Source organism: Hydrogenophaga bisanensis (genome assembly GCF_042665135.1).
Lineage (GTDB): Bacteria > Pseudomonadota > Gammaproteobacteria > Burkholderiales > Burkholderiaceae_C > Hydrogenophaga > Hydrogenophaga bisanensis.
Genome location: NZ_JBHTBX010000001.1, coordinates 1 through 55,880, shown reverse-complemented (window position 1 = coordinate 55,880; position 55,880 = coordinate 1). Strand labels below are relative to the sequence as shown.

General features: G+C 63.2%; 52 protein-coding genes and 1 tRNA gene (1 of these 53 running past the window's edge). 31 read left to right on the top strand and 22 right to left on the bottom strand.

Annotated features, from left to right (window positions below):
* The 6 genes in view from ACFQNJ_RS00265 to ACFQNJ_RS00240 are tightly spaced (at most 35 nt apart) and all read right to left on the bottom strand, a layout consistent with a single transcriptional unit that may run on beyond the window.
* Positions 1-758 carry the 5' portion of a sulfate adenylyltransferase subunit 1 gene (locus ACFQNJ_RS00265; RefSeq protein ID WP_374639105.1) on the bottom strand. Its footprint begins 505 nt before the window's first position, so only the first 758 of its 1,263 coding nucleotides appear in the window; the start codon lies at positions 756-758; the stop codon falls past the left edge of the window.
* A 22-nt stretch (positions 759-780) separates the two neighbouring features.
* Positions 781-1,737 (bottom strand): sulfate adenylyltransferase subunit CysD, encoded by a 957-nt coding sequence (gene cysD, locus ACFQNJ_RS00260; RefSeq protein WP_382252998.1) that lies wholly within the window; start codon positions 1,735-1,737, stop codon positions 781-783.
* A gap of 35 nt (positions 1,738-1,772) precedes the next feature.
* Complete coding sequence (locus tag ACFQNJ_RS00255; protein ID WP_382252996.1) at positions 1,773-2,396, bottom strand: phosphoadenosine phosphosulfate reductase domain-containing protein; 624 nt, start codon at positions 2,394-2,396, stop codon at positions 1,773-1,775.
* A 20-nt stretch (positions 2,397-2,416) separates the two neighbouring features.
* Positions 2,417-2,800, bottom strand: coding sequence for a DUF934 domain-containing protein (locus ACFQNJ_RS00250; RefSeq protein WP_382252995.1), 384 nt, complete (start codon positions 2,798-2,800; stop codon positions 2,417-2,419).
* Positions 2,801-2,817: 17 nt separating this feature from the next.
* Positions 2,818-4,599, bottom strand: coding sequence for a nitrite/sulfite reductase (locus ACFQNJ_RS00245; protein ID WP_382252994.1), 1,782 nt, complete (start codon positions 4,597-4,599; stop codon positions 2,818-2,820).
* Between the two features lie 23 nt (positions 4,600-4,622).
* On the bottom strand, positions 4,623-5,414 hold the full coding sequence (locus ACFQNJ_RS00240; protein WP_382252992.1) for a sulfite exporter TauE/SafE family protein: 792 nt from the start codon (positions 5,412-5,414) through the stop codon (positions 4,623-4,625).
* Between the two features lie 126 nt (positions 5,415-5,540).
* Between ACFQNJ_RS00240 and ACFQNJ_RS00235 the strand changes: the two genes are divergently transcribed.
* Positions 5,541-6,335 (top strand): hypothetical protein, encoded by a 795-nt coding sequence (locus ACFQNJ_RS00235; RefSeq protein ID WP_382252991.1) that lies wholly within the window; start codon positions 5,541-5,543, stop codon positions 6,333-6,335.
* 4 nt (positions 6,336-6,339) lie between these two features.
* Here ACFQNJ_RS00235 and ACFQNJ_RS00230 read toward each other — a convergent pair whose 3' ends face one another.
* The gene (locus tag ACFQNJ_RS00230) at positions 6,340-7,536 is read right to left on the bottom strand and encodes an FAD-dependent oxidoreductase (protein ID WP_382252989.1); all 1,197 of its coding nucleotides are present in this window, start codon (positions 7,534-7,536) and stop codon (positions 6,340-6,342) included.
* 17 nt (positions 7,537-7,553) lie between these two features.
* Positions 7,554-7,829: an oxidative damage protection protein gene (locus ACFQNJ_RS00225; RefSeq protein ID WP_374639097.1), complete on the bottom strand. Its 276-nt coding sequence runs from the start codon at positions 7,827-7,829 to the stop codon at positions 7,554-7,556.
* 293 nt (positions 7,830-8,122) lie between these two features.
* On the opposite strand from ACFQNJ_RS00225, the gene ACFQNJ_RS00220 reads away from it, so the two are divergent.
* Complete coding sequence (locus ACFQNJ_RS00220; RefSeq protein ID WP_374639096.1) at positions 8,123-8,896, top strand: ferredoxin--NADP reductase; 774 nt, start codon at positions 8,123-8,125, stop codon at positions 8,894-8,896.
* A 116-nt stretch (positions 8,897-9,012) separates the two neighbouring features.
* Positions 9,013-9,537 (top strand): disulfide bond formation protein B, encoded by a 525-nt coding sequence (locus ACFQNJ_RS00215; protein WP_382253606.1) that lies wholly within the window; start codon positions 9,013-9,015, stop codon positions 9,535-9,537.
* Between the two features lie 38 nt (positions 9,538-9,575).
* Here the strand turns inward: ACFQNJ_RS00215 and ppk2 are convergent, their stop codons facing one another.
* A complete protein-coding gene (gene ppk2 / locus ACFQNJ_RS00210) occupies positions 9,576-10,793 on the bottom strand; it encodes a polyphosphate kinase 2 (RefSeq protein ID WP_374639095.1) in 1,218 nt (405 codons plus the stop codon).
* A 90-nt stretch (positions 10,794-10,883) separates the two neighbouring features.
* On the bottom strand, positions 10,884-12,224 hold the full coding sequence (gene argA / locus ACFQNJ_RS00205; RefSeq protein WP_374639094.1) for an amino-acid N-acetyltransferase: 1,341 nt from the start codon (positions 12,222-12,224) through the stop codon (positions 10,884-10,886).
* On the opposite strand from argA, the gene hrpA reads away from it, so the two are divergent.
* Positions 12,223-16,230, top strand: a complete 4,008-nt coding sequence (gene hrpA / locus ACFQNJ_RS00200; protein ID WP_382252987.1) for an ATP-dependent RNA helicase HrpA — start codon at positions 12,223-12,225, stop codon at positions 16,228-16,230. The genes argA and hrpA overlap by 2 nt on opposite strands.
* Before the next feature lie 6 nt (positions 16,231-16,236).
* On the opposite strand, the gene ACFQNJ_RS00195 is transcribed toward hrpA, so the two are convergent.
* Genes ACFQNJ_RS00195 through lptF form a run of 5 tightly spaced genes read right to left on the bottom strand, consistent with a single transcriptional unit; the run spans position 16,237 to position 20,973 of the window.
* The gene (locus ACFQNJ_RS00195; protein WP_382252984.1) at positions 16,237-17,403 is read right to left on the bottom strand and encodes a pyridoxal phosphate-dependent aminotransferase; all 1,167 of its coding nucleotides are present in this window, start codon (positions 17,401-17,403) and stop codon (positions 16,237-16,239) included.
* Between the two features lie 22 nt (positions 17,404-17,425).
* Entirely contained in the window at positions 17,426-18,370 is a 945-nt protein-coding gene (locus tag ACFQNJ_RS00190; protein ID WP_374639091.1) for a CysB family HTH-type transcriptional regulator, read from the bottom strand.
* Positions 18,367-18,732: a sirohydrochlorin chelatase gene (locus ACFQNJ_RS00185; RefSeq protein WP_382252982.1), complete on the bottom strand. Its 366-nt coding sequence runs from the start codon at positions 18,730-18,732 to the stop codon at positions 18,367-18,369. Before ACFQNJ_RS00185 ends, ACFQNJ_RS00190 begins: the two co-directional genes overlap by 4 nt.
* Before the next feature lie 4 nt (positions 18,733-18,736).
* Positions 18,737-19,855 carry an LPS export ABC transporter permease LptG gene (lptG, locus tag ACFQNJ_RS00180; RefSeq protein WP_382252980.1) on the bottom strand — a complete coding sequence of 373 codons (1,119 nt, stop codon included), beginning with the start codon at positions 19,853-19,855 and terminating at the stop codon, positions 18,737-18,739.
* The gene (lptF, locus tag ACFQNJ_RS00175; protein WP_382252978.1) at positions 19,852-20,973 is read right to left on the bottom strand and encodes an LPS export ABC transporter permease LptF; all 1,122 of its coding nucleotides are present in this window, start codon (positions 20,971-20,973) and stop codon (positions 19,852-19,854) included. Before lptF ends, lptG begins: the two co-directional genes overlap by 4 nt.
* Before the next feature lie 26 nt (positions 20,974-20,999).
* On the opposite strand from lptF, the gene ACFQNJ_RS00170 reads away from it, so the two are divergent.
* The 3 genes from ACFQNJ_RS00170 to ACFQNJ_RS00160 all read left to right on the top strand — a co-directional run bounded on the left by ACFQNJ_RS00170 (position 21,000) and on the right by ACFQNJ_RS00160 (position 24,364).
* Positions 21,000-22,505, top strand: a complete 1,506-nt coding sequence (locus tag ACFQNJ_RS00170) for a leucyl aminopeptidase (RefSeq protein WP_382252977.1) — start codon at positions 21,000-21,002, stop codon at positions 22,503-22,505.
* A gap of 12 nt (positions 22,506-22,517) precedes the next feature.
* Positions 22,518-22,970, top strand: coding sequence for a DNA polymerase III subunit chi (locus ACFQNJ_RS00165; RefSeq protein ID WP_382252975.1), 453 nt, complete (start codon positions 22,518-22,520; stop codon positions 22,968-22,970).
* 197 nt (positions 22,971-23,167) lie between these two features.
* Positions 23,168-24,364, top strand: coding sequence for a branched-chain amino acid ABC transporter substrate-binding protein (locus tag ACFQNJ_RS00160; RefSeq protein ID WP_382252974.1), 1,197 nt, complete (start codon positions 23,168-23,170; stop codon positions 24,362-24,364).
* 121 nt (positions 24,365-24,485) lie between these two features.
* On the opposite strand, the gene ACFQNJ_RS00155 is transcribed toward ACFQNJ_RS00160, so the two are convergent.
* The 3 genes from ACFQNJ_RS00155 to ACFQNJ_RS00145 form a co-directional block, all read right to left on the bottom strand.
* Positions 24,486-24,576: transfer RNA gene (locus tag ACFQNJ_RS00155), tRNA-Ser, on the bottom strand.
* 35 nt (positions 24,577-24,611) lie between these two features.
* A complete protein-coding gene (locus tag ACFQNJ_RS00150) occupies positions 24,612-25,532 on the bottom strand; it encodes an SPFH domain-containing protein (protein WP_382252972.1) in 921 nt (306 codons plus the stop codon).
* Positions 25,533-25,569: 37 nt separating this feature from the next.
* The gene (locus tag ACFQNJ_RS00145; RefSeq protein ID WP_374639082.1) at positions 25,570-25,995 is read right to left on the bottom strand and encodes an NfeD family protein; all 426 of its coding nucleotides are present in this window, start codon (positions 25,993-25,995) and stop codon (positions 25,570-25,572) included.
* 159 nt (positions 25,996-26,154) lie between these two features.
* Between ACFQNJ_RS00145 and ACFQNJ_RS00140 the strand changes: the two genes are divergently transcribed.
* Both ACFQNJ_RS00140 and ACFQNJ_RS00135 read left to right on the top strand, forming a co-directional pair.
* Positions 26,155-28,437 carry an Orn/Lys/Arg family decarboxylase gene (locus ACFQNJ_RS00140; RefSeq protein ID WP_382252970.1) on the top strand — a complete coding sequence of 761 codons (2,283 nt, stop codon included), beginning with the start codon at positions 26,155-26,157 and terminating at the stop codon, positions 28,435-28,437.
* Positions 28,438-28,474: 37 nt separating this feature from the next.
* A complete protein-coding gene (locus tag ACFQNJ_RS00135; RefSeq protein WP_374639080.1) occupies positions 28,475-28,699 on the top strand; it encodes a YdcH family protein in 225 nt (74 codons plus the stop codon).
* A 53-nt stretch (positions 28,700-28,752) separates the two neighbouring features.
* Here the strand turns inward: ACFQNJ_RS00135 and fabI are convergent, their stop codons facing one another.
* Complete coding sequence (fabI, locus tag ACFQNJ_RS00130) at positions 28,753-29,544, bottom strand: enoyl-ACP reductase FabI (protein WP_382252969.1); 792 nt, start codon at positions 29,542-29,544, stop codon at positions 28,753-28,755.
* A gap of 38 nt (positions 29,545-29,582) precedes the next feature.
* Between fabI and ACFQNJ_RS00125 the strand changes: the two genes are divergently transcribed.
* The 17 genes from ACFQNJ_RS00125 (at position 29,583) to ACFQNJ_RS00045 (ending at position 48,708) form a co-directional block, all read left to right on the top strand.
* Entirely contained in the window at positions 29,583-31,433 is a 1,851-nt protein-coding gene (locus tag ACFQNJ_RS00125; protein WP_382252967.1) for an extracellular solute-binding protein, read from the top strand.
* 13 nt (positions 31,434-31,446) lie between these two features.
* A complete protein-coding gene (locus ACFQNJ_RS00120) occupies positions 31,447-32,472 on the top strand; it encodes a microcin C ABC transporter permease YejB (protein ID WP_374639077.1) in 1,026 nt (341 codons plus the stop codon).
* Positions 32,438-33,511: an ABC transporter permease gene (locus ACFQNJ_RS00115; RefSeq protein ID WP_382252966.1), complete on the top strand. Its 1,074-nt coding sequence runs from the start codon at positions 32,438-32,440 to the stop codon at positions 33,509-33,511. The genes ACFQNJ_RS00120 and ACFQNJ_RS00115 overlap by 35 nt, the downstream gene beginning before the upstream one ends.
* Entirely contained in the window at positions 33,508-35,106 is a 1,599-nt protein-coding gene (locus ACFQNJ_RS00110; protein ID WP_382252965.1) for an ABC transporter ATP-binding protein, read from the top strand. Before ACFQNJ_RS00115 ends, ACFQNJ_RS00110 begins: the two co-directional genes overlap by 4 nt.
* A gap of 103 nt (positions 35,107-35,209) precedes the next feature.
* Positions 35,210-35,995 carry a DUF2189 domain-containing protein gene (locus ACFQNJ_RS00105; RefSeq protein WP_374639074.1) on the top strand — a complete coding sequence of 262 codons (786 nt, stop codon included), beginning with the start codon at positions 35,210-35,212 and terminating at the stop codon, positions 35,993-35,995.
* A gap of 22 nt (positions 35,996-36,017) precedes the next feature.
* A complete protein-coding gene (locus ACFQNJ_RS00100; RefSeq protein WP_374639073.1) occupies positions 36,018-36,239 on the top strand; it encodes a DUF2788 domain-containing protein in 222 nt (73 codons plus the stop codon).
* Between the two features lie 165 nt (positions 36,240-36,404).
* Complete coding sequence (rimP, locus tag ACFQNJ_RS00095) at positions 36,405-36,986, top strand: ribosome maturation factor RimP (RefSeq protein ID WP_382252963.1); 582 nt, start codon at positions 36,405-36,407, stop codon at positions 36,984-36,986.
* Between the two features lie 77 nt (positions 36,987-37,063).
* Positions 37,064-38,560, top strand: coding sequence for a transcription termination factor NusA (gene nusA / locus ACFQNJ_RS00090; protein ID WP_374639071.1), 1,497 nt, complete (start codon positions 37,064-37,066; stop codon positions 38,558-38,560).
* A gap of 20 nt (positions 38,561-38,580) precedes the next feature.
* Positions 38,581-41,439 carry a translation initiation factor IF-2 gene (gene infB, locus ACFQNJ_RS00085; protein ID WP_382252962.1) on the top strand — a complete coding sequence of 953 codons (2,859 nt, stop codon included), beginning with the start codon at positions 38,581-38,583 and terminating at the stop codon, positions 41,437-41,439.
* A gap of 3 nt (positions 41,440-41,442) precedes the next feature.
* Positions 41,443-41,814, top strand: coding sequence for a 30S ribosome-binding factor RbfA (rbfA, locus tag ACFQNJ_RS00080; RefSeq protein ID WP_374639069.1), 372 nt, complete (start codon positions 41,443-41,445; stop codon positions 41,812-41,814).
* Between the two features lies 1 nt (position 41,815).
* Positions 41,816-42,784: a tRNA pseudouridine(55) synthase TruB gene (gene truB / locus ACFQNJ_RS00075; RefSeq protein WP_382252961.1), complete on the top strand. Its 969-nt coding sequence runs from the start codon at positions 41,816-41,818 to the stop codon at positions 42,782-42,784.
* Complete coding sequence (gene typA / locus ACFQNJ_RS00070) at positions 42,781-44,607, top strand: translational GTPase TypA (RefSeq protein WP_374639067.1); 1,827 nt, start codon at positions 42,781-42,783, stop codon at positions 44,605-44,607. The genes truB and typA overlap by 4 nt, the downstream gene beginning before the upstream one ends.
* Positions 44,608-44,637: 30 nt before the next feature.
* A complete protein-coding gene (locus ACFQNJ_RS00065) occupies positions 44,638-45,024 on the top strand; it encodes a hypothetical protein (RefSeq protein WP_382252959.1) in 387 nt (128 codons plus the stop codon).
* Complete coding sequence (locus ACFQNJ_RS00060; RefSeq protein ID WP_382252958.1) at positions 45,024-46,157, top strand: glutathionylspermidine synthase family protein; 1,134 nt, start codon at positions 45,024-45,026, stop codon at positions 46,155-46,157. The genes ACFQNJ_RS00065 and ACFQNJ_RS00060 overlap by 1 nt, the downstream gene beginning before the upstream one ends.
* Positions 46,154-46,561, top strand: a complete 408-nt coding sequence (locus ACFQNJ_RS00055; protein WP_382252957.1) for a DUF350 domain-containing protein — start codon at positions 46,154-46,156, stop codon at positions 46,559-46,561. The genes ACFQNJ_RS00060 and ACFQNJ_RS00055 overlap by 4 nt, the downstream gene beginning before the upstream one ends.
* 1 nt (position 46,562) lies before the next feature.
* A complete protein-coding gene (locus tag ACFQNJ_RS00050) occupies positions 46,563-47,615 on the top strand; it encodes a DMT family transporter (RefSeq protein ID WP_382252955.1) in 1,053 nt (350 codons plus the stop codon).
* A complete protein-coding gene (locus ACFQNJ_RS00045) occupies positions 47,599-48,708 on the top strand; it encodes an enoyl-CoA hydratase/isomerase family protein (RefSeq protein WP_374639062.1) in 1,110 nt (369 codons plus the stop codon). The genes ACFQNJ_RS00050 and ACFQNJ_RS00045 overlap by 17 nt, the downstream gene beginning before the upstream one ends.
* Positions 48,709-48,735: 27 nt before the next feature.
* Here ACFQNJ_RS00045 and smpB read toward each other — a convergent pair whose 3' ends face one another.
* Positions 48,736-49,227, bottom strand: a complete 492-nt coding sequence (gene smpB, locus ACFQNJ_RS00040) for an SsrA-binding protein SmpB (protein ID WP_374639061.1) — start codon at positions 49,225-49,227, stop codon at positions 48,736-48,738.
* 103 nt (positions 49,228-49,330) lie between these two features.
* Here smpB and ACFQNJ_RS00035 point away from each other — a divergent pair, with 103 nt between their 5' ends.
* Together ACFQNJ_RS00035 and ACFQNJ_RS00030 are read left to right on the top strand one after the other, a co-directional pair.
* Positions 49,331-49,774, top strand: coding sequence for a type II toxin-antitoxin system RatA family toxin (locus ACFQNJ_RS00035; protein ID WP_374639060.1), 444 nt, complete (start codon positions 49,331-49,333; stop codon positions 49,772-49,774).
* Positions 49,771-50,097, top strand: coding sequence for an RnfH family protein (locus tag ACFQNJ_RS00030; protein WP_374639059.1), 327 nt, complete (start codon positions 49,771-49,773; stop codon positions 50,095-50,097). The genes ACFQNJ_RS00035 and ACFQNJ_RS00030 overlap by 4 nt, the downstream gene beginning before the upstream one ends.
* Positions 50,098-50,118: 21 nt before the next feature.
* Here the strand turns inward: ACFQNJ_RS00030 and ACFQNJ_RS00025 are convergent, their stop codons facing one another.
* A complete protein-coding gene (locus tag ACFQNJ_RS00025; protein ID WP_374639058.1) occupies positions 50,119-50,655 on the bottom strand; it encodes a DUF4124 domain-containing protein in 537 nt (178 codons plus the stop codon).
* 162 nt (positions 50,656-50,817) lie between these two features.
* On the opposite strand from ACFQNJ_RS00025, the gene guaB reads away from it, so the two are divergent.
* The 3 genes from guaB (at position 50,818) to ACFQNJ_RS00010 (ending at position 55,469) form a co-directional block, all read left to right on the top strand.
* Positions 50,818-52,287: an IMP dehydrogenase gene (gene guaB / locus ACFQNJ_RS00020; protein WP_382252953.1), complete on the top strand. Its 1,470-nt coding sequence runs from the start codon at positions 50,818-50,820 to the stop codon at positions 52,285-52,287.
* Positions 52,288-52,358: 71 nt separating this feature from the next.
* Positions 52,359-53,969, top strand: a complete 1,611-nt coding sequence (gene guaA, locus ACFQNJ_RS00015; protein ID WP_374639055.1) for a glutamine-hydrolyzing GMP synthase — start codon at positions 52,359-52,361, stop codon at positions 53,967-53,969.
* A 186-nt stretch (positions 53,970-54,155) separates the two neighbouring features.
* Positions 54,156-55,469: a tyrosine-type recombinase/integrase gene (locus tag ACFQNJ_RS00010; RefSeq protein ID WP_382252951.1), complete on the top strand. Its 1,314-nt coding sequence runs from the start codon at positions 54,156-54,158 to the stop codon at positions 55,467-55,469.
* Here ACFQNJ_RS00010 and ACFQNJ_RS00005 read toward each other — a convergent pair.
* Entirely contained in the window at positions 55,445-55,672 is a 228-nt protein-coding gene (locus ACFQNJ_RS00005) for a helix-turn-helix domain-containing protein (RefSeq protein WP_382252950.1), read from the bottom strand. The two genes, ACFQNJ_RS00010 and ACFQNJ_RS00005, sit on opposite strands and share 25 nt — an antisense overlap.
* Positions 55,673-55,880: the final 208 nt, after the last annotated feature.

Here is a 55,880-nt window from a genome sequence, read left to right as displayed (position 1 = left end):
CCGGTGGCTACCCGGCCCCAGAAGACACGGCGCCCCTGGGTGGTGTCGGAAGAGCTGCTGAACTTCTCGACCCACTGGACAGGAAAGCTCAGGGGCAACCCGGCGTCTGCCTGCGTCACCGGCAGATCCTCCAGGATCTGCAGCAGCGTCGGGCCCGTGTAGCCGCACCAGTGCTCGTCGGTGGCGGCGTCCACCACGTTCCATCCTTTGAGGGCGGAAACCGGCACCGTCGCGACCACCGAGATACCTGCTTCGGCGGCAAATCTGTCCAGGGCGCCGCGGATGTGCGCGTAAGCCAAGGCGCTGTCGGCCACGGCATCGAGCTTGTTGACCGCGAACACGATGGACGGCACGCGTAGCAGTTTCAGCAGCAGGCTGTGCCGGCGGGTCTGTGGCAACAATGCGAGCCCGGCGTCCTGCCAGGGCAGTTTGGTGGCGTCGACCAGCACCACGGCCGCGTCCGCGCTGGAGGCTGCGGTCACCATGTTGCGCGTGTACTGCTCATGGCCAGGCGCGTCGCCGATGATGAACTTGCGCGCTTCGGTGCTGAAGTAGCGGTAGGCCACGTCGATGGTGATGCCCTGCTCGCGTTCGGCCGACAGGCCATCGGTCAGGAGGGCCAGATCAGTCTCACCCTGGCGCTGAACGCCGGCCAGGTGGTCCTGGAGCACGGCCTTGCTGTCGACCAGAAGACGACCGATGAGGGTGCTCTTGCCGTCGTCGACCGAGCCGCAGGTGATGAATTTCAGTGCTTCCATGATGTCTTTCTCGCGGTCAGGGTCAGAAGTAGCCGTCTTTCTTGCGCTTCTCCATCGAGGCTTCGCTGGTCTTGTCGTCCATGCGGGTGGCGCCACGTTCGCTCAGGTCGGCCTTGAGTGTTTCGATGACGATGTCCTCCGGTGTGGCGGCGTCGCTGGCCACCGGGCAGGTGCAGGTGATGTCACCGACAGTGCGGAAACGCACGTCCCGGATGACGACCCGCTCGCCCTCGCGGGGCGGTGTGAGGTCGGTCACCGGCACCAGCAAGCCGCGACGCTCGACCACTTCCCGGCGGTGGGTGTAGTAAATGGACGGCAGCGCAATGTGTTCCCTGGCGATGTACTGCCACACGTCCAGCTCGGTCCAGTTGCTGATCGGGAACACGCGGAAGTGTTCGCCAGGCTGCAGGCGCGTGTTGAACAGGGTCCAGAGCTCCGGGCGCTGGGCCTTGGGTTGCCATTGGCCAAAACTGTCACGGTGCGAAAAGATGCGCTCTTTGGCGCGGGCCTTTTCCTCATCGCGGCGGGCGCCGCCGATCAGCGCGTCGAAGCGGAACTCCTCGATGGCTTCGAGCAGCGTGACCGACTGGTGCGCATTGCGGCTCTCGCCGGGGTGAGCCAGGCGCACGGTGCCGCGCTTCATCGAGTCCTCCACACTGCGCACGATCAGTTCGGCCTGCAGTTCCTTGGCACGGCGGTCGCGGAACTCGGTCACCTCCGGGAAGTTGTGACCGGTGTCGATCATCAGCAGCGGGTAGGGAATTCGGCCCACGCCAAACGCCTTCTCCGCGCACTTGAGCATGACCAGCGAGTCCTTGCCGCCGGAGAAGAGCAGGGCGGGGCGTTCGAAGGCGGCGGCCACCTCGCGCAGGATGAAGATGGTCTCTTCTTCGAGCGCGTCGAGATGGGCGTTGCTCAAATGGTGTTCGGCGGCGTTCTGGGTGGATTGCAGCACGGCGGTGTCGGTACGGGCGTTCATGATCGGTTTCGGCAGTCGGTTGGGTGGGCCGGGCGTCAATGCGCCAGGTGCAGGCCGCACTCGCGGTTGTCTTCGCCCTTGGTCGGGTCCACGTAGTCGAAGTTGTTGGGCAGGCCGTGCAGTTCGCAGTAGTGGTACAGGTCCTTGGACGTCCAGTGCAGCAGCGGCGCGACCTTGATCAGGCCGTCCGGGTTGATGCTGACCGGGTCCATCTGGGCACGCACGGCGGTGTCGGTGGCGCGCAGGGCGGTGAACCAGACCTTGGGCGCGGTCTCGCGCAGGGCACGGGCGAAAGGTTCCAGCTTGACTTCTTCCGTGAACGCGGCGTGGCGCGGATCGTCCAGCGCGGGCGTGGGGCCCTCCACCGCTTCGCGGTGTGCGCGTGAGCGGCGCGGCAGATAGATCTTCAGGTTCAGCTTGAGCTGGCGGGTCACTTCGTCGGCAAAGCGGTAGGTGGCCTCGGTGTTGTAGCCGTTGTCCATCCAGACCACCGGCACGTCGGGTCGGACCTGGGTGACCAGATGCAGGATCACGGCCTCAAAGGGGCGGAAGTTGGTGGTGACGATGGTCGGCTGATTCAGGCCCAGGGCCCATTGGACGAGTGCGGGGGCATCGCGGCCGATGTCGGCGTTGATCCGGGCAAGGTCGATGGTGTTCATCGTATGTGTCTTCTTGGTTCTCACACGGCCGCGAAATGGGGCTTCACATCCACCGCATCGCCCTGGTAGAAGGTGTCGTACTGCGCCAGCAGCTTCTGACCATGCTCGATGCTCTGGTCGCCGCGCAGGACGGCTTGGGTGAAACCGCTGCGCTGCATCGGCTGCAGTTGGTCGATCAGCACGTCGCCGATGGCGCGGATGTGACCGGAGAAGCCCAGGCGGCGGCGAAGCAGGAAGGCCTGGCTGAAGGCGCGACCGTCGGTGAATGCGGGGAACTGCAACACCACGGTGTGGACACCGTCCAGCGGCACTGTGCGCGGGTCGGCGTCGTTGGGCAGGGTGAGGGTGCCGGCCGCGTCAGCGGGAGCACTGTCAGCCGTGAAGAGTTGGATCGTGGATTTCATGAAGGGGGTCCTGACGTTCACGCGGCGACGGAGGTGCGGGCCGTGGTCACGCGCACGGCGTTGGCCGCGGTCTTGAAGGGCTCAATACCGATGCGCTTGACGGTCTGGGTGAAGGTTTCGGCCGGCTGGCGTTGGGCGCGGTAGGTGTCGAGCAGGGCTTCGACCACATCGACCATCTCGTCGGCCGCGAACGACGGGCCGATGACCTTGCCCGGCACCGCTTCGCCCGACAGGCGCGTGCCGTCCGAGCCGCCGAGGGTGACCTGATACCACTCCTGGCCGTCCTTGTCGACACCCAGGATGCCGATGTGGCCGCTGTGGTGGTGGCCGCAGCTGTTGATGCAGCCGCTCATGTGCAGGTCGATCTCGCCCAGGTCGTGCAGCTCGTCCAGGTCCTGGTAACGGGCCAGCAGGGCCTGGGCGATGGGCAGTGAGCGGGCATTGGCCAGGTCGCAGAAGTCGCCACCGGGGCAGGCGATCATGTCCGTCAGCAGGCCGATGTTCGGCTTGGCCAGACCCAGGCGGCGGGCTTCGCGCCAGAGTTCAGGCAACTGGTCGCAGCGCACCCAGGGCAGCAGCAGATTCTGCTCGTGGGTGATGCGGGCTTCACCGGCCGAGAAACGGTCGACTAGCTCGGCTGCGCGCTCCAGCTGCTCGGCCGTGGCGTCGCCGGGCGCCGAGCCCAGGCGCTTGAACGACAGGGTGACGGCGCGCAGGTCGGGGTTCTGATGCGGCTTGACATTGCGGGTCAGCCAGCGGCTGAACTCCAGATCGTCTTCGGCCGCGGCCTTGAGAATGTGGGCGATCTTGGCGTCTGCGCTTTTGCGGTCGCAGCTGAGCGTGGGCTGCACGAAGAAGGCGCTCACCCGGTCCAGCTCCGCCTGGGTGATGGTGTGAGGCGCACCGTCGAGTTCCAGGATGTCGCGGTACTCGGCCTCGACCTGCTCGGTGAAGGCCTGACCTTCGGCCTTGACCAGGATCTTGATGCGGGCCTTGTACTTGTTGTCGCGGCGGCCAAAGCGGTTGTAGGCCCGCACAATGGCTTCCAGGTAATTGAGGATCTGGTGCCAGGGCAGAAACTCGCGGACCACCGAACCGATGATGGGGGTGCGGCCCATGCCACCGCCCACGCGGACCTGGAAACCCAGATCACCGTCCACATTGCGCAGCAGACGTAGGCCGACATCGTGCCAGGGCGTGGCGGCGCGGTCTTCGCGGGCGCCAGTGATGGCGATCTTGAACTTGCGCGGCAGGAAGGCGAACTCCGGGTGCAGCGTGCTCCACTGGCGCATGATTTCGGCGAAGGGGCGTGGATCGGCCACCTCATCGACGGCGATACCGGCCAAGGCGTCGGTGGTGATGTTGCGGATGCAGTTGCCGCTGGTCTGGATGCCGTGCAGGTTCACGCTGGCCAGCAGGTCCATGGCGTCGGCCGCGCGATGCAAGGGAATCCAGTTGAACTGCACGTTCTGACGCGTGGTGAAGTGGGCGCAGCGGTCGGGCAGGCTGGGTACGTCGGCCAAGGCAGCATTGGCCTTGGAGGTGTCGTGTGCCTCTTTGTGGTCGAACTCCCGGGCCAGCTGGGCCAGCACCCGCAGCTGGGCGCTGTTGATCTCGCCGTAAGGCACCGCCACACGCAGCATGGGCGCGAAGCGCTGGATGTACCAGCCGTTCTGCAGGCGCAAGGGTTTGAAGGCTTCGCCGTCGAGGGTGCCGGCCTGGAAGCGTTCAAGCTGATCCCGGAACTGCGCTGCGCGCTGCTGCAGGAAGTGGCGGTCGAAGTCGGAGTACTGGTACATGTCGTTCGTGGGGGAGGCAACAATCAGAAAGCGATCAGTTTGGTGCCGGCGTAGGCCAGCAGCAGAGACAGCAGGGAGCGCACCAGACGCTCCGGGGTGTGGCGCATCAGGCGCGTGCCGATCCAGATGCCGGGCAAGGAGCCCGTCAGCAGGAGCCCGAGCAGGGGCCAGTCCACGGAGCCAAGGCTGGCGTGACCAAGGCCGGCGACCAATGTCAGTGGCACGGCGTACGCAATGTCGGCGGCCACGATCCTGGGCAGCGGCAGCAGGGGGTACAGCAGCAGCAGCACGGACACACCGATGGCGCCCGCACCGACCGATGTCAGCGTCACCAGGGTACCGATGACTGCGCCGAAGAGCACAGGCAGACTCCAGTGGCGCGCTCGGGTGGCGCTGGAGAGGTCGCGCTGATCCAGCGTTCTTGGGAGCACCTTGCCGCGTGCGGCCTTGTAGAGCATGGCGGCGGCGGTCAGCAGCAGGGCGACACCAAGGGTGTGGGTCATGACCGACTGCACCTGTGCGCTGGCAGGCCCCACGTGATGCAACATGGCCAGTGCCAGGCCGGACGCGGGCAGGCTGCCCGCGCACAGCTGGCCGACCACGCGCCACGGCACCAGACGCTGGCGGGCCAGGCTCAGGGTACCTCCTGCCTTGGTGACTGCAGCGAACAGCAGGTCGGTACCTACCGCCATGTAGGGCTTGATACCGAAGAAGAAGATCAACACCGGTGTCATGAGCGAGCCGCCACCCACCCCGGTGAGGCCGACAATGAGGCCCACGGCAAAACCGGCAAGAATGATGGCGACGTCTGGCATGGTGCGACTGTAGGGATATGCTGATATATCTCAAACTACAGATTTGCTATTCATATATGGCTTGGTGTAATAAGCGCTGAGGCGTGAATCTTGTGGAGGTCAAGGCTGACCGCTTACCATGTCCACATGGACCATCAGCGGGTGTTTGTGAAAGTCGTCGGATTCACGGACGTGGAGCGCCACGCGCTGAATACGGTGTTCCGACTGTCTGAACACAGGGACCCGGCCTACGCGCCCTGGATCGAAGGCGTGCAAGGCATGCCCGCTGCGCCGGAAATCCTGCTCGTCGACGGTGAGAGCGCCGAAGCTGTTCTGACCCATGTGCGGGAACTGCCAGCCGGGCAGCGCCTGATCTGGGTGGGGCCGGGGGCGCCTGCGCACGCCTGGCGGGTGCTGTCCCGTCCGATCCAGTGGGCCATCCTCCTGACCGATCTGGACGCCATGTTTGCCGCCAGGCTCGCGGACTCGGGCTATGTCGATCTGGACATCAGCACGCCGGTGCCCCTGGATGCGACCGCGGGTGCCCCCCGCCATGAGCGTGGGTTGCTGGTCGGTCCGGATGGGCCGGATCGTCAGCGACTGGCGGACTGGCTGGGCGCCGCGGGCTTCGAGTCGGTCGACACGGCCCCCGGTACCGATGAGGCGGTGGCGCTGATCGGTCGCCAGACCTATGCAATGGTCATTCTGGACATCGATGCGCCATTGGTGGATGCCTGGTCATTGGCGGCCTTGCTGGCGAGAACCGCGCCCGATGCGCTGGTGCTGGGGTTGAGTGAGCACGCCGGCCCATTGACCGCCTGGTGGCGTCGGCGCCGCCTGATCCGGCACGTGGACAACTCGCCCATGCAGGGCCTGCTGGCCCGACCGGTGGACCAGACGCAGCTTCGCGAGGCCATCAGCCGATGGCGTCGCCCGGGTTGATCGGTCAGTGGCCGGCGGGCTCCGGAGAGCGCACGGTCTGTTTTCTCAGTTGCCGCCAGGCAAAGCGTGCCGGGTCCATCGCGCGGCGCAGGTCTTCTGGCAGTTCAATGGGGTGTTTATCCAGACGCTGCTGCAACCAACGACCGCAGCTGTGCGCAAGGGTGATGCCCCGGGAGCCCAGCGCTGCCAGCACATGGATACCGTCCAGACGCGGGCACTGCTCAAGGGCCAGCCGGGTGACGCGAGAACTTGCCCCTGATGCCTTGAACGCACGCAGAGCCTGTGGGTCGGGCAGCGCGCCCAGCAGAGGCAGCCGGTCGAGTGATGCACAGCGCACGTCCGCCCAACCTTGCAGTTCACCTGCCTGCATTTGTTGTGCCATGTGCCCGGCGGCTTGGGAGTGGAGTTGGTGAAGGCTGGCGAGGTTCTTTTCGTGGGCCTGGAGACTGACCACACGATCGTCAACACCCCGCTCATAGGTAGAACCCATCGCCCACATCCGGCCCCCCAGACCGTCGGGCATCGCCTGATCTTCGTAACACGGGATGAAGACCCCATTGTTCCGGCAGGGGCGAGGAGAAAGTGGCGTGCCAGCCCAAGGACCGTAGCTCAGTTGCCCCTTGACCGGTCGCAGCGGGAGCTCGTCCTGGTCAAACCCAAAGCTGGCACGCAGCAGAGCGCTGCTGCCCCAGGCGCCAGCCACCACCACGACAGGTGCGGCAGCGATGGTCTGGCCATCAGCACCAAGGACGAGCCAGCCGGCATCCCGGGAGCCATTGCCGGCACCGACAATGCGATCAGCCTGTGTGGACCAATGACAAACAAGCCGCCCTGTTTGCCGGGCTTCCTCCAGCCAGGCATGGACCAGCGCGGACGGACGCACCATGGCCGCAGGCCATCGACCGGGATCGTGCCCCAGGTTGTCGACTTCCGTGTCCTGCCATCCCGCACCTTCCGCTATTCGCTCCCTCAGGTAGGCGCGTGTGTCCGCCACACCGATGGCCGACAGGCGTGACATGGGGGTCGGAGAACGGGTGACATGCGGACTGAGCATCCCCACCGGCAGGGCCGATGCCCGCCGGGCGGGTCCGGACTGGGCGTCCAGCAACTGGACCTGCCATCCTGCCGACGTCAGTGCGCGGGCGACGGCCGCTCCTGCCAGCCCCGCACCAATGACGATGGCATGCCGTGGGGAGGACACAGTGAGATCGCGACGTGTCAGGTGTTACTGGGAGGCACGTAGCCAGCGGCTGCATCTGCCCCTTCGCCGAAAAAGTGCTTCTCCATCTGCCGCGCCAGGTATTGGCGGGCACGTGCGTCGGCGAGGTTCAGCCGATTCTCATTGAGCAGCATGGTCTGATGACGCAGCCAATCGGCCCAGGCCTGTTTGCTGACGTTCTCGAAAATCCGCTTGCCCAGTTCGCCGGGGTAAGGCGGAAAATCCAGCCCTTCGGCGTCCTGGCCGAGCTTGATGCAATGAACGGTTCTGGCCATCGTGAAGTCCTTTATTGCCTGGCGTAATGCTTACATGAAGATAAAGTAGTTCCGGTATTGAGGGTTGCCGTGCATGATGCGCAGCTCCCTGTCCGGATCCGGTGTCGAGACTGTATCAAGGTTGGAAAGGCACTGGCCTGACTGATGCCGTTTCGATGGCCGCTTCATGACATAGCGCAAGGTGAACGGCAGGGTTTCTCTTTAGAATCAAAGGTTTGAAAGAGGCCGCCGGTTGCCTGGCCGGTCTCTCCCCTTCAGCCCGCCGCGAAGGTCTGGGCTCTTCAGGACCCATCATGAGTGCATTTCTCGAAGAACGCGTCTTGAGTGTTCATCACTGGACCGATCGTTTGTTCAGTTTCACCACCACGCGCGACGTCGCCTTGCGCTTCTCGAACGGCCACTTCACCATGATCGGTCTGAAGGTGGATGGCAAGCCGCTGCTGCGCGCGTACAGCATTGCCAGCCCCAACTACGCCGAGCATCTCGAGTTCCTGAGCATCAAGGTGCAGGACGGCCCATTGACCTCGCGCCTGCAGCACATCCAGCCCGGCGATACCATCATTGTCGGACGCAAGCCGACAGGTACCCTGCTGATCGACTATCTGCTGCCGGCCAAGCGGCTTTACCTGTTGGCCACCGGCACGGGTCTGGCGCCTTTCCTGAGCGTGATCCGGGACCCGGAAACCTACGAGAAGTTCGAGCAGGTGGTGCTGGTGCACGGGGTCCGGGAGGTCAAGGAACTGGCCTACCGGGAGATGCTTGAGAGCCAGCTCAAGCAGGACGAGTTCCTGGGCGAAATGGTGCAGAAGCAGCTGCTCTACTACCCGACCGTGACCCGTGAGCCGTTTGTTCACCAGGGCCGCATTCCCAATCTGCTGGACAGTGGGCAGCTGGGCAAGGATCTGGGCATCCCCGATCTGAATCCGGCCGAAGACCGTGTGATGATCTGCGGCAGCCCGGAAATGCTCAGGGACCTGAAGGCCCTGTGTGAAAAACGTGGTTTCACGGAAGGCAACACCACCCGGCCAGGGCAGTTTGTGATCGAGCGGGCGTTCGCGGACAGCTGACGCGACCGCCGGGAACTTCGTGTCGGGCCGGCGAATCCATAGAACCACAGGGGCACCGAAGGGGTGCCCCTTTCATTGAGGGGGAGCATCGCGTGTCATCCACCATCGTCCAGGGTCTGCTGGCCCAACCTGCCGAGCGTCCACGGCGATTGCTGGCCCTGATTGCTGTGGCCTGCACGGGCCTGCTTGCCTTCGGCATCTACCTGCAGCATGTGGTGGGGCTGGAACCTTGCCCGATGTGCATCGTGCAGCGCTACGCGTTGATTCTGGTGGGCCTGCTGGCTGGTGTCGGCGCGGCGGCGCAAGGTCCTGCGACGCGGCGCCTGCTGGTGCTCCTGGCCTTGGCTGCCGCTGTTTTTGGCGCGTTCGTGGCCGCCCGTCAGAGCTGGCTGCAATGGTTTCCGCCCGAAGTCCTGAGCTGTGGCAGGGACCTGTACGGCATGATCGAATCGTTTCCGCTCAAGCGCGTCATCCCCATGGTGTTCCGCGGCAGCGGTGACTGCTCGGCGGTGGACTGGACCTTCCTGGGCCTGACGATCGCCAACTGGTCGTTTCTGTGGTTCTGCGCCATGGGTCTGGTGATGGCACTGGTGGCATGGCGCGCTCCGACAGCAGCTGGACGCGGGCGCGTGCCTGCCTGAGTCGCAACAGGGCCCACCCCAAGGTGGGCTTTGCTCGGTCAGAGGATGGCGTTGCCGGGGTGTTCGCCGCGCTCGTACACCACGTGCGCACGGCCGACGATCAGGCTGTCCAGGTTGCCAATGTTGGATGAATCCTTGCGGTCGTAAGGCAGCTTCTGCAGCACGTAGCGCATGGCGTTCAGGCGTGCGCGCTTCTTGCAGTCGCTCTTGATGACCGTCCAGGGGGCGTCGGCGGTGTCCGTCTCGAAGAACATGGCCTCCTTGGCCTTGGTGTAGTCGTCCCACTTGTCGAGGCTGGCCATGTCGATCGGGCTGAGTTTCCACTGCTTGAGCGGATGGCTCTCCCTCTCCTTGAAGCGGCGGCGCTGTTCCTCGCGGCTGACGGAGAACCAGAACTTGATCAGGTGAACGCCGCTGCGCACCAGCTGCCGTTCAAACTGGGGGGCCTGGCGCATGAACTCCTGGTACTCATCGTCGCTGCAGAAACCCATGACCCGTTCGACACCGGCCCGGTTGTACCAGCTGCGATCGAACAGGACGATCTCGCCCGCCGTCGGCAGGTGCTGGACGTAGCGCTGAAAGTACCACTGACCACGCTCGACCTCGGTGGGCTTCTCCAGCGCCACCACCCTGGCACCGCGGGGATTGAGGTGCTCCATGAAGCGCTTGATCGTGCCGCCCTTGCCAGCGGCATCGCGCCCTTCGAACAGGATAACCACCCTCTGTTTCGTCTCCTTGACCCAGGCCTGGAGTTTGAGCAGTTCGACCTGGAGCCGGTACTTCTGCTGCTCGTAGGCCTTGCGCGACATCAGGTTCTTGTACGGGTATCCCCCGCTGCGCCAGTCGGCAGAGAGCACCTCGTCAGGGTGCAGCACTACCTTGGCGTTGTCACGCCGGAGTTGGGCCTCTTCCTTGAGCAGGCGGCGGATGGCTTTGGCGTCGTCGGGAGCGGCGCCTTCCAGAATCGCGCGCAGGGACTCTGCTTTCTGCTTGCGGCTGGAGCCTGACTGGGAGAGGATGTCCTGCACGGCAGCGAACTGAGCTTCCTGCCGCGCGCTGATTCTCGTCTCCACCGATACCTTTGCCAGTTTCTTGGGCTGACGGGTACCTGACACATCGCCGAGCGTTGCCCGACGAGGCTTGGTGGACGCGGTGGCGGCGCGGACCGCAGTTTTCTTGGCGGCCGGCGTCTTTCTGGCTGAGGGACGGGAGGCGGTGGTGGTACCCGAATCGGTGGTGGTGCTGCGTTCTGTCATGAGCGGTTCATCAACGTGTCATCGAACCGACCAGTATGAACCTGTGGCGTTCCCGTGGTTTGATATTCGTCAAGTTGACAGGTCCGACGCTCAGGAGAGCTTCTTGACCAGTACCTGGCTGCGGCGGTCCCAGTTGTACTTGCGCTTGCGGGCTTCGGGCAGCCAGTCCGGGCTGACCTGGACAAAGCCACGCTTGACGAACCAGTGCATGGTGCGCGTGGTCAGCACGAAGATGCTCTGCAGGCCCTGGGCGCGGGCGCGCGATTCAATGCGCTTGAGCAGGCGCTCGCCGTCGCCCTGGCTTTGCGATTGCGGCGACACCGTCAATGCCGCCATCTCGCCCGTCCGCTCTTCAGGATAGGGGTACAGCGCCGCGCATCCAAAGATCACGCCGTCGTGTTCGATGATGGTGTAGTTGCTGGCATCCCGTTCGATTTCGGTGCGGTCGCGCTTGACCAGGGTGCCGTCCTTCTCGAACGGCTCGATCAGGGCGACGATGCCGCTGACGTCGTCCATCGTGGCTTCGCGAACGCTCTCGAGCTTTTCGTCCACCACCATGGTGCCGATGCCATCGTGCACATAGATCTCCAGCAGCAGCGAGCCGTCGAGCTTGAACGGGATGATGTGGCTGCGTTCGACGCCGCCTTCACAGGCGCGCACGCAGTGCTGCAGATAGAAGCCCGGATCGCTCGGCTGGGTCGGTGCCGGTAGGCTGGCGATCAGGCGTTTGGCGTCGATCAGGGGCAGTTCGGTGTCGATCTCGCTCTCGGGGTCGTTCAGGTCGACGCGAATGCCGGGCACCTCGGTCATGAAGATCAGCTTGTCGCTCTGCAGGGCCACTGCCACCGAGGTCGCCACGTCCTCCATGCTGAGGTTGAAGGCTTCGCCGGTGGGCGAGAAGCCGAACGGCGAGATCAGTACCAGGGCTCCCATGTCCAGCGTGCGCTGGATGCCCTCGGTGTCGACCTTGCGCACCAGACCGGAGTGCAGGAAGTCCACGCCGTCGATCAGGCCCACGGGGCGTGCGGTGATGAAGTTGCCCGATATCACCCGCACCCGGGCGCCGGCCATGGGGGTGTTGGGCAGGCCCTGGCTGAAGGCAGCCTCGATCTCGTAGCGCAGCTGGCCCGCCGCTTCCTGCGCGCAATCCAGGGCCACCGAGTCGGTGATGCGCATGCCGTGCGAGTAGCGGGCTTCCTGGCCCTTGAGACGAAGCTGCTCATTGACCTGGGGACGAAAGCCATGCACCAGCACGATCTTCACGCCCATGGCCTGGATCATGGCGATGTCCTGCGCGATGGAGGCCAGTTTGCCGGCGTCGATCGCTTCGCCGGTCAGGCCGATCACGAAGGTCTGGTTGCGGAACTTGTGGATGTACGGTGCCACCGAACGAAACCAGGGCACGAAGGTGAAGTTGAAGACGGTGGACATGAAAAGCTGTGCTGCGACCGAATGGCGGGGCGGGGATAATTGCCGGTTGCCCGATTTTGACCGAAGTTCTGCCTTGACCGTCCCTGACCTGTTCCTTGAGTTCCCCGAGTCCTTGCCCGTCTCCGCACGGCGGCAGGAAATCGAGGACGCCATTCGCGATCATCAGGTGGTCATCGTGTGCGGCGAAACCGGCTCAGGCAAGACCACGCAGCTGCCCAAGATTGTGCTGGCGATGGGGCGCGGCAAGATCAATGCGAAGCCGGGTCAGCGTGGCCAGCTGATCGGTCACACCCAGCCGCGGCGGATCGCGGCGTCCAGCGTGGCCAAGCGCATCGCCGAAGAGCTCAAGACGCCGTTGGGCGAGGTGGTGGGCTACAAGGTGCGTTTCCAGGACCGGTTGAGCAAGGACGCCTCGGTCAAGCTGATGACCGATGGCATTTTGCTGGCCGAGACGCAGACCGACCCCGACCTGCGCGCCTACGACACGCTGATCATCGACGAGGCGCACGAGCGCAGCCTCAACATCGACTTCCTGCTGGGCTACCTGCGCCAGCTGCTGCCGCGACGGCCCGACCTGAAGGTGATCGTCACCTCGGCCACCATCGATGCAGACCGGTTTGCCCGTTATTTCGAATCCAAGCGGGGCCCCGCGCCTGTGCTCATGGTGTCGGGCCGCACCTACCCGGTGGAGGTGCGCTACCGGCCGTTTGAGGAGAGTCGAGAGTACGACCTGAACGATGCCATTGCGGACGGGGTGGACGAACTGTGGCGCGGTGGTGCAGGGCAGGGCGGCGACATCCTGGTCTTCCTGCCTGGCGAGCGTGAGATCCGCGAAGCTGCCGACCACCTGCGCAAACATCTGTCGCACCAGCCGGCTCTGCGCAATGCCGAGGTGTTGCCACTGTTCGCGCGCCTGTCGCAGGCCGAGCAGGACCGCATCTTCCAGCCGCACGGCCAGCGACGCATCGTGCTTTCGACCAACGTGGCGGAGACCTCGCTGACGGTGCCGGGTATCCGCTTCGTCATCGACGCCGGCACGGCACGGGTCAAGCGCTACAGCTTCCGCCAGAAGGTCGAGCAACTGCTCATCGAGCCGATCAGTCAGGCGGCGGCCAACCAGCGCGCCGGCCGTTGCGGGCGCGTGGCCGACGGTATCTGCATTCGTCTTTACGACGAGGCGGATTTCAACGGTCGTCCCAAATTCACGGACCCGGAAATCCTGCGCAGCTCGCTGGCCGGGGTGATCCTGCGCATGAAGGCGCTGCACCTGGGCGCGGTGGAAGACTTCGCGTTTCTGGAGGCACCGCAGCGCCGTGCCATTACCGACGGCTACCAGTTGCTGGCCGAGCTGGGTGCGGTGGACGACGCCAATGAACTCACGCCAATTGGCAAGACGCTGTCCAAACTGCCGCTCGATCCACGGGTGGGCCGCATTCTGCTCGAAGCGCGCGAGCGCGGCGCGCTCGACGAGGTGCTGGTGATTGCCTCGGCGCTCAGCCTGCAAGATGTGCGCGACCGGCCGCTGGACAAACAGACCCAGGCCGACCAAGCGCACAAGAAATTTGACGACGAGAAGAGCGAGTTCAGCGGCACGCTCAAGCTCTGGAAGTGGTTGGAGGACAGCAAGGGCGGCCACGGCAAAGACCACAAGCTCAGCAATCGCCAGTACGAGAACCTGCTGCGCGAGAACCACCTCAACGTTCGGCGCGTGCGCGAGTGGCGCGACATCCACTCGCAATTGCACACCGTGGTGGCCGAGCATCAGTGGAAGTTCAACACGCAGCCGGCAAGCTACGAACAACTCCATCTGTCCATGCTCGCCGGCCTGCTCGGGAACATCGGCTGCAAGAACGACACCGAAGACTGGTACCTGGGGGCGCGCGGCATCAAGTTCCACCGCCACCCGGGCGCCAACCTGAGCAAGAAGCCGGGCCGCTGGATCGTCTGCGCCGAACTGGTCGAGACCGCGCGCCTGTTTGGTCGCGGCATTGCCAACATCGAGCCGCAGTGGCTGGAGCAGGTGGGGGGGCATCTGCTCAAGAAGCAGGTGCTGGACCCGCATTGGGAAAAGAAGGCTGGTCGCGTCAGTGCCTACGAGCGCGCCACGCTCTATGGGCTGATCGTTTACCAGCAGCGGCGCGTGGACTATCAAAAAGTGGATCCGGCCGGTGCGCGCGAGATCTTCATCCGCGAGGCCCTGGTGGGTCACCTGCATGAGGACACCTGGGACAGCAAGCTGCCCTTCCTGGCCGCCAACCGTCGCACCGTGCGCGAGGTGCAGGACCTGGAGCACAAGGCACGCCGGCAGGACGTGCTGGTCGACGACGAGCTGATCTACGCGTTCTACGAGCAGCAGATCCCTGCGGAGGTGTGCAGCAGTGTGACCTTCGAGCGCTGGTATCGTGAGGCCTCGCGCGACAACCCCAAGCTGCTCTTCCTCACCCGAGAAGAGCTGATGCGCCATGAGGCCGCGGGCATCACCACCCAAGCCTACCCCAGGACCATCCGCCTGGGCGGCGTGGATTGCGCCGCCGCCTATCTCCACGAGCCGGGCGACCCGCGTGACGGCGTGAGCGTGACGGTGCCCATCTTTGCGCTCAACCAGGTCAGTGAAGACCGCTGCGAGTGGCTGGTGCCGGGCATGCTCAAAGACAAGGTGCAAGCCCTGCTCAGGACACTGCACCAGCGGCCACGCTCGCGCCTGGTACCGCTGCCGGCCGCCGCCGAGAAGATGACCGAGGCGTTGTGCCAGCCCGAGGTATTCGGTGCTGGCAGCCTGATGGACGCGTTGCTCAAGCTGGTGCGCGAGGCCACGCAATTGCCGGTGCAGCGCAACGACATCAAGGTCGACATGCTGCCGGCGCACCACTTCATGCACCTGCGCGTGGTGGATGAGCACGGCCGCCAACTGGGGCAGGGCCGCAACCTGGGTGCGCTCAAAGCCGAACTTGGCAGCCAGGCACGCGGCGCTTTTCAGGCCCTGGCCTCGCTCAAGCTCAAGGACATCGCGGCGCCGGCCACCGCGGCTGCGGTTCCGACATCCGCGGTGGCGGCCGATGGCGTCCGCCGCGTGCCCGCCGCCGACAAGACCAAAGCGCCCGCCGCGCCGGCGAACAAGACTTCCAGCGCCGAGCAGCGCCACACCACCTGGGACTTCGGCGAACTGCCCGAGCTGATGGAAATCCGCAAGGGCGGCCAGACTCTGATCGGTTTTCCGGCGCTGATTGACGACGGCGACGCGGTGCGCATCGAGGTCTTCGACGAGCCCGAGGTCGCGCAGGCCCGCCACCGCGCCGGCCTGCGCCGCCTGTTCGCGCTGCAGATCAAAGATGCGCTCAAGTACCTGGAGAAGAACCTGCCCGGCCTGCAGGCCATGGGTGTGGCCTACATGAATGTCGGCAAGACGGACGGTGGCGGCGGTGGTGGCACGCTGGACGAGCTGAAGAATCAGATCCTTGATTTGGCGCTGGACCGGGCCTTTCTGGCCGAGCCTCTGCCGGCCGACGCCGCTGCCTTCAAGGCGCGCGTGGAAGAGGGCCGCGGACGCCTGACCCTGATCGCCAACGAGATCGCACGACAGGCCGGCTCCATCCTGACCGAATACGCGGCAGCGGCCCGCAAGCTCAAGGACAGCAAGCCGCCCGCCGATGTGGCCACCGACGTGCAGCAACAGCTGCAACGGCTGGTGCCCAAGACCTTCCTGAGTTCCACACCCTACACCCAGTTGCAACACTTCCCGCGCTACCTCAAAGCGGTGCAACTTCGGTTGGACAAGCTGCGCGCCGATCCGGCTCGCGACGCGGCCAAATTCGCTGAACTCCGGCCGCAGGACCAGCGCTTCTGGCGCCTGGTCGCCGAACGCAAGGGGGTTCAGGACGCGAGACTGCAGGAATTGCGCTGGTTGCTGGAAGAACTGCGGGTGAGCTTCTTTGCCCAGGAGCTGCGTACACCGCAACCAGTGAGCATCAAGCGACTGGACAAGGCCTGGAGTCAGCTCAACAGCTGAACAAGGTCACAGGCGGGCCAACCGTTCGAGGGCTGCTTTCAGCGTCTCGTCCTTCTTGGCAAAGCAGAACCGCACCACCTTCTGGTCGAACCCGTTGCCATAGAAGGCCGATAGCGGAATGGCAGCGACGCCGATCTCACGCGTGAGCCACTGGCAGAAGTCGGCTTCGGACAGGTCGCGTTCGGCCACGGCCAGGTTCTCGATGCCCACGCACTGGAAGTAGGTGCCCTGGCCGGGCAGCAGGCGAAAGCGCGTCTGTGCCAGGCCGTCGCGGAACAGGTCGCGCTTGCGCTGGTAGAACGCGGCAAGCTGAAAATAGGGCGCCGGGTCGGCCATGTAGGCGGCCAGCGCGTGCTGCATGGGCGTGTTGACGGTGAACACGTTGAACTGATGCACCTTGCGGAATTCGGCCGTCAGCGGCGCGGGTGCGACCACGGTGCCCACCTTCCAGCCCGTCACATGGTAAGTCTTGCCAAAGCTTGAAATGATGAAGGCCCGTGCCGCCAGGCCGGGATGGCGGGCGGCGCTCTGATGCGCTTGACCATCGAACACCATGTGTTCGTAGACCTCGTCACTGATCAGAAGCACGTCGGTCGGTGCCAGCATTTCATCCAGGCGACGCATGTCATCCGCGCTCCAGACCTGCCCGCTGGGGTTGTGCGGGCTGTTGATGATCAGGGCACGCGTTCGCGGGGTGATGGCGGCAGCAATGGCATCAAAGTCTGGCCGGAAGCTGCCGGGCACCAGCGGCACACGCACCACCTTGCCGCCAGCCAGTTCAATGTTGGGCACGTAGCTGTCGTAGCACGGCTCCAGAACGATGACTTCGTCGCCGGGGTGCACCACCGCCAGGATGGCCGTCAGGATCGCCTGGGTTGCACCCGCCGTCACAGTGATGTCGGTATCCGGGTCGCAAGGCAAACCGTACAGTGCCTGCATCTTGGCGGCCATCGCCTGACGCAAGGCAGGAACACCCGGCATGGGCGGGTACTGGTTGTGCCCCTCCCGCATGGCCTTGGTGACCGCATCGATCAGCCGTTCATCGCAGTCGAAATCAGGGAAACCCTGTCCAAGGTTGACCGCCCCGGTCTGGGTCGCCAGTGCCGACATCACGCTGAAAATGGTGGTGCCTACCTGAGGCAGTCTGGAAGTCAGGGTGGGGGTCTTCGGCATCACGGGCATGGATCTTGTGGATTCAGAGTTCATAGTCGTCCGGGGTGCCGCTCATGGCACGCAGGATCAGATCGCGTGAGAGGCGGTCACTGAGCAATTCGGCAAAGCGCAGCACGAATTGCCGCAGATAGGCGCCGCGCTTGAAGGCCACCCGGGTCAGGTTGTGGCCGAACAGGGGCGCACCCGGTCGCGTCAGCAGATCGTTCGACTGGTTCTCGCCGGTGACGGCCATCTCGGCCACGATGCCGACCCCCATACCCAGGCGCACGTAGGTCTTGATCACATCGGAATCAATGGCCTCCAGCACCACATTCGGGACCAGGTTTCGCTGGGCGAACGCCTGGTCGATACGCCCCCGTCCCGTGAAGCTCGGGTGGTAAGTGATCAGGGGAACCGCCGCCAGATCCTCGATACCCACCCGATCCTTCTGGGCCAGGGGGTGGTCGGTCGGAAACACCAGCATGTGCTGCCATTCGTAGCAGGGCAGGGTGATGAGGTCCGGGTATGCCGTCAGCGACTCGGTGGCCATGCCGATTTCCGCGGTCTCGTCCATCAGCATGCGCGCCACCTGGTCGGGCGAACCCTGGTGCAGGCTGACGTTGACCTTCGGGTAAAGCTGCCTCAGGCGTGCCACCGGTGCTGGCAGCACATAGCGCGCCTGTGTGTGCGTCGTGGCAATCGATAGGGTGCCGCTGTCCTGGTGCGAGAACTGCTCACCAATCCGGCGCAGGTTATTGACCTCACGCAGGATGATGTCGATGCTCTTGAGGACCTGCTGACCCGGCTCGGTGACCCGCTTGATGCGCTTGCCGTGGCGGGCAAAGATCTCGATCCCCAGTTCGTCTTCCAGTTCGATGATGGCCTTGGAGACCCCAGGCTGTGAGGTGTGCAGCGCCTTGGCTGCCTCGGTCAGGTTGAGGTTGCGGCGGACAGCTTCCTGAACGAACCGGAACTGATGCAGGTTCATGGCGCCTTCCCGATGGCGATGTCGGCCAGCAGCCGGGTCAGGGCAGGGTGCTCGCCGGCCGCAGGCAGGCATTCAAAGCGCACATCCGGATGCTGTTCACGAAGCTGCTGAATCAGCACCGGCAGGTCCTCCCGGGCGTGCTTGCCCATGCCAAAGAAAAGCGGGAGCACCCGCACCTCACGGGCACCCTGGCCGATCAATGACCGTGCGCAGGAAGGAAGATCAGGCTCGGACAGCTCCAGATACGCACAGCCCACCCGCGCTTCGGGGGCCTGGGTCTGGATCTCCCGGGCCACGGCCTCCACGGGCAGGCGCCACTGGGGGTCCCGCGAACCGTGGGCAAAAACAATCACGCCAAGCATCCCGTTACCTCCGGAGAACCAGCCAGCCAAAGGCACCCAGCGAGAGCACCGAATAGATCAGGGCGGGCGATGCGGCGGCCACCCACGGCTGCCATTGGCTCAGATTGCCGATATAGCCGAACACGTTGTTGAGCAGGAAAAAGCTGATGCCGATCATGACACCGCCAAACACATAGCCCGTGGTGCCGCCCGAACGGAAATGGAGGTAGGCAAAAGGCAGTGCCAGCACCACCATCACCAGACAGCTCAGGGGGTAGAACAGCTTGCGCCAGAACTCGATTTCGTAGCGCAGGGCCGATTGGCCATTGGCCTCGAGGTGCTGGGCATAGGAGTACAGATCGGTGGTGCGCATCCTCTCCGGCTTGAGCAGTGCCACCGAAACCATTTCGCTGGTGATGCTGCTGGGCCACTCGTAGGTCCGGTGTCGCCGGTAGTGGACCTGTGCCCCGCCTTTGGCCGAGACGTCCAGTATCCGGCGCCGCACGTCCTCCATGACCCACTTGCTGTCGGCCTCGATGCGTCCCTGTTTGGCCTGCAAGGTGGACTGAATGGCCCCTCGGTCGTCAAAGGCAAAGATTCGGACATCCACCAGTTCGCCTCGGGCGTTGAGCTGTCCCACATTGACAAAGTAGTTCACCTCGCCCTGCCGCTCCTTGAGCCACGCGCCCGTGTTGCCCACGCTGATTCGCCCCTTGAACTCTGCTTTGAGCAATTGCGCAGCCCGGTCAGAGGCAGGTGCCACGTAGTCGCCCACCACAAAGGTGGCCACGACAAACATCATGCCCAGCCCCAGCATCGTGAACAGGGCCCGCCACGGACCCAGGCCGCTCGTGCGCAAGATGGTGTACTCGGAGCCCTGTGCCAGCCGGGCCAGCACTGCGACGGAGCCAATCAGCGCAGCAATGGGCAGCAGCTCATACATCCGGTTGGGCATTTGAAGGGCCACGTACAGCAGGGCGTGTTGCAACCCGTAGACAAGTTCAGGGTTGCCCACCGCAGGCTTGCCCACCGATGAGAGCTCATCGACCACATCGAAGAAGAAGAAGAGCGACAGAAATCCCACCAGCACAAAGCCGGACGCCACCAGAATTTCGCGGTAGATGAGACGCCGGATCGTTCTCATGTCGAAGCCCCTTTTCTCGTCAGTGGCTGGACCAGGCGCAACATGAGATGGCGCAGATCAAGGTTGTAGTGGCGTTTGTAGAGCCAGATCAGGGAAAAGAGGGCGACGCTTCCGTGGATCAGCAACAGCATCGAGGCGAATGACATTTGGCCAGTGGCCACCCAGCGCTGACCAAAGTTGAGGAAGTTGAAGTACACGATGAAGGCGAACAGGGTGAACATCAGGTTGCCGCTCTTGCCCGCACGCGGGTTGCTGATCGTGGCGGCCAGCGCCAGCAGCACCAGGTTGAATGCACTCAGGGCCACACCCAGCCGCCACCCCAGTTCGCCCAGGCGGGAAGCACTGGGTTCCGCGATAAGGTCCCAGGAATTCACCGCGTTCAGGTCTCCGCGTCCCTGGGTGAGTCGGGAGGATCCGCCGATCTGGGCGCCGTACTCCTGGAATTCGCTCAGCCGCATCTCCAGACTGCCGGGCTGGATTTCCAGACGCTGCCCCTGGTTGAGCATGAGATAGGGGATATCGTCGATCGTCTCGATGCGACCGGCCGCGGCCGAAATGATGGTCTCCACGCCGCGGTTGTCCACGCTGGAGATGAACACATTTCGCCCCTCCTTGCCTTCCACCGTGTCCTTGTCAATGAAGTAGACCCGGCGGCCACTGCTGGATTCCTGGAACTGGCCGGGCTGAACCCTCTGCAGGTCTCCCCGGGTTTCGAACCGCTGGCGCAACTCCTCCGTCTGCTGGTTGGCCCAAGGCCAGACGAACATCACCATCAGGAAAATGACCAGCAGGACGGGCCAGGCGAAGCGCAACAACGGTCCGACAAAGCCGCCCAGCGAACGCCCGCCGCTGAACCAGATGATCATCTCGCTGTCCCGGTACATGCGCGAGAGAGTGGACACAATGCTGATGAACAGGGCCAGGGTCAGGATGGTCGGCATCCGGCCCAGGACCGTGTAGCCCAGCACCAGCATGATTTCTTCGGGATTGACACTGCCCTTGGACGCCATACCCAGCGTGCGGATCAGCAGCATGGTCAGCACAATGGTGAACAGCACCACCAGCGTGGCGCCAAAGCTGCGGGCCAGTTCTTTGCGTAGGGAAGAATGGAATAACATCGATGACACTCTAGGATGGCGTGATTATGGACTTTGAACTCAAATCGGTATCGCTGGATCAATCTTCCCGACTTTCGCTGGATGCCTTGCTGGTGGCCGTGCCGGATGGCCTCTCCATCTCCGCCAGCGCTGACAACCCTCTGTCGCGCCTGATCAGCCAGGCGCTTGCGCCCGGCGGCCTGGAAGAAGGGGTGGGCAAGTTGCTCGTCTGCTTCCGTCCGGCCGGCATCAAGGCCGCTCGGGTCGTGCTGGTCCGTACCGGCCAGTCCCGGCCGTCTGATGTGAAGAAGGCCATTGCCGCCGCAGCGGCCCAGGTTCGCCAACCCGGCACCGCCAGAGTCGGGCTGATGCTGAGCACGTTGACAGATGTTTCCGATGCCTTGCCGGCGGCGGTCCAGGCCATGAGCGAGGCTCACTACGTCTACACCCAGACCAAGCCCTCGGCCAAACCCTCGCCTGTGCGCCAGGTGGTGATTGGCGTGGCAGACGCTTCCGCGGTCCGGGACATTCACGCTCGGGCCTGTGCCGTGGCCCACGGGATTGGCGTTGCCCGAGAATGGGCCAACCGTCCGGCAAACCATGCCACCCCCTCACAGCTGGCGGAGGCCGCCCGCTCTTTGGCCAGAAAAGGCGGCTTCGACTGCCAGGTGCTCGGCGAAAAGGATGTCAAGGCGCTGGGCATGGGGGCTTTTCTGGCGGTGGCCCAAGGATCGGAGCAACCCCTGAAATTCATCGTTCTGCGTCACCAGGGGGGTGCCCGCTCCGAGGCCCCACATGTGCTGGTGGGCAAGGGCATCACCTTTGACACCGGGGGCATCTCGCTCAAGCCAGCGGCCGAGATGGACGAAATGAAGTTCGACATGAGCGGAGCGGCCAGTGTTCTGGGCACGTTCGCCGCGCTGTCCCAACTGAAGCTGCCGGTCAACGTGATCGGCGTCATTCCCGCCTGCGAAAACATGCCCGGTGGTGCCGCCATCAAACCGGGCGACGTGGTCACCAGCATGTCTGGCCAGACCATCGAGATTCTGAACACCGACGCAGAAGGCCGGCTCATCCTTTGTGACGCCCTGACCTACGTGGAGCGCTTCAAGCCACGCGCAGTGATCGACATTGCGACGCTGACCGGGGCCTGTGTCATTGCCCTGGGCGCTGTGCGTTCCGGCCTGTTCTCGACCAACGACGAGCTGGCGCAGGCGCTTCATGCGGCCGGAGAGGCATCACTGGATCCCTGCTGGCGCATGCCGATGGACGATGAATACGCCGAAGGCCTCAAGTCGAATTTCGCGGACATGGGCAATGTGGCCGGTCGCGCAGCCGGCTCGATCACGGCGGCCAAATTCCTTGAAAAGTACGCCGCCAGAATGCCGTGGGCCCATCTGGACATCGCCGGGACGGCCTGGCGCAGCGGGGCCAGCAAGGGAGCCACCGGAAGACCGGTTGGTTTGCTGATGCAATACCTGATCGCGCAGGCACAGGACAGCGGCACGCAGAAGACCACTCAGCGTGCGCCAGGCCGTGCGAAGAAACGCTGAGGCAGGGCGCTGATGCCCGCCGTGGCTTTCCATTTCAACGCCAGTGACAAGCAGGCGTACGCGGTTCGCCTGCTGCGCAAGGCTTTTACCCGGGGTGCGCGTACGCACGTCCTGCTTGACCGAGAGATGGCGACCAGGCTGGAGGTCGATTTGTGGATCCGCGTGGCGGGAGACTTCCTGCCGCACTGTCTCGATGACAGTCCTGCGCCGGTCTTGCGAAGGTCACCGATTGTGCTGGGGCCTTCCGTGATGCAGGTTCAACCCGAAGCTCAGGTGCTGGTGAATCTGTCAGAGATGTTGCCGGATTCGGGACTCATCGGTCGCTATCAGCGAATCATCGAGGTGGTGTCCACCTCGCCCAGAGACAGGGAGCTCGCCCGTCAGCGCTGGCGGTGGTACCGGGAGTCCGGAATGGAGCCGGAACGGCACGATCTTGGTGCGTCCGAGGGCTCGACGCACCACTGATGGGTGCGGCATCTTGCATCGGAGTATGCGTTGCGCTAATACAGCATTCGCATGTGTGATGCAGGTTCGGACTAACCCTTAGACAGGTGCAGACCTGGGCCTATTGTGTGAATCCCTTCGGGTTTTTGCAGTATCTTTACGGACGTGGAGAAAAGTTCCCTCCGCATATCAACATTCATTCCTTTCCGAGGACATTTATGCAACTGAACCTCAAACTGGCCGTACTCGCAGCGGCTGTTGCCCTGGCCGCTTGCGGCAAAAAAGAAGAGGCTGCGCCGGCTGCTGCTCCCGCCGCCGCTCCTGCTGCTGCTCCTGCCGCTGAAGCTCAGGTCATCAAGATCGGTCACGTGGGCCCCACCAGCGGCGCCATCGCCCACCTTGGCAAGGACAACGAGAATGGCGCCCGCATGGCCATTGAAGAGCTCAATGCCGCCGGCCTGACCATCGATGGCAAGCCCGCCAAGTTCGAGCTGCTGGCCGAAGACGATGCCGGTGACCCGAAGCAGGGTACCGCTGCCGCTCAAAAACTGGTGGATGCCAAGGTTGCTGGCGTCATCGGTCACCTGAACTCGGGCACGACCATTCCCGCTTCGCAGCTCTACCACGAAGCTGGCATTCCCCAGATCTCTCCCTCGGCCACCAACCCCAAGTACACCCGTCAGGGTTACCCCGGCGCCTTCCGCGTCGTGGCTGACGACGTGCACCTGGGTGGCACGCTGGGCAAGTACGCCATCGAAAGCCTGAAGGCCAAGAACGTCGCCGTGATCGACGACCGTACCGCCTATGGCCAGGGCGTGGCTGATGAGTTCGAGAAGGGCGTCGTGGCTGCTGGCGGCACCGTCGTGGGCCGTGAGTTCACCAACGACAAGGCCACCGACTTCAACGCCATCCTGACGACCCTGAAGGCCAAGAAGCCTGACGTGGTGTTCTTCGGCGGCATGGACGCCGTGGCTGGCCCGATGCTCAAGCAGATGAAGCAGCTGGGCATCAACGCCAAGTTCATGGGCGGCGACGGCATCTGCTCGAGCGAGCTGCCGAAGCTGGCCGGTGACGGCATGGCCGACGACCAGGTCTACTGCGCGGAAGCCGGTGGCGTCGAAGGCGAAGCCAAGGCTGGCATGGACAAGTTCCGTGAGGACTTCAAGGCCAAGTTCGGTGCCGACGTTCAGGTGTACGCCCCGTATGTGTACGACTCGGTCAAGGTCATGGTCAACGCCATGGTCACGGCCAACTCGTCCGACCCGGTCAAGTACCTGCCGGCGCTCAAGGCTTCCAACTACAAGGGTGTGACCGGCACGATCACCTTCGACGAGAAGGGTGACATCAAGAACGGTGCCCTGACCCTGTACACTTACAAGGCCGGTGCCCGCTCCGCTCTGGCTGTGATCCGCTGATCGATCGCATCCTCGGCAAAAGCCACCGTCTTCGGACGGTGGCTTTTTTGTTTCTCGGACCGGGCACGGGGTGTTTCGGGCAACAAAAAAGCGACCCGGGGGTCGCTTTTTGCTAGTTTCGTGGCGGAGAGGGCGGGATTCGAACCCGCGGTGGGCTATTAACCCACACACGCTTTCCAGGCGTGCGACTTAAACCGCTCATCCACCTCTCCGCGAAGCCTTTGATTGTAGCAGGTTCAATCGGCACTTAGCTGGAAGTCTTGCCGGAGACGCTCACCATTTTCATGGCCGAGGTGATCAGGGCCGAGACTTCGGTCATGTTGCTGGGGACCACCAACGTGGTGGTTGCATCGCTGGCCACACGCCCATAGGCATCCACCGCCTTCTCGGCCACTTTCAGTTGCACCGCCTGCTCACCGCCGGGTTGGCGGATGGCAGCGGCCACGCGTTCAATCGCTTGGGCGGTCGCATCCGCCACGGCCTTGATGGCCTCCGCTTCACCCTGGGCCTTGTTGATCTCGGCCTGCTTCTCGCCTTCGGATCGGGCAATGAAGGCTTCGCGCTCGCCCGTGGCGATGTTGATCTGCTCCTGGCGCCGACCTTCCGAGGCGGCGATCAGCGCACGCTTCTCGCGCTCGGCAGTTATCTGGGCCTGCATCGAGCGCAGGATTTCTGCCGGCGGGGTCAGATCCTTGATCTCGTAGCGCAGCACCTTGACGCCCCAGTTCAGCGCAGCCTCGTCGATGGCGTTGACCACCTGCCCGTTGATCATTTCACGCTCCTCGAAAGTCTTGTCCAGCTCCAGCTTGCCGATCACCGAGCGCAGGGTGGTCTGTGCCAGCTGGGTGACCGCCATGATGTAGTTGGATGAGCCGTAGCTGGCACGCATGGGGTCGGTGACCTGGAAGTACAGAATGCCGTCCACCTGGAGCTGCGTGTTGTCCTTGGTGATGCAGACCTGACTGGGCACGTCCAGCGGAATTTCCTTCAGGCTGTGCTTGTAGGCCACCTTGTCAATGAACGGCACCAGGAAATTCAGTCCGGGCGAGAGTGTGGCGTGGTACTTGCCCAGTCGCTCGACGACCCAGGCATTCTGCTGCGGAACCACTTTGATCGAGCGGACGATGAAGATGGCAGCGATGACAAACAGTAGAACGGCGATTTCCATGATGTGAGGTTTCCCCTGTGTTTGATGAATGAAAGTGTCAGGCCTTGTCGACCACCAACCGGTTGCCCTGGAGCTCCGTCACCCGATACACCCCGGGTTCTGGCGGCAGCCCCTCGCGCAACTGGGCAGTCCATGGGGCGCCGCGGTATCGCACCGATGCCGTGCGGTCGTCCTGCCATTGCTGGATCTGCAGCGTCTCGCCCACATCCAGGTTGACGCTGCGCTCGGCCCGGGCCGATGGATCACCTGGTTTGCGCTTCTTGATCAGGTACCAGCCAGCGACGAGAGCCAGCCCCACCAATGCGGACACAACCAGTTGCCCGGTCACAGGCAGACCCGCATGGGCGGCCAGCGCGCCTGCGGCCATGCCCACGGCCAGCATCAGCAGGTAGAAGGTGCCGGTGGCCAGCTCCAGTGCCACCAGCACGCCGGCCAGCAACCACCAGACGGTCGATTCGCTCATGAGTCCTCCTTGGGGTATGGTGTTGACTGTCGGGCAACCACCACATTCTGCGACAAACGGCCGCGAATTTTTCGGAAGGTGCCACAGTAATTCCGTACACTTCGCGCCTGTTTTGGATCCAATATTTCGCCTGTCGATGGTGCCAGGCTGGAGAACGCCATGAAATTCCGCTTTCCCATCGTGATCATCGATGAGGACTTCCGCTCGGAGAACACCTCCGGTCTGGGTATCCGCGCCTTGGCCCAGGCCATCGAATCCGAGGGCTTCGAGGTGGTCGGCGTGACCAGCTACGGCGATCTCAGCCAGTTTGCCCAGCAGCAGTCGCGTGCCAGTGCATTCATACTCTCGATCGACGATGAGGAGTTCACACCCGGCCCCGACCTGGATCCGGCGGTGCTCAATTTGCGCAGCTTCATCGAAGAGGTGCGACGCAAGAATGCCGAGGTGCCGATCTACGTCTATGGCGAAACCAAGACCAGCCGCCACCTGCCCAACGACATCCTGCGCGAGCTGCATGGCTTCATCCACATGTTCGAGGACACGCCGGAGTTTGTGGCGCGCCACATCATCCGCGAGGCCAAGAGCTACCTGGAAGGCATCCAGCCACCGTTCTTCAAGGCGCTGCTGGATTACGCCGAAGACGGATCCTATTCATGGCACTGTCCCGGCCATTCGGGTGGTGTGGCGTTCCTGAAGTCCCCGGTGGGCCAGATGTTCCACCAGTTCTTTGGCGAGAACATGCTGCGCGCCGACGTCTGCAACGCGGTGGAAGAACTGGGCCAGCTGCTGGACCACAACGGCGCCATCGGTGCATCGGAGCGCAATGCGGCGCGCATCTTCAACGCCGATCACTGCTTCTTCGTCACCAACGGCACCTCCACGTCGAACAAGATGGTGTGGCATCACACCGTGGCGCCAGGCGATGTGGTGGTGGTGGACCGCAATTGCCACAAGTCCATCCTGCACTCGATCATCATGACCGGTGCGGTGCCGGTATTTCTCAAGCCCACCCGCAACCACTACGGCATCATTGGCCCGATTCCCCAGAGCGAGTTCGAGATCGATTCCATCAAGGCCAAGATCCGCGCCAACCCGCTGCTGGCAGGTGTGGATGCCGACAAGGTCAAGCCACGCATCCTGACCCTGACGCAGTCCACCTATGACGGTGTGCTCTACAACACCGAGACCATCAAGGGCATGCTCGACGGCTATGTGGCCAACCTGCACTTTGACGAGGCCTGGCTGCCGCATGCCGGTTTCCACCCCTTCTATGGCACGTTCCATGCGATGGGGCGCAAGCGTGGCCGGCCGCAGCAGTCGGTGGTGTACGCCACGCAGTCCATCCACAAGCTGCTGGCGGGCATCAGTCAGGCCAGCCACGTGCTGGTGCAGGATTCGCAGAACACCAAGCTGGACCGTCACCTGTTCAACGAGTCCTACCTGATGCACACCTCCACCTCTCCGCAGTACAGCATCATCGCCAGCTGCGATGTGGCCGCGGCCATGATGGAGCCGCCCGGTGGCACGGCGCTGGTGGAAGAAAGCATTGCCGAAGCCCTGGACTTCCGCCGCGCCATGCGCAAGGTGGAGGCCGAGTTTGGTGCCGACGACTGGTGGTTCCAGGTCTGGGGGCCTGACGAGCTGGCCGAGGAAGGCGTTGGTCAGGCCAGCGACTGGGTGCTCAACCGCAAGAAGGACGACAAGGACACCGAAGAGGACTGGCACGGCTTCGGCGACATGGCGCCGGGCTTCAACATGCTCGACCCGATCAAGGCGACCATCGTTACGCCGGGCCTGAACCTCAAGGGCGACTTTGCTGCCACCGGCATTCCCGCATCGATCGTCACCAAATTCCTGGCCGAACACGGTGTGGTGGTGGAGAAAACCGGGCTCTACTCGTTCTTCATCATGTTCACGATCGGCATCACCAAGGGCCGCTGGAACACCCTGCTGACCGCGCTCCAGCAGTTCAAGGATGACTATGCCCGCAATCAGCCCATGTGGCGCATCATGCCGGAGTTCTGCGCGAAGCAGCCCCGCTACGAGCAGATGGGACTGCGCGATCTTTGCCAGCATGTGCACTCGATGTACGCCAGGTACGATGTGGCCCGCCTGACCACCGACATGTACCTGAGCGACCTGACCCCCGCGATGAAGCCGTCCGATGCGTTCGCCCATATCGCGCACCGCACCACCGAACGCGTGGCCATCGACGATCTGGAGGGGCGCATCACGACCAGCCTGGTGACGCCTTATCCGCCCGGCATTCCCCTGCTGATTCCCGGCGAAGTGTTCAACAAGAAGATCGTGGACTACCTGAAGTTCAACCGGGAGTTTGCGCGTGCCTGTCCTGGTTTCGAGACCGACATTCACGGGCTGGTCCAGGAAACGGCTCTGGACGGCACGGTCAGCTACTTTGCCGACTGCGTGAAAAAGGGGTAACCTAGATCCCGTCCCAAACCCAAGACAAGGAGACCGGATGTTCCCCGAGTACCGCGAGCTGATTACCCGCCTCAAGGGCCATGACCATCACTTCACCCGCCTGTTCGACAAACACAACGAACTGGACCAGCAGATCAAGAACATGGAGGCCCATATCCAGCCGGGTACCCAGTTGGAGATCGAGTCTCTCAAGAAAGAGAAACTTGCGCTGAAGGATGAGTTGTACGGCTTGCTCAAGAAAGCCGCCGAAGCCGGTACCTGAAAAAAAAGCCACCCGACCGGGTGGCTTTTTCGTGGGGCCGCAAACTTCGTGAATCAGGCCTCGCTGTCCCGGCTCAGTCCTGCCGTCTGGCTGAAGCCGCCGTCCACGTAGGTGATTTCTGCCGTCACACCCGACGCAAGATCGGACAGCAGGAAGGCGGCCACATTGCCGACATCCTCGATGGTGACATTTCGCCGGATCGGCGAGGCGCTGGCCACCATGCCCAGCAGCTTGCCGAAATCCTTGATGCCGCTGGCAGCCAGCGTCTTGATCGGGCCCGCGCTGATGCCGTTGACGCGCATGCCACGGGGTCCCAGCGACTCCGCCAGATAGCGCACCGAAGCCTCCAGGCTGGCTTTGGCCAGGCCCATGGTGTTGTAGTTGGGAATGGTGCGCATGGCACCCAGGTACGACAGGGTCAGCAGGGCCGAGCGCTCATTCAGGTAGGGCAGTGCCGCCTTGGCCATGGCCGGGAAGCTGTAGGCGCTGATGTCGTGCGCAATCCGGAAGCTTTCGCGCGAGAGGCCATCAAGGAAGTCACCGGCGATGGCTTCACGGGGGGCAAAGCCGATGCTGTGGACGAAGCCATCAAACTTGCCCCATCTCTGTCCGAGATCGGCAAACAAGCGATCGATCTGGGCGTCGTCCCCCACATCGCAGTCGAACACGAGCGTGGAACCGAACTCGGCGGCAAACTCGGTAATGCGGTCCTTGAAGCGCTCCCCGACGTAGCTGAAAGCCAGTTCGGCGCCCTGGGCGTGGCAGGCACGCGCGATACCGTAGGCAATGGAACGGTTGGACAGGACGCCCGTGATCAGCAATTTCTTGCCGGCAAGAAAACCCATGTGTCAGTCTCCAGGAAAAATTCCAGCAGAATTGTCGCATGCGCAAACCGGTGGCCCTTCAGCGACTTCTTGAGCGACTCTTCCTGGGACTCCTTGCGGGGGCCTTGCTGCTGTCGGCGCGGGTGGCCAGTGCAGCCCATGGCTATGCCCTGTGGGGCGACCTGAAGTATCCCGAGGGCTTTGCCCATTTCGAGTACGTCAATCCCCAGGCGCCCAAGGGCGGGGAGCTCCGGCTGGTCAGCAACCTGCGGGTGTCCACCTTCGACAAGTACAACCCCTTCACCCTTCGCGGGAGCGCACCGGCCTACCTGTCCGATCTCATGTTCGACAGCCTGCTGGCGGGCGCGCTGGACGAGACAGGGTCGGGCTATGGACTGCTGGCCGAAGATGTTCAGGTGGCCCCGGATCGTCTGTCGGCCACTTTCCGGCTTCGTCCCCAGGCCAGGTTTCACCACGGCAAGCCGGTGCTGGCGGCAGATGTCAAACACAGCTTTGACACGCTGATGGGGCCACACACCGCACCTTCGTGGAAGACGATATTGGCCGACGTGTCGGGCGTGGATGTGGTGGATGAGCGGACCGTGCGCTTCCGCTTTCGCAAACCGAACCGGGAACTGCCCCTGACCGTGGGCGGCCTGCCGGTGTTCAGCCGTGACTGGGGTGACGAGACCGACCCCAAGACGGGGCAGCGCAAGACCTTTGACCAGGTCGTGATGGACTTGCCCATTGGCAGCGGGCCCTACCGCATCGGGCCGGTCAAGTTCGGTAAGGACATCACCTATGTCCGTGACTCGGCCTACTGGGGCAAGGACCTCCCGGTGCGCCGGGGTACCGCCAATTTTGACCGCATCACGGTCAAGATCTACAAGGACAGCACGGCACGGCTGGAAGCGCTCAAGGCAGGTGAGTTTGACCTCATGCGCTTCTTCTCGGCCGGGGACTGGGCCCGCCGCGTCAACGGCAAGCGCTTTGACACCGGAGAGTTGGTGAAGGCCGAATTCCGGCACCGCCTGCCGACCGGATTCCAGAGTTATGTCCTCAACACCCGCCGACCGCCGCTGGATGACATCCGTGTGCGCGAGGCGCTGGGCCTGGCACTGGACTACGAGTGGATGAACCGGCAGATGTTCTACAACAGCTACCAGCGGGTGCAGGGGCTGTTCGGCAACACCGACTGTTCGGCTCAGGCGTTGCCATCATCGGCCGAGCAGTTGTTGCTGGACCCATGGCGCACACAACTTCCTGCGGCCGTGTTTGGCCCTGCCTATGCCGCACCGCGCACCGACGGAGACAGCAGCCTGCGTGCCAATCTTCGCCGCGCCCAGGCCTTGTTGCAGGAGGCGGGCTGGCGCTGGCGCGATGGTGCGTTGCGCAACGGGCGGGGGGAGCCGCTGGTGCTGGAGTACCTGGACAGCAACGAGACGGGGGCGCGGGTGGTCACGCCATGGGCTCGCAATCTCGAGAAGATCGGCGTGCAGCTGCGCTTCAGGCCGGTGGACTTTGCCCTGTACCAGCAGCGGCTGCGCAGCTTCGACTTTGACGTCATCTCGCTGGCGTTTGGCGGCACGCACAATCCGGGCGCTGAGTTTGCCGACCTGTTCGGCAGCGCGGCCGCGGGCATCGATGATTCGGGCAACTTCGCCGGGGTTCGTCATCCGGCGGTCGATGATCTGATCTCACGCATGAGCGACGCCGGGCAACGCGACACGTTCCTGGCGGCCTGCCGGGCGCTGGACCGCATCATTGCCCACAGCCATTACCTCATTCCCCAGTGGTCGGCCGGGACCCACCGGATGGTGTACAACCAGTGGCGCCTGGCGTCGCCTCCGTCCATGCCGCCGTATGCGACTGGCGAAGGCTGGGCCATCCAGACCTGGTGGGCACGTTGAACAGGAACCAGCCATGTGGGCCTACATCCTCAAACGATTGTTCCTGATGATCCCGACCCTGTTCGGGGTGCTCCTGCTGACCTTTGTCGTCATCCAGTTCGTTCCCGGCGGCCCGGTGGAGCAGTACCTTGCCGAAGCCCGCGCGGGAGCGGCAGCGGGGGAGGGTGCTGGCATGGGGTACCGTGGCGGGCAGGGCGTGGATCCCAAGCGGCTGGAAGAAATCAAGGCCCTGTACGGATTTGACAAGCCCGCCCACCAGCGCTTCATCGACATGCTGGGCCGTTTTGCCCGTTTTGATCTCGGCACCAGCTTCATGCACAACAAGTCGGTGTCCGATCTGATTCTGGAGAAGCTCCCGGTGTCGATCACCCTGGGCTTGTGGACGTTTCTGATCAGTTACGGGGTGGCCGTTCCGCTGGGGGTGGCCAAGGCCGTGCGCGCGGGCAGCCGCTTTGATCTGATCTCCACCCTGATCGTGCTGGTCGGTTACGCGATACCGGGCTTTGTGCTGGGTGTGGCCCTTCTGGTCATCTTTGGTGGACAGTTGCAGTGGTTTCCTTTGCGTGGCCTGACGTCGGCCAACTGGGAGGAACTCTCCTGGGGTGCCCGCATCGTCGACTATCTCTGGCACATCACCTTGCCCGTCACGGCCATGGTGCTGGGCAGTTTTGCGGTCACCACGATGCTGACCAAGAATGCGTTTTTGGAGGAAATCCGCAAACAGTACGTCATGACCGCTCGTGCCAAGGGCTTGAGCGAGCGGCAGGTGCTTTGGAAGCATGTGTTCCGTAACGCCCTCATTCCGATCGTGACCGGTTTTCCCGCAGCCTTTATCGGCGCCTTTTTCACCGGCGCCCTGCTGATCGAAACGCTGTTCTCGCTGGACGGGCTGGGCCTGCTGAGTTACGAGAGCATCATCCGGCGGGATTATCCTGTTGTCATGGGCACGCTGTTCCTGTTCACCCTGATCGGCTTGCTGACCAAGCTGGTGTCCGATCTCTGCTATGTCTGGGTCGATCCCCGTGTCAAGTTCGACTGAAGCACCACAAACGATCTCGGGATCGCCGGCCCTTCGCGCGTGGCGCCGGTTCCGGCGCAATCGTCTGGGGTACTGGAGCCTCGTGCTGTTCATCCTGATGGTGCTGCTGAGCCTGGCGGCCGAGCTGGTGTCCAACGACCGGCCCTGGATGGTCCGTTACGAAGGCAAGACCTATTTCCCACTGGTCAACGACTATCCCGAGACCGTGTTCGGCGGTGATTTCGAGACACCCACCGACTACCTGGATCCGTTCATCCAGGACCAGATCACCCGCGGTGACAACTGGGCGCTGTTCGCCACCAACCGCTACGGCCCGAAGACACTGAACTACTTTGCCGAGGCGCCCAATCCCGCACCTCCGTCGGCAGCAAACTGGCTGGGTACGGACGATCGGGGTCGCGACTTGCTGGCACAGCTGATCTACGGTTTTCGCGTCAGCGTCCTGTTCGGCCTCGCGTTGACGGCCATCGGTGTGCTTCTCGGGGTGGTGGCGGGGGCCATTCAGGGTTTCTTCGGCGGCAAGATCGACCTGGCCTTCCAGCGTTTCATCGAGATCTGGGGTTCGATGCCCGAGTTGTACCTGCTCATCATCTTCTCGGCGGTGCTGGCCCCCAGTGTGGCCCTGTTGCTGGTGCTGCTGTCACTGTTCGGCTGGATGGGCCTGGCCGACTATGTGCGTGCCGAGTTTCTGCGCAACCGCCAGCTCGACTACGTGCGGGCGGCCAGGGCCATGGGGCTCTCCAATGGCCAGATCATCTGGCGTCATGTGCTGCCCAACAGCCTGACGCCGGTGGTGACCTTCCTGCCGTTCCGCATGAGCGCCGCGATCCTGGCGCTGACTTCCCTCGATTTCCTGGGGCTGGGCGTACCGCCGGGCACGCCATCGCTGGGCGAACTGCTGAGCCAGGGCAAGAACAACATCGACGCCTGGTGGATCTCGATCTCCACGTTTGCCGTGCTGGTGATCACGCTCCTGCTGCTCACCTTCACCGGCGATGCGTTGCGCGATGCCCTTGACCCCCGCAAGCAGGATCTATGACAAAACCGCTTCTTGATGTCAGAGGACTGTCGGTGGCCTTCCAGGGGCGCCCGGTGGTGCACGGCATTGATTTTTCGGTGGCCGTTGGTGAAAAACTGGCCCTGGTCGGTGAATCCGGATCCGGCAAAACCGTCTCGGCGCTGTCCCTGCTGCGCCTGGTGCAAGGTGCTGACGTGGCTGGTCACGCCGAGTTTGAAGGCACCGATCTTCTGACACTGAGCGAAAGGCAGTTGCAGGCCCTGCGTGGCGACGCGGTGTCTTTTGTGTTCCAGGAGCCCATGACGGCCCTCAATCCCCTCTATCCGGTGGGAAGCCAGATCGCCGAGGTGCTGCAGCTCAAACGGGGCATGTCTCCCGCCGAGGCGGGGCGGGAGGTGGTCGCCTTGCTGGCGTCGACCGGCATTCCCGAGCCCGAGCGCCGTGCTGCGGCCTATCCGCACCAGCTCAGTGGGGGGCAGCGCCAGCGGGCGATGATCGCGATGGCGCTGGCCAGCCAGCCGCGCCTGCTTGTGGCCGATGAGCCGACGACCGCCCTGGATGTGACGGTCCGCGGGCAGATTCTGGACCTGCTGGACCGACTCCAGCGAGAGCACGGCATGGGCGTTCTGATGATCACCCACGACCTGAACCTCGTGCGCAGGTTCGCGGACCGGGTCGCGGTCATGGAGCAGGGCCGAATCGTCGAGCAGGGCAAGGTGTCCGAGGTCTTCCAGCAGCCGACCCATCCCTACACCCGTCGCCTGCTCGACAGCCGCCCGGTCCGGGATGTGATCGAGCCACAGGCTGGCGCGACCACCCTGGTGCAGGCTGGTCAGCTTTCAGTGGGGTATCCGGTGCCCATCCCGGGCGTTCGTGGGTGGTTCCGCAAGGGCAGGTTCGACGCTGTCAGGTCGGTAAGCTTCACGCTGCCGCGTGGCGCCACGTTGGGCGTGGTGGGGGAGTCAGGTTCAGGCAAAACCACCCTGGCCATGGCCGTGCTGGGGCTGACGCCATCTGAGGGCGAGCTGATGGTGGTGGGCAATGGTTGGTCCCAGGCCAAAGCCGCCGGGCGTGACCGCGCCCTGCGCCGCCGTGTCCAGGTTGTCTTCCAGGACCCGTTTTCCTCCCTGTCACCCCGAATGACCGTGGAGCAGATCGTCGGGGAAGGGCTGAGCATCCATGAGCCCGGGCTGTCATCGACCCAGAAACGGGATCGCGTCGTGGCCATGCTGCGCGAAGTGGGTTTGTTGAACGAGCGCGACGATGGCCGTTCCTGGCTGCACCGGTATCCGCATGAGTTCTCTGGCGGCCAACGGCAACGCCTGGCGATTGCCAGGGCGCTGATTGTGGAACCGGACGTTCTGGTGCTGGACGAGCCGACCAGTGCGCTGGATGTGACCGTCCAGCAACAGGTGTTGCGTCTGCTGCAGCGCCTGCAGCGTGAGCGCAGCCTGAGCTATCTGCTCATCACCCACGACATGGACGTCATCCGCGCCATGGCGCATGAGGTTCTGGTGATGAAGGATGGCCGGGTGGTCGAGGCCGGTCCCTGCGATGCTGTCCTGAGCGCGCCACAGCAGCCGTACACCCAAACACTGGTGGCTGCGGCCGGCTGATGCCTGGTGTATCGTTGCTTGACATTTGTCAAGCACGAGGTCCGGTGCCCGTTTTATAAACACGGGCCCGGTGCTGTTGTCGATTCTTCTGTGCCGATCCTCCATGAACCAACGCCCGGAAACCGTGACTGCCCAACTGCCTGTCGTGCCTGGACCTGTGTCGCCCTTGCGGTGGCTGGCCAAAGGCTGGAGCGACCTGTGGGACAACCCCGTCCCCGGCCTGGCGCACGGGTTTGCCATTGCCGCCTTCGGGTGGCTCCTGCTTTGGCTGGCATGGGACCGTTTCTGGCTGTTGGCCGGTGCCTTTTCCGGCTTTCTGATCGTGGCGCCCATCGTTGCCACCGGTCTCTATCACATCAGTCGTTCACGGGCGAGGGGGCATCGTGCTGGCATGGGAGAGGTGCTGGCGCTCTGGCGTTCGGGTGACGGGCGGCTGGTCCGGTTTGGCGTGCTTCTCGCACTCGCGGGCACCGGTTGGGTGCTGACCTCGGCTGGTCTGATCACCTTGCTATCCAGTGTGCCGATTGAAAAGCCGGTCGATTTCCTTCGGCACGTCGTGCTCGTCAGGGAGCTTGGCCTGTTCGAGATCTGGCTGCTGATGGGTGCGTTGCTGGCGGCGCCGGTTTTTGCGTCCTCTGTGATGGCCATTCCTATCCTGGTCGATACCACCGTACCCGTGAGCATGGCGGTGGCCGAAAGCTGGCGGACCGTGGCGAGCCAGCCCACCCTGATGACACTTTGGGCCGTCATGATTTCGATTCTGGCGGGTGTCGGCATGCTGACGGGGTTGCTGGGGCTGATCGTGATCATCCCGTGGCTGGCCCATGCCAGTTGGCATGCCTACATCGAGCTCGCCGCGAGGTCTCCTTACATCAGCACAGGCGACTGACATCGCCGGCGTTCACGCATCCATGGAAAACACCATCTTCGGCTACACGGAGGGACAGATTGCCCAGTTCGGCCTGACATTCGGCGTCGGCGCGTTCATCCTGTACATGCTGTTCATTGTCCTGAACCTGGCTCTGGAGGCCAAGGCAGGCAAGTTTGGCACCTTCATCCTTTTTCTGGTGTTGTCCCTGGGAATGCTTGGCTTCGTGGCGAAGAACGTGATTCAGTGGATTCTTGGCATCTGATTTCCTAGCAATTCGCTTGCCAGTACCCATTTGCCGAGTTAGAATGTTGTCTTCACGACCAATTGGGCGGGTACTCACCGGCCCTTTTTTTTTGGCCGAACGTCTTTGGCATGCCAACGACGGCGGGCCATCAACCGACAACAGAAGCAGGACTGACCGATCACGATGGCTTGGCAGGAAACCGTAGCGCAGACCGTCTCCGGACTGGGTTTCGACCTGGTGGATCTTGAACGATCCGCCGGCGGTTTGTTGCGCGTGACCATTGACCTGCCCTGGTCGCCGCCCGTTGAGGGTGCGCCAGCCGCGCCGGAGCAGTTTGTCACGGTCGAAGATTGCGAAACCGTGACCCGTCAGCTGCAATACCTGCTGGAGGTTGAGGGGGTTGACTACCACCGGCTGGAAGTTGGCTCTCCGGGCATCGATCGCCCGCTGCGACACGAGAACGACTTCCTGCGCTTTGCCGGGCAGGTGATTGACATCACCTTGAAGGCCCCCATTGGCGGTGGCACCGAAGGCGTGGCAGCCAACCGGAAGAAGTTCCGCGGACAGCTCGAGCGTGCAGAGGATGGTCAGCAATGGCAGATCGTCTGGAGCGACGCTCCGCCTCCCAAGCCGGGGCAGCGCGTGAGCAAGAAACGGGAGCCCGAGCCCATGCAGGCGCTGACATTCCGTCTGGATGAGCTGCAGCAGGCGCGTCTGGCGCCCCTGGTGGATTTCAAGGGCCGGCGATCGGTCCCCAAGGCATGAGTGGCCGTGCGACAAGACGGTCTTGAATTGAATACGAACGCAACGCGACAAGAATTCTGGAAAGGTGGGCGAGTGAAATGAACCGCGAAATGTTGATGTTGATCGATGCCATCTCGCGCGAGAAGAACGTCGAGCGCGACGTGGTGCTGGGCGCTGTCGAGCAGGCCCTGGCCTCGGCCACCAAGAAACTCTATAAAGGCGAAGTCGATATCCGTGTCGCCATGGACCCGGACACCGGCGCCTACGAGACCTTCCGCCGCTGGCTCGTCGTGCCCGATTCGGCCGGTCTGCAGAATCCCGACGCCGAAGAGTTGCTCTCGGATGCTCGCGAGGACATCCCGGACATCGAGGAAGGCGACTACATCGAGAAGCCGGTCGAGAGCGTGCCGATCGGCCGCATCGGCGCCATGGCCGCCAAACAGGTCATCCTGCAGAAGATCCGCGATGCCGAGCGCGAGATGCTGCTCAACGACTTCATGTCCCGTGGCGACAAGGTCTTTGTCGGCACGGTCAAGCGGATGGACAAGGGTGACCTGATCGTCGAGAGTGGCCGTGTGGAAGGTCGCCTCAAGCGCGGAGAAATGATCCCGAAGGAAAACTTCCGCACCGGTGACCGTGTCCGCGCCATGATCATGGAGGTGGACCTCACCCTGCGGGGCGCTCCGATCCTGCTTTCTCGCTCGGCGCCCGCCTTCATGATCGAGCTGTTCCGCCAGGAAGTGCCCGAGATCGAGCAGGGTCTGCTGGAGATCAAGACCTGTGCGCGTGACCCCGGTTCGCGGGCCAAGATTGCCGTGGTGTCCCACGACAAGCGCATCGATCCGATCGGCACCTGTGTGGGTGTCCGCGGTTCGCGGGTGAACGCGGTGACGAATGAACTCGCTGGCGAGCGGGTCGACATCGTGCTGTGGTCTGAAGACCCCGCCCAGTTCGTCATCGGTGCCCTGGCGCCGGCCAACGTGCAGTCCATCGTGGTGGATGAGGAAAAGCACGCCATGGACGTGGTCGTGGACGAGGAGAACCTGGCCATTGCCATTGGGCGCGGCGGTCAGAACGTGCGTCTGGCCTCCGAACTGACCGGCTGGAAGATCAACATCATGACGGCCGATGAGTCGGCCCAGAAACAGGCCGAAGAGGCCGATGTCATCCGCAAGCTGTTCATGGCCAAGCTCGACGTCGATCAGGAGATCGCCGACATCCTCATTGAAGAAGGCTTTACCAGCCTGGAAGAGGTGGCTTACGTGCCGCTGCAGGAGATGCTGGAGATCGAGTCCTTTGATGAAGACACCGTCAACGAGTTGCGCGCCCGAGCCAAGGACGCCCTGCTGACGATGGAAATCGCCCGCGAGGAGGATGTCGAAGAGGTGTCCCAGAACCTCAAGGACCTCGAGGGCCTTTCTCCTGAAATGCTTGCCAAGCTGGCCGAGGCCGGCGTGCACACCCGAGATGATTTGGCCGATCTGGCCACTGATGAGCTGACCGAGATCACCGGGCAGACGCCTGAAGAGGCCACCGCCCTGATCATGAAGGCGCGAGCCCACTGGTTCAATGGCGATGAGTCGGCCACGGTCTGAGCGGCGGAGGAAAGATATTCATGACAAGTACCACCGTTGCGGAATTGGCCGCTGAACTCAACAAACCCACCGGTCTGCTGCTGGAGCAGCTCGAGGCTGCCGGCGTTGGCAAGGCCTCCGAAGCTGACAAGGTTTCCGAATCCGACAAGCAGGCCCTGCTGAACCACCTCAAGGCCAGCCATGGCACGGCTGGTGGCGAGCGCAAGAAGATCACCCTGGTCAAGAAATCGACCACCGAGATCAAGCAGGCGGATGCGACCGGGCGCGCCCGGACCATCCAGGTCGAGGTTCGCAAGAAGCGCACGTTTGTCAAACGCGATGACGAGGTGATGGCCCCTGCCGAAGTCACACCCGAGCCTGCAGCGCCCGCGATCGATGAAGCCGAACTCGCCCGTCGAGAGGAAGAGGCACGCCGGCAAGCCGAACTGCTGCGCCGCCAGGAGGAAGAGCTGGCCCAGAAGCGCAAGGAACGTGAAGCCGAAGAGGCCCGCCAGGCCGAAGAGCGCGCTCGCCTCGAGGCCGAGGCCGCTGCGGCTGCCGAACGCGCCAAGGCCGAGCAGGCCAAGTCGGAGCAGACGGCTGCAGCGCAAGCCGCACAGGTAGAGCAGGAAGACCGGGCCAAGGCGGCCGCGCAGGAGCGTGAGGCTGCCGCCAAGGTGCAGGCCGACAAGAACGCCGAAGCCAAGCGAGCTGAAGAGCAGCGCGCCCGCGATCTCGAAGAGCGCCGCCGAAAGGCCGAGGCTGAGGCTGCCAACATCCGCGCCATGATGGCGGCGCCCGCACGTACCCTCGTGGCCAAGAAGCCGGAGCCTGCGCCTGACGCCAAGGCCGCCACCAAGGGCACCCTGCACAAGCCGGCCACCGGGTCCACGGCTGCCAAGCCGGCCGGAACGGCTGCTGCTGGCGCGGCAGCCGGCGCCGGTGGCAAGAAAGAGGTGAAGTCGGAGAACCTGTCTTCCACCTGGAAGGACGACGCGGCCAAGAAGAAGGAAATCAAGACCCGTGGCGACACGTCTTCGGGTCGTTCCAACTGGCGTGCCGGGCCCAAGGGTGGCGGTGGTCGTCGTGGTGACCGTGACGGTCGCGACGGTGGTTCGTCGTTCGCCGCACCGGCCGAGTTCAAGCAGATCGAAGTCCATGTGCCCGAGACCATCACGGTGGCCGAGTTGGCTCACAAGATGGCGCTCAAGTCGTCCGAAGTCATCAAGCAGTTGATGAAGCTGGGCCAGATGGTGACGATCAACCAATCGCTGGACCAGGACACGGCCATGATCGTGGTCGAAGAACTTGGTCACAAGGCGGTTCAGGCGGCACTGGATGATCCCGAGGCCTTCACCGAAGAAGAGGTGATGGGCCAGCAGGCGGAGCTGATGCCCCGTGCACCGGTGGTGACCGTCATGGGTCACGTCGACCACGGCAAGACCTCGCTGCTGGACTACATCCGCCGTTCCAAGGTGGCTGCGGGCGAAGCAGGCGGCATCACCCAACACATTGGCGCCTACCACGTGGACACCCCGCGTGGCATGGTGACCTTCCTGGATACCCCCGGCCACGAGGCGTTCACCGCGATGCGTGCCCGTGGTGCGCAGGCCACCGATATCGTGATTCTGGTCTGTGCGGCTGACGACGGTGTCATGCCGCAGACCAAGGAAGCCGTCAAGCACGCCAAGGCGGCCGGAGTACCCATTGTGGTGGCCATGACCAAGGCCGACAAACCCGATGCCAACGTCGAGCGCGTCAAGGCCGAGCTGGTGGCGGAAGAAGTGGTTCCTGAAGAGTTCGGTGGTGACTCGCCCTTCATTGCCGTCTCGTCCAAGACAGGCATGGGCATTGACGCACTGCTGGAGCAGGTCCTGCTGCAGGCCGAGGTGCTGGAGCTCAAGGCACCGGTGGATGCCATGGCCAAGGGTCTGGTGATCGAGGCGCGCCTGGACAAAGGTCGCGGCGCAGTGGCCACCGTTCTGGTGCAATCCGGTACGCTCAAGGTCGGCGACGTGGTGCTGGCCGGTCAGACTTCCGGTCGTGTTCGCGCCATGCTGGACGAGAACGGCAAGCCCACCAAGGAAGCCGGACCGTCCATTCCCGTGGAGATCCAGGGCCTGGCCGAAGTGCCGCAGGCCGGCGATGACTTCATGGTCATGTCCGATGAGCGTCGCGCACGTGAAATTGCGACCTACCGCGCTGGCAAGTACCGCAGCACCAAACTGGCCAAACAGCAGGCCGCCAAGCTGGAGAACATGTTCTCCGACATTTCTGCCGGCGAAGTCAAGGTACTGCCCATCATCATCAAGTCCGATGTGCAGGGCTCGCAGGAAGCGCTGTCGGCGTCGCTGCTCAAGCTGTCGACCGACGAGGTCAAGGTCCAGCTGGTCTATGCCGGCGTGGGTGGCATCTCGGAATCCGACATCAACCTGGCCATCGCGTCGCGGGCCATTGTCATCGGCTTCAATGTCCGGGCAGACGCGGGTGCCCGCAAGCTGGCCGAGGGCAATGATGTCGACATCCACTACTACAACATCATCTACGACGCTGTCGACGAGCTCAAGGCAGCCATGTCCGGCATGCTGGCGCCGGAGAAGCGCGAGGAAAACATCGGTACGGCCGAGATCCGGACCGTGTTCGTGGCATCGAAGATCGGCACGGTGGCCGGTTGCATGATCACCTCCGGTCAGGTGACGCGCAACTCGCACTTCCGCCTGCTGCGCGAGAACGTGGTGGTCTACACCGGCGAGATCGAGTCCCTCAAGCGCCTCAAGGACGATGTCCGCGAGGTCAAGGAAGGCTTCGAGTGCGGTATCAAGCTCAAGAACTACAACGACATCAAGGAAGGTGATCAGCTGGAGTTCTTCGAGATCAAGGAAGTCGCCCGGACGCTGTAAACCATGGTGCGCAAGTCATCCGTCCCCAACCGCGGGTTCCGCGTGGCCGACCAGATCCAGCGTGATCTGGCCGAGCTGATCGCGCGCGAGCTCAAGGATCCGCGTGTGGGGATGGTCACCATCAATGCGGTCGAGGTCACCCCTGACTACGCTCACGCCAAGGTGTTCTTCAGCCTGCTGACCGGCAACCCCGAAGAAACCACGGCGGGGCTCAATGCGGCAGCCGGCTTCCTGCGAAGCGGCCTGTTCAAGCGCCTGCACATCCACACCGTGCCGACGCTGCATTTCGTGTTCGACCGCACCACCGAACGTGCGGCCGACATGAATGCATTGATCGCCAAGGCCGTGGCTTCGCGTTCCAAGGACGAGGACTGACATGACGGCTGCTCCTCGTGCACGGGTGCAGCGTCGCCCCGTGCACGGGGTTCTGCTGCTCGACAAACCGCTGGGCCTCTCCAGCAACCAGGCTTTGCAGAAGGCCAAGTGGTTGCTGCGTGCCGACAAGGCGGGCCATACCGGTACCCTGGATCCTTTGGCCACGGGGGTGCTGCCGATCTGCTTCGGCGCCGCCACCAAGTTCAGCCAGCTGCATCTGGATGCCGACAAGACCTACGAGACGGTGGTTCGCCTGGGTGTGACGACCTCGACCGCCGACGCGGAGGGGGAGGTGGTCGATACCCACCCGGTGGACTGTTCGGCGGGGCAGGTGGTCGAAGTCCTCGATCGTTTCACCGGGTCGATCACGCAGGTGCCACCCATGCACAGCGCCCTCAAGAAAGACGGCAAGGCGCTGTACGAGTACGCCCGGGAAGGCAAGACGGTTGAGCGGGAGCCCCGGACCGTCATGATTCACGACCTGGAACTGCTGGACATGCAGTTGCAGGGCACAGAGCCGTTCCTGAAGCTGCGCGTGCGTTGCTCCAAGGGCACCTACATTCGTACATTGGGCGAGGACATCGCCCGCGCACTGGGATGTGGTGGCCATCTGACGCTTCTGCGGCGGGTGCAGACCGGTCCCTTTTCCGTCGACCAATGCATCACCGTAGAAGCGCTGGAAGCCATGCCGGAAGATCAGCGTCTTCGCTGCCTGCTGCCGGTCGAGTCGCTGCTGCCACATCACGCGCCTGTCACCTTGGCCAGCGATGATGCGGCGCGGTTCCTCAGTGGCATGCGCCGTCGGGGCCACTGGCCCGACCACGAACAGGTGGCCATCTATGGTCCTCCCACCGACACCCGAAGGGCGCCCGTGCTGCTGGGCTGCGGCCACACCCAAGCGGGCGAACTTATCCCGGGGCGGCTGCTGAGCCCCATCGAAATACAGCAAATCCTGGAAACTGCAACATGAGCAAACAGATCCGCAACATCGCCATCATCGCCCACGTCGACCATGGCAAGACCACCATGGTGGACCAGCTGCTGCGTCAGTCGGGCACCTTCGCCGAGCACGAGAAAGTCGTGGACACGGTGATGGACAACAACGCCATCGAGCGCGAGCGCGGCATCACCATCCTGGCCAAGAATTGCGCCGTGAGCTGGCAGGGCACGCACATCAACATTGTGGACACCCCCGGCCACGCGGACTTCGGCGGCGAGGTCGAGCGTGCGCTGTCCATGGTCGATGGCGTGGTGCTGCTGATCGACGCGCAGGAAGGCCCGATGCCACAGACCCGGTTTGTCACCAAGAAGGCGCTGGCGCTGGGCCTGCGCCCCATCGTCGTCGTCAACAAGGTCGACAAGCCCGGAGCCAACTGCGACAAGGTCATCAACGCCGCATTCGACCTGTTCGACAAACTGGGCGCGACCGATGAACAGCTCGACTTCCCGGTGGTCTACGCCTCCGGTATCAACGGATGGTCGTCGCTGGAGGAGGGTCCCGCGGGCGAGCAATGGGGTCCCGACATGTCGGCTCTGTTCAACACCGTCCTCAAGCATGTGCCTGCGCACCAGGGCGACCCGAAGGCCCCCCTGCAGCTTCAGATTTCTGCCCTGGACTACAACAGCTTCGTGGGCCGTATCGGCGTGGGTCGCATCAATGCCGGCACCATCAAACCCGCCATGGACGTCTTGGTGATGGAAGGCCCCGACGGCAAGAGCTTCAAGGGTCGCATCAACCAGGTCCTGACCTTCCAGGGTCTCGATCGCATGCAGGTGACCGAGGCCGGGCCTGGCGACATCGTCCTGATCAACGGCATTGAGGACATCGGCATCGGGGTGACCCTGACCGATCCCGCCAACCCCACGCCGCTGCCCATGCTCAAGGTGGATGAACCGACGCTGACCATGAACTTCTGCGTCAACACCAGCCCGTTGGCCGGCCGTGAAGGCAAGTTCGTGACCAGCCGCCAGATCTGGGACCGCCTGCAGAAGGAGCTTCAGCACAACGTGGCCCTGCGCGTGAAGGAAACCGACGAAGATGGCATCTTTGAAGTTTCCGGGCGGGGTGAACTGCACCTGACCATCCTGCTGGAGAACATGCGCCGTGAAGGCTATGAGCTGGCCGTGTCCAAGCCGCGCGTGGTGTTCCGCGAAATCAACGGCGAGAAATGTGAGCCGATCGAATTGGTGACCTGCGACATCGAGGAAGGCCATCAGGGCGGTGTGATGCAGGCCTTGGGCGAGCGCAAGGGCGAACTGGTCAACATGGAACCGGATGGCCGTGGTCGTGTGCGCCTGGAGTACCGAATTCCTGCGCGCGGACTGATCGGTTTCTCCAACGAGTTCCTCAACCTCACCCGCGGCTCAGGCCTGATCAGCAACATCTTCGACGGCTACGAGCCGCACAAGGGCGACATCGGCGGCCGCAAGAACGGTGTGCTGATTTCGATGGACGATGGCGAGATCTTTACCTACGCCCTGGGCAAACTCGACGACCGCGGTCGCATGTTTGTCAAGGCCGGCGACCCGGTCTACGAAGGCATGATCGTTGGCATCCACAGCCGCGAGAACGATCTGGTGGTGAACGCAACCCGGACCAAGCAGCTGACCAACTTCCGTGTCAGTGGCAAGGAAGACGCCATCAAGATCACCCCGCCCATCGAGCTGACCCTGGAATACGGTGTGGAGTTCATCGACGACGACGAGCTGGTCGAGATCACGCCCAAGAGCGTTCGCCTGCGCAAGCGCCATCTGAAGGAACACGATCGCAAGCGTGCTTCCAAGGAAAGCTGATTCTTCCCCCGAACCGTCGGACAGACAGCGATGAGCGATTCGGGCGGCATGGATCGGTGGCAGTGGCTGGTGGTGGGGGCGGCGGCGGTCGGCATGGTGTACGTCAATGCGGATCGCAGCGTGGAAACGCGGCGCCCCCGCTACGACACATTGGCCGATTGCCAGCGTGACTGGAACGATCCCCGCGATTGCGAGAACACCTCTGGCGGTGCCGCCAGTTCGGGTGGTTCAACCGGCGGAGGTACTGGCGGCGGGCGGTCCTGGTATGGGCCTGACATCGACAAGGACGGGAAGGTCTATCACGCCGATGGTCGTGTCACCAGTGGTCACGATGTGCGGACCTTGAGTTCGACCAGCTTCCGCGGATCCCATGTGACCCGCAGTGGCTTCGGTGGTGGTTTCAGCCGGGGCGGATGATGCAGCGTCTGCCTCAGATCGAGCGTCCCGACTGGCGCTCGAAGATGTCAGCCCTGGGTTTTGGCTTTCACAGCATCGACGGGGTCTACTGGAAGGAGCATGTGGCCTACCGGTTCAGTGCGCGGCAGATCGACCTTTTCGATGATGCTGTCGCCGAACTGCATGCGATGTGCCTGGATTTCGTGGATGACTTCATCCGGGCGGGCGACTGGACCCAATTGCCCTTGCCGGAGCATGCGATTGCCTGTATCGAACGTTCATGGCGGCGACGTGAGCCCGGCCTGCTGGGTCGCTTCGACTTTTCCTGGGATGGTTCAGGCGCTCCGAAGATGCTGGAGTACAACGCCGACACACCGACCTCCCTGATGGAGAGCAGCCTGGCCCAGTGGTTCTGGAAAGTGGACGTGCAACCGCAGGCTGACCAGTTCAACAGCCTGCATGAAAAGCTCGTGGCCCGTTGGAGAGTGGTTCGCGAACAAACCAATGGCTCGGTATTGCACTTTGCCGGTCAGTACGAGCAGGAAGAGGATGCGGTGCATCTTGACTATCTGCTTGATACCGCCTTGCAGGCAGGCTGGTCCACCCGGTGGCTGGCCATGGGCGACGTGGGCTGGGACGGAGCGTTCTTTGTCGACCATGATGGCGAACGTATCGATCGGCTTTTCAAGCTCTATCCATGGGAATGGATATGGCGGGATGGGTTCTCCCGTCACGCCGCCTCCGATGCTGTTCGGTGGATGGAGCCCCCGTGGAAGCTGCTGCTGTCGAACAAGGCGCTGCTGGCCTTTCTCTGGCAACGCCACACCGGGCATCCGCTGCTGATGCCTGCCGCCTTTGCCCGGGAGGATTTGCCCACGGACACGGGGTATGCACGCAAACCGATGTTCTCCCGCGAGGGTGGCGGATGCAGCTTGCACCGTGCCGATGGTGCCCTGATCGATGCCGAGCGCGTCTTCGAAGAACCCGGTGACTGGGTGTACCAGTCGCTCGCGCCGTTGCCCCGGTATGAGGACTACTGCACCGTGGTCGGTGGATGGGTGGTCGGCGATGAGCCTGCCGGACTCTGCATTCGGGAGGATGCCTCAGCCATCACCAAGAACAGCAGTCACTTCGTGCCGCATTACTTTGAATGAATCACCGAGTTGAGGACCGCCACGTGCCTGCCTTTGCCCTCTATTTCATTGCTGGTCTCGCGCTGATCACCTTGGCCACAGCCATTTTCGTGAGACTCACGCCGTTTCCCGAGATGGAGCTGATCGCCCAGGGAAACCAGGCTGCAGCCTGGGTGTTTCTGGGCACCGTGATCGGATTTGCATTACCTGTGGCCAGCGCGATTGCCCATAGCGTGTCATTGGTGGACATGCTGTCCTGGACCGTTCTCGGCCTGCTGGTGCAGTACCTCGCTCACCTTGCCATCCGGATGTTGTTGCCTGGTTTTGTCCAAGGCGTGCGTGACGGGGTGACCTCCCTGGGCATTGCCAGCGCAGGTCTGTCGGTGTCAGTGGGCCTCGTGAACGCGGCCAGCCTGGTGTTCTGACATGGCCCGTCGTCTCAGTCACACCCAGGCCGTTTTCCTGATGGTGGCAGTCACCCTGATGTGGTCGATTGCCGGGGTGGTCTCGCGCCAGCTGGAATCGGCGGCCCGGTTCGAGGTCACCTTCTGGCGCAGTGCCTTCACCGCGATCTCGCTGCTGCTCATCCTGCCACTGTGGCGGATGGGCAGCGCCACTCCACAGGCGCCGGCAGGGCACGAACGCTCCGGCCTGGGACGCTTCCTGCACCGGCACTGGGGATTGCTGCCGGAATCGCGCGCATTCTGGGTCTCGGGCGTTTGCTGGAGCGTGATGTTCACGGCCTTCATGCTGGCCCTGACCTTCACCAGCGTGGCCAATGTGCTCATCATCATGTCGCTGGGGCCGTTGTTCACGGCCTTGCTGGCCCGCGTGGTGATCGGTCAGACCTTGCCGCTGAGGACCTGGATGGCGGTTCTGGTGGCCGGTGCGGGCATTGTCTACATGTACGGCAGCCAGTTCGTCCAGGCTTTCACCGGGTCCGATGCGGATCCGGGTAGCCTGGTGATCGGATCCCTGGTGGCACTCTGCGTACCGGTGGCCGGTGCGATCAACTGGACGGTCGTGCAGCGCAGCCAGTCTCACGGTGAGTCGATTGATCTGGTGCCGTCTGTTCTGCTGGGTGCCGTGCTCTCCAGTGTCCTGACCTTGCCCTTCGCGTGGCCGTTTGCAGCCACAGGAGCAGACGTGGCGTGGCTGGCCTTGCTTGGCCTCGTCCAGTTGGCCATTCCCTGCACCTTGTCGGTGGTCTGTGCCCGGGTGCTCAAGGCGCCCGAGGTGTCCCTGCTGGCGCTGCTTGAAGTAATTTTCGGCATTGTCTGGGCCTGGCTGGGAGCAGGGGAGGTGCCCGGCCCGGAGGTACTGGCTGGCGGTGGTGTGGTGATCACCGCGTTGGTCGTCAACGAGGTGATGGGCTGGCACAGCCGCCGCGGGACACCCCGCATCCAGACGTTGCTGGCCGACCAGGACCAGAGCCCAGTGAACAACAAAGAAGGAGCATTTCATGCAAACCAACCCTGACGTCCATGTCCATGCCGAGATACGCGGCCGGGTGGGCTGTCTGACCCTGGCGCGACCCAAGGCGTTGAATGCGCTGTCGCTGGCCATGATCCGTGACTTGACCGCTGCATTGCTGTCGTGGCGGGAGGACCCCCAGGTGCTGGCGGTGGCCATTCGGGGCACGGGCAAGGAAGGTCCCTTCGGGGCATTCTGCGCGGGAGGTGACATCCGCTTCTTCCATCAGTCGGCGTTGTCCGGGGATCCGGCACTGGAGGACTTTTTCACCGAGGAGTACGCCCTCAACCACCTCATCCACACCTATCCCAAGCCATACATCGCGCTGATGGACGGCATCTGCATGGGTGGCGGCATGGGCATCAGCCAGGGAGCCAGTCTGCGGATCGTGACCGAACGCAGCAAGCTTGCGATGCCTGAGACCAACATCGGACTCTTCCCCGATGTGGGTGGTGGCTACTTCCTCAGCCGCTGCGATGGACATCTGGGTGAGTACCTGGGCCTCACCGGTCGCGTTCTGGCTGGGGCTGATGCGGTGTCCGCTGGGCTGGCCGACGCGCTGGTCGACAGTGGTCGCCTTGTTGCCCTGTGGGAGTCACTGGGCGAGACCCCATTCGAAACAGGTGAAGCGGTGGAGCGCTGGTGCCTGACCCACAAGCACCGCGAAACGCCCCGTGCGCCCTGGTCTGCGACGGAAGTTGACCGCGTCTTTGGTCTTGCGTCGGTTCCGGCCATCGTCGAAGCCCTGGAAGCGGATGCCTCCGACTGGGCGCGAGAGACAGCGGCCATCCTGCGTCAGCGGTCACCGCTGATGCTGCATGTGGTGCTTGAGCAGATTCGGCGTGCCCGCGGCATGAGTCTGGCGCAGGACCTGCGCATGGAGCGCAATCTCGTTCGTCACTGCTTCCATACCCGGCATCTGCAGCGGCAGGGGGTCTCCAGCGAGACCGTCGAAGGCATCCGTGCGCTGGCCGTGGACAAGGACCACCAGCCGCAGTGGAACCCTGCGCGGATCGAGGATGTATCCCCGGAGATGGTGGAGGGCTTCTTCAGCGAGCCGTGGCCAGCCTGGGCGCATCCGCTGGCGCACCTCGACTGATCTCCACCGCGATCGCCAGCGCTCCTGTCAGCGCTGGCGGTTCTTCATGGCGCGCTCCACCTCGCGCTTGCCCTCGCGTTCCTTGATGGTGTCACGCTTGTCGTGTTCGGCCTTGCCTTTGGCCAGGGCAATGTCGCATTTGACCTTGCCAGACTTCCAGTGCAGGTTCAGAGGGACGAGGGTAAAGCCCTTCTGTTCGGTCTTGCCGATCAGGCGCTGGATCTGCTCCTTGTGCAGCAGCAGTTTCCGTGTGCGGGTGGCTTCTGCGGTGACGTGCGTGGAGGCGGTGCGCAAGGGATTGATCTGGCAACCGATCAGGAACAGTTCACCGTCGCGAATCACCACATAGCCTTCGGTGATCTGCACCTTGCCTTCGCGCAGCGCCTTGACTTCCCAGCCCTGAAGCACCAGGCCAGCCTCGAAGCGCTCTTCAATGTGATAGTTGAAGTGCGCCTTCTTGTTCTCGGCGATGCGGGCATCCTTGCCCTTGCTGGAATCGTTCTTTTTGCTGGTGGCCATGGGGCTTCAGATGAGGCCAGGGCTGGCCAATACAATGGAAGGTGTCACGTCTTGCCAGCCATCGAGGTGTCGTCGGCTGCGCAGGGACGAAACGACCGATTGTATGAAAACGATCCAGAAGTCCGTTCTCCTATGGCACAGCGCCCACGAGATGTTTGCTCTCGTGACGGATGTCCATCACTATCCGCAGTTTCTTCCGTGGTGTGACCACAGCGAGGTCATCGAACGCGACGACAGCGGCATGGTGGCCAAGGTCGGCATGTCCATCAGTGGCTTGCGCCAAAGTTTCACGACCCGCAACCGGCATGTCGACGATCGTCAGGTGCTCATGGAACTGGTGGATGGCCCGTTTTCCCACCTGGAAGGTTGCTGGGACTTTGTGCCGCTGGGCGACGGCACCCAGCGCGCGTGCAAGGTGGAGTTCCGTCTGACCTATGGCTTCTCCAGCCAGGCACTGGCCACACTGGTGGGTCCGGTGTTTGACAAGATCGCAGGGAACCTGGTGGACGCGTTTGTCCGGCGGGCCGACCAGGTGTACGGCACATGATCCGGGTCTGCCTGGTTTACTCTCCTGCGGCCCGGCAGGTCGAGGAGGTGACGCTTGAGTTGCCAGACGGCGCCACGGCACAGATGGCGCTTCAGGCCAGCGGCTGGCTGGACAGATGGCCGGAGATCCATGACCTGCCGGTTTCCGTCTGGGGTCGAAAGGCGTCTGCGACACAGGCCTTGAGGGAGGGTGACCGACTGGAGTGGTGTCGCCCGCTCAGGGTGGACCCGAAAATCGCGCGCAGGGAAAGGTTCGTCGGACAGGGTGCTCGGACAGCGGGCCTGTTCTCGCGCCGCCGACCGGGCGCCAAGCCGGGCTATTGAACCCGGCACTGCCTGATCACGTCATTGCTGGGCAGGCATCGGGCCGCAGTCGCTGGCAATGATGCGGTCCAGCCGCTGAGCTTCTGCAGCGCGAGCCTTCTCGTCGAGAATCTCGCGCTCTCCCTTGGCGTTTGTGGTGGCCAGACGCACACCCGAATCGAGCGTGGCCTTGGCGCGCTTGGCACGCTCGCAGTTCTCGGCGCGTGCTTTGGCCACTCGCTCAAGCTCCTGCTGGCGCTTGGCCGCCTCAGCCTCTTCGGCCTGCTTCTTCTTGGCTTCAAGCTGGGCATCCTTGGCGGGTGCCTTGGGCGTGGGCGTCTCCGCTGCTTTGGCGGCTTCCTCACCTACTTCAGCCGGCGCTGGCGCAGGCCTTCCGCCAGGTCGCTTCAGGATGCTTTTCTCGGGTACGGATGCCGGCGGCGGGGTGTCGCTGAACACCTTGCGGCCATCAGAGCCGATCCACTGCCATTGGGCCTGGGCGGCCCCCGAGGCCAGCACCACCACCGTGGCGAGGGTCAAGGTGCGGCTGCGTGAGAGGAGTGCGTGGAGTACCTGCATGGCGGCAGTTTAACGCCCTCACCACCCGTCCACGTCACCAATCTTCTCGGGCAACGGACCAACTGCCGGTTCGGTCGGACCGATGGAGTCCCGGTGTGGCCTCATGGTCACAGTTGGTGCGGTCAGGCCGAAGGTACAATAGTGTTTTTGGAGCTTTACCTCATGCGCCTCCTCGGCAAAGCGCTCACGTTTGACGACGTTCTGCTCGTCCCCGCGTACTCCCAGGTCCTGCCCAAGGACACCTCTCTGGCTACCCAGTTCACACGCAACATCAAGCTGAACCTGCCGCTGGTGTCGGCCGCGATGGACACGGTCACGGAAGCCCGGCTGGCGATTGCTATCGCCCAGGAGGGGGGTATCGGCATCATCCACAAGAACCTGTCTGCCCAGGAGCAGGCTGCCCACGTGGCGAAAGTCAAGCGCTACGAGTCCGGACTCCTTCGTGACCCGGTGGTGATCAGCCCGACGACCACGGTGCGGCAGGTCATGGCGCTTTCCGACGAACTGGGCGTCTCCGGCTTCCCGGTGGTGGACGGTGGCCGCGTGGTCGGTATCGTCACCGGTCGTGACCTGCGCTTCGAGAGCCGCTACGACTTGCCGGTCAGCGAGATCATGACCCCCCAGAATCGCCTGGTCACGGTGCCCGACGGCACCACGCCCGAACAGGCCAAGGCGCTGCTGAACAAGCACAAGCTTGAGCGGCTGTTGGTTGTCAACGACGACTTCGAGCTCAAGGGCCTGATCACGGTCAAGGACATTACCAAACAGCTGAATTTCCCCAACGCGGCGCGCGACGCCGCCGGGCGCCTGCGTGTGGGCGCTGCGGTCGGCGTGGGCGAGGGGACCGAAGAGCGCGTCGAAGCTCTGGTCAAGGCGGGTGTGGACGCCATCGTGGTGGACACGGCCCACGGCCACAGCAAGGGCGTGATCGACCGTGTGCGTTGGGTCAAGCAGAACTATCCTCAGGTGGACGTGATCGGCGGCAACATCGCCACCGGCAGCGCCGCGCTGGCGCTGGTGGAAGCCGGTGCCGACGGTGTCAAGGTCGGTATCGGCCCTGGCTCCATTTGCACGACCCGCATCGTGGCCGGCGTGGGCGTGCCGCAAATCATGGCCATCGACAACGTGGCCACCGCGCTGCAGACCACCGGCGTCCCCATGATTGCCGATGGCGGCATCCGTTATTCGGGTGATATCGCCAAGGCCATCGCGGCCGGCGCGAACACGGTGATGATGGGCGGCATGTTCGCCGGCACCGAGGAAGCGCCGGGCGAGATCGTGCTGTTCCAGGGGCGCAGCTACAAGGGTTACCGCGGCATGGGCTCCATCGGCGCCATGCAGCAGGGCAGTGCCGACCGCTACTTCCAGGAAAGCAGCACCGGCAACCCGAACGCTGACAAGCTGGTGCCCGAAGGCATTGAGGGCCGCGTGCCTTACAAGGGCTCGGTCGTGTCGATCATCTTCCAGATGGCCGGTGGCCTGCGGGCGGCCATGGGGTACTGTGGTTGCCCGACCATTGAGCACATGCGTGCCAAGGCCGAGTTCGTCGAGATCACCTCGGCGGGCATCCGCGAGAGCCATGTCCACGACGTGCAGATCACCAAAGAGGCCCCCAACTACAGGGCGGACTGATCCTGAGCGCCCCAGAGGCCGTCCCGCCGGACGGCCTTTTTGCTTTCTGATTCACACGAGCATTCAACGCCATGCAGCACCAGAAAATCCTCATTCTCGACTTCGGTTCCCAGGTCACCCAGCTGATTGCCCGTCGGGTGCGCGAAGCCCACGTGTACTGCGAGGTGCACCCTTGCGACGTGAGCAGTGAATGGGTCCGTGAGTTCGCCGCCGATGGACAGCTCAAAGGCGTGATCCTCTCGGGCAGCCATGCCAGCGTCTACGAGGTGGACGACAAGGCACCCGACGCGGTGTTCGAGCTGGGCGTGCCGGTGCTGGGCATCTGTTACGGCATGCAGACCATGGCCCAGCAGCTGGGTGGCAAGGTGGAAGCGGGCAAGACGCGCGAGTTCGGTTACGCCGAGGTCCGCGCTCGTGGTCACACAGCCCTGCTCAAGGACATCGCCGACTTCACCACGCCTGAAGGCCACGGCATGCTCAAGGTCTGGATGAGCCACGGTGACAAGGTCACCGAAATGCCGCCGGGCTTCAAGCTCATGGCCAGCACCGACGCCTGCCCGATCGCCGGCATGGCCGACGAGGCGCGCGGCTACTACGCGGTGCAGTTCCACCCCGAAGTCACGCACACGGTGCAGGGCAGGGCGCTGCTGGAGCGCTTCGTGCTGGAGATCTGCGGCACTCGCCCAGACTGGATCATGCGCGACCATATCGAGGAAGCCGTGCAGAAGATCCGCGAGCAGGTGCGGGATGAGGAAGTGATCCTCGGCCTGTCCGGCGGCGTGGACTCGTCGGTGGCCGCCGCCCTGATCCACCGGGCCATCGGCGACCAGCTGACCTGCGTGTTCGTGGACCATGGCCTGCTGCGCCTGCACGAGGGCGACATGGTGATGGACATGTTCGCTGGCAAGCTGCACGCCAAGGTGATCCGCGTGGATGCCAGCGAACTTTTCCTGGGTCAGCTGGCGGGCGTGACCGACCCCGAAAAGAAGCGAAAGATCATCGGCGGCCTCTTCGTCGACGTGTTCAAGGCCGAGGCCGCCAAGCTCAAGGGCGACGGTGCCAAGGGCGCGAAGTGGCTGGCGCAGGGCACGATCTACCCGGACGTGATCGAGTCTGGCGGCGCCAAGAGCAAGAAGGCTGTCACCATCAAGAGCCACCACAACGTGGGTGGCCTGCCGGAACAGCTGGGCCTCAAGCTTCTGGAGCCGCTGCGCGACCTGTTCAAGGACGAGGTGCGCGAGCTGGGCGTGGCCCTGGGTCTGCCGCACGACATGGTCTACCGCCACCCGTTCCCGGGGCCAGGCCTGGGCGTGCGCATCCTGGGCGAGGTCAAGAAGGAGTACGCCGACCTGCTTCGCCGGGCCGACGCCATCTTCATCGAGGAGCTGCGCTCGACCATCGACCACAACTCCGGCAAGAGCTGGTACGACTTGACCAGCCAAGCCTTCACCGTATTCTTGCCGGTCAAGAGCGTGGGCGTGATGGGCGACGGCCGCACCTACGACTATGTGGTGGCCCTGCGTGCGGTGCAGACCAGCGACTTCATGACCGCCGACTGGGCCGAGCTGCCTTACGCGCTGCTCAAGAAGGTGTCCAGCCGCATCATCAACGAGGTGCGTGGCATCAACCGCGTGACCTACGACGTCAGCTCCAAGCCGCCCGCCACCATCGAGTGGGAATAGAAAATCGCTTGTAAGTTGTTGATTTATATAGGATTTGAAGTTACAAACTTCATGCAAACTTCTAGAAAAATCAACAACTTACCGAAAACCAGTTACAAACCCTGGCGACTATTGAAAACTGTGGTCGCCGGCAGCTCTTCCTGCGTATAGGATCATCAGCACCGGCACAGTGCCTGACGATCAGTTATGCCAGCGACAGCAAAGACTCCGACGCTCAAGAGCAAGAAAGAGAAGCTCTACATCTTGGACGAGCGTGTCCAGCTGTTTCGCAACACGTCTGACATCTGGCAGATGCAGATGTGGGTCAGGGAAGAGGGCAAGTACGTGCGCGAGAGTCTTCGCACTGCTGATCTTCTAGAAGCAAAGAAGAAAGCGGAAGATCGATTCATCTTCTTCAGGGCGAAGGTGATGAATGACGAGAAGATTTTCTCGATCACTGCTCAGGAGCTGCGGGACAAGTTTCTGGCGCACGTAGCGCAGCAGGTCAAGATGGGTCAGCTGTCTGCCGGACGGGCTGCCAACGTCAAGACCTACACGAAGCACTATCTGGACTTTGTTGTACGTACAACGAAGATCCAGAACATCGACCGCAAGAAGTTTCGCGAGTACCTGGCGTTCCGTCGAGGGAAGAAGCCAGACATTCTGGCAACGGTGGTGCTCAATGAAAGCATCACGATCAAGCAGATGTACCGCTTCGCATGCGCGGAAGGTCTGATCGATCAGACTTATGTGCCTGACTTCGGGGTCATCAAGGTCAAGCAGGGTGAAGCGGTGCGCGAGAGCTACACCGCCAAGGAATACACCGATCTGATCAACGTCTCACGCGTCTGGCACAAGTCCAAAGACGTGGTCACGGAAGAGCAGCGGTACTACCGCAGATTGTTGAATGACTTCATTCTGATCATGGCAAACAGCGGCTTTCGCACACAGGAAGCGCGTCTGCTCAAGTGGAAAGACATCAAACGCATCACCAAGACGGACAACGACGAGGTGTATGCAGAGGTCGTCATTCGTGCGGAAAACACCAAGGTGCGAAAGAGTCGAACGGTACAGATTCGACGTGGTGACGTCTTCGAGCGAATCCGCACCTACTCAAAGCACACGGAACCGGAAGACTTCGTGTTCTCACGCTTTGAGCAGGACAAGAACGAGGTACTGGACAAGACGCGTCTGTATGACCTGTTCGGGGAACTGGTCCAGAAGGTCAAGGACAAGAATCCAGACTTCGACGACACGAAGACGCTGTACTGCCTGCGTCACCTGTTCATCACCATGCGCATCATGGCTGGTCTGAACGTCTATGACATTGCCAAGATCTGTGGCACGTCACTGGTGCAGATCCAGAAGCACTATGACGCAGCGACGGCACTGCTGACCAGCCAGGTCATGAACAGGAACCAGATGCGATTCGACTCGCACGGGAACGTGGTGCTGGAAGACAGCGGGAAGGCTGTCGTCAGCGTCAAGGAAGAGGGTCAAGCCCCAGCAGGGCACGACTGACGCTCTTTGACCTTCAAGACGCACGCACGCGAGATGCTGTAGCGGCGCGCAATCTCACTGACTGTGGTGCCTTGCTCGATCAGTGAGCAGATTTCTCGACGCTGCTGCTCGGTCGTCTTGCTGGGACGACCCAGGCGCTTGCCTTCAGCTTTGGCACGCTCAAGACCCGCATGCGTTCTCTCGATCAGCAGGTCGCGTTCCATCTCGGCGACTGCTGACAACATCGTGAGTAGAAGTTTTCCAGTGGCGGAGTCAAGCACCAAGTGCAACACCGATTTATTGAATTGAGGAATTGGGTTGATTGAGCTTGTCCAACATGGCCTGGTAGACGACGATCGGCGGGTAGAAGCCGTGGACGGCACGCGGGCGGTTGTTGAGCAGGTCGGCAATCGCATCGAGCTGCGCCTGGCT

Coding starts and splice junctions, on each gene's coding strand:
- cysD (WP_382252998.1), bottom strand. CDS start 1,737: ATGAACGCCCGTACCGACACCGCCGTGCTGCAATCCACCCAGAACGCC.
- ACFQNJ_RS00255 (WP_382252996.1), bottom strand. CDS start 2,396: ATGAACACCATCGACCTTGCCCGGATCAACGCCGACATCGGCCGCGAT.
- ACFQNJ_RS00250 (WP_382252995.1), bottom strand. CDS start 2,800: ATGAAATCCACGATCCAACTCTTCACGGCTGACAGTGCTCCCGCTGAC.
- ACFQNJ_RS00245 (WP_382252994.1), bottom strand. CDS start 4,599: ATGTACCAGTACTCCGACTTCGACCGCCACTTCCTGCAGCAGCGCGCA.
- ACFQNJ_RS00240 (WP_382252992.1), bottom strand. CDS start 5,414: ATGCCAGACGTCGCCATCATTCTTGCCGGTTTTGCCGTGGGCCTCATT.
- ACFQNJ_RS00235 (WP_382252991.1), top strand. CDS start 5,541: ATGGACCATCAGCGGGTGTTTGTGAAAGTCGTCGGATTCACGGACGTG.
- ACFQNJ_RS00225 (WP_374639097.1), bottom strand. CDS start 7,829: ATGGCCAGAACCGTTCATTGCATCAAGCTCGGCCAGGACGCCGAAGGG.
- ACFQNJ_RS00220 (WP_374639096.1), top strand. CDS start 8,123: ATGAGTGCATTTCTCGAAGAACGCGTCTTGAGTGTTCATCACTGGACC.
- ppk2 (WP_374639095.1), bottom strand. CDS start 10,793: ATGACAGAACGCAGCACCACCACCGATTCGGGTACCACCACCGCCTCC.
- hrpA (WP_382252987.1), top strand. CDS start 12,223: ATGAAAAGCTGTGCTGCGACCGAATGGCGGGGCGGGGATAATTGCCGG.
- argA (WP_374639094.1), bottom strand. CDS start 12,224: ATGTCCACCGTCTTCAACTTCACCTTCGTGCCCTGGTTTCGTTCGGTG.
- ACFQNJ_RS00195 (WP_382252984.1), bottom strand. CDS start 17,403: ATGCCGAAGACCCCCACCCTGACTTCCAGACTGCCTCAGGTAGGCACC.
- ACFQNJ_RS00190 (WP_374639091.1), bottom strand. CDS start 18,370: ATGAACCTGCATCAGTTCCGGTTCGTTCAGGAAGCTGTCCGCCGCAAC.
- ACFQNJ_RS00185 (WP_382252982.1), bottom strand. CDS start 18,732: ATGCTTGGCGTGATTGTTTTTGCCCACGGTTCGCGGGACCCCCAGTGG.
- lptG (WP_382252980.1), bottom strand. CDS start 19,855: ATGAGAACGATCCGGCGTCTCATCTACCGCGAAATTCTGGTGGCGTCC.
- lptF (WP_382252978.1), bottom strand. CDS start 20,973: ATGTTATTCCATTCTTCCCTACGCAAAGAACTGGCCCGCAGCTTTGGC.
- ACFQNJ_RS00170 (WP_382252977.1), top strand. CDS start 21,000: ATGGACTTTGAACTCAAATCGGTATCGCTGGATCAATCTTCCCGACTT.
- ACFQNJ_RS00165 (WP_382252975.1), top strand. CDS start 22,518: ATGCCCGCCGTGGCTTTCCATTTCAACGCCAGTGACAAGCAGGCGTAC.
- ACFQNJ_RS00160 (WP_382252974.1), top strand. CDS start 23,168: ATGCAACTGAACCTCAAACTGGCCGTACTCGCAGCGGCTGTTGCCCTG.
- ACFQNJ_RS00150 (WP_382252972.1), bottom strand. CDS start 25,532: ATGGAAATCGCCGTTCTACTGTTTGTCATCGCTGCCATCTTCATCGTC.
- ACFQNJ_RS00145 (WP_374639082.1), bottom strand. CDS start 25,995: ATGAGCGAATCGACCGTCTGGTGGTTGCTGGCCGGCGTGCTGGTGGCA.
- ACFQNJ_RS00140 (WP_382252970.1), top strand. CDS start 26,155: ATGAAATTCCGCTTTCCCATCGTGATCATCGATGAGGACTTCCGCTCG.
- ACFQNJ_RS00135 (WP_374639080.1), top strand. CDS start 28,475: ATGTTCCCCGAGTACCGCGAGCTGATTACCCGCCTCAAGGGCCATGAC.
- fabI (WP_382252969.1), bottom strand. CDS start 29,544: ATGGGTTTTCTTGCCGGCAAGAAATTGCTGATCACGGGCGTCCTGTCC.
- ACFQNJ_RS00125 (WP_382252967.1), top strand. CDS start 29,583: ATGCGCAAACCGGTGGCCCTTCAGCGACTTCTTGAGCGACTCTTCCTG.
- ACFQNJ_RS00120 (WP_374639077.1), top strand. CDS start 31,447: ATGTGGGCCTACATCCTCAAACGATTGTTCCTGATGATCCCGACCCTG.
- ACFQNJ_RS00115 (WP_382252966.1), top strand. CDS start 32,438: ATGTCTGGGTCGATCCCCGTGTCAAGTTCGACTGAAGCACCACAAACG.
- ACFQNJ_RS00110 (WP_382252965.1), top strand. CDS start 33,508: ATGACAAAACCGCTTCTTGATGTCAGAGGACTGTCGGTGGCCTTCCAG.
- ACFQNJ_RS00105 (WP_374639074.1), top strand. CDS start 35,210: ATGAACCAACGCCCGGAAACCGTGACTGCCCAACTGCCTGTCGTGCCT.
- ACFQNJ_RS00100 (WP_374639073.1), top strand. CDS start 36,018: ATGGAAAACACCATCTTCGGCTACACGGAGGGACAGATTGCCCAGTTC.
- rimP (WP_382252963.1), top strand. CDS start 36,405: ATGGCTTGGCAGGAAACCGTAGCGCAGACCGTCTCCGGACTGGGTTTC.
- nusA (WP_374639071.1), top strand. CDS start 37,064: ATGAACCGCGAAATGTTGATGTTGATCGATGCCATCTCGCGCGAGAAG.
- infB (WP_382252962.1), top strand. CDS start 38,581: ATGACAAGTACCACCGTTGCGGAATTGGCCGCTGAACTCAACAAACCC.
- rbfA (WP_374639069.1), top strand. CDS start 41,443: ATGGTGCGCAAGTCATCCGTCCCCAACCGCGGGTTCCGCGTGGCCGAC.
- truB (WP_382252961.1), top strand. CDS start 41,816: ATGACGGCTGCTCCTCGTGCACGGGTGCAGCGTCGCCCCGTGCACGGG.
- typA (WP_374639067.1), top strand. CDS start 42,781: ATGAGCAAACAGATCCGCAACATCGCCATCATCGCCCACGTCGACCAT.
- ACFQNJ_RS00065 (WP_382252959.1), top strand. CDS start 44,638: ATGAGCGATTCGGGCGGCATGGATCGGTGGCAGTGGCTGGTGGTGGGG.
- ACFQNJ_RS00060 (WP_382252958.1), top strand. CDS start 45,024: ATGCAGCGTCTGCCTCAGATCGAGCGTCCCGACTGGCGCTCGAAGATG.
- ACFQNJ_RS00055 (WP_382252957.1), top strand. CDS start 46,154: ATGAATCACCGAGTTGAGGACCGCCACGTGCCTGCCTTTGCCCTCTAT.
- ACFQNJ_RS00050 (WP_382252955.1), top strand. CDS start 46,563: ATGGCCCGTCGTCTCAGTCACACCCAGGCCGTTTTCCTGATGGTGGCA.
- ACFQNJ_RS00045 (WP_374639062.1), top strand. CDS start 47,599: ATGCAAACCAACCCTGACGTCCATGTCCATGCCGAGATACGCGGCCGG.
- smpB (WP_374639061.1), bottom strand. CDS start 49,227: ATGGCCACCAGCAAAAAGAACGATTCCAGCAAGGGCAAGGATGCCCGC.
- ACFQNJ_RS00035 (WP_374639060.1), top strand. CDS start 49,331: ATGAAAACGATCCAGAAGTCCGTTCTCCTATGGCACAGCGCCCACGAG.
- ACFQNJ_RS00030 (WP_374639059.1), top strand. CDS start 49,771: ATGATCCGGGTCTGCCTGGTTTACTCTCCTGCGGCCCGGCAGGTCGAG.
- ACFQNJ_RS00025 (WP_374639058.1), bottom strand. CDS start 50,655: ATGCAGGTACTCCACGCACTCCTCTCACGCAGCCGCACCTTGACCCTC.
- guaB (WP_382252953.1), top strand. CDS start 50,818: ATGCGCCTCCTCGGCAAAGCGCTCACGTTTGACGACGTTCTGCTCGTC.
- guaA (WP_374639055.1), top strand. CDS start 52,359: ATGCAGCACCAGAAAATCCTCATTCTCGACTTCGGTTCCCAGGTCACC.
- ACFQNJ_RS00010 (WP_382252951.1), top strand. CDS start 54,156: ATGCCAGCGACAGCAAAGACTCCGACGCTCAAGAGCAAGAAAGAGAAG.
- ACFQNJ_RS00005 (WP_382252950.1), bottom strand. CDS start 55,672: ATGGAACGCGACCTGCTGATCGAGAGAACGCATGCGGGTCTTGAGCGT.